This window comes from Leucobacter salsicius M1-8 (genome assembly GCF_000350525.1).
Classification (GTDB): Bacteria; Actinomycetota; Actinomycetes; order Actinomycetales; family Microbacteriaceae; genus Leucobacter; species Leucobacter salsicius.
The window spans coordinates 115,344-167,000 of record NZ_AOCN01000010.1; the positions used below are offsets into that span (position 1 = coordinate 115,344).

51 protein-coding genes (1 of these 51 cut by a window edge) are annotated in these 51,657 nt (G+C 66.5%); 23 read left to right on the top strand and 28 right to left on the bottom strand.

The genetic code is table 11. The features are described from left to right. Positions 1–150: the 3' portion of a helix-turn-helix domain-containing protein gene (locus C795_RS0103520; protein ID WP_017792377.1), read on the top strand. It extends 402 nt beyond the left edge of the window; the window shows 150 of its 552 coding nt (coding positions 403–552); its start codon lies off the left edge, out of view; its stop codon occupies positions 148–150. 14 nt (positions 151–164) lie between these two features. Here the strand turns inward: C795_RS0103520 and C795_RS0103525 are convergent, their stop codons facing one another. The 5 genes from C795_RS0103525 to C795_RS0103545 all read right to left on the bottom strand — a co-directional run bounded on the left by C795_RS0103525 (position 165) and on the right by C795_RS0103545 (position 7,123). Then, complete coding sequence (locus C795_RS0103525; protein ID WP_017792378.1) at positions 165–1,532, bottom strand: alkylhydroperoxidase domain protein; 1,368 nt, start codon at positions 1,530–1,532, stop codon at positions 165–167. A gap of 173 nt (positions 1,533–1,705) precedes the next feature. Continuing rightward, on the bottom strand, positions 1,706–3,556 hold the full coding sequence (locus tag C795_RS0103530) for a dipeptide ABC transporter ATP-binding protein (protein WP_017792379.1): 1,851 nt from the start codon (positions 3,554–3,556) through the stop codon (positions 1,706–1,708). Continuing rightward, complete coding sequence (locus C795_RS0103535; RefSeq protein ID WP_017792380.1) at positions 3,553–4,488, bottom strand: ABC transporter permease; 936 nt, start codon at positions 4,486–4,488, stop codon at positions 3,553–3,555. Before C795_RS0103535 ends, C795_RS0103530 begins: the two co-directional genes overlap by 4 nt. Beyond that, on the bottom strand, positions 4,485–5,483 hold the full coding sequence (locus C795_RS0103540) for an ABC transporter permease (RefSeq protein WP_017792381.1): 999 nt from the start codon (positions 5,481–5,483) through the stop codon (positions 4,485–4,487). Before C795_RS0103540 ends, C795_RS0103535 begins: the two co-directional genes overlap by 4 nt. Continuing rightward, entirely contained in the window at positions 5,480–7,123 is a 1,644-nt protein-coding gene (locus C795_RS0103545) for a TIGR04028 family ABC transporter substrate-binding protein (protein ID WP_017792382.1), read from the bottom strand. Before C795_RS0103545 ends, C795_RS0103540 begins: the two co-directional genes overlap by 4 nt. Positions 7,124–7,226: 103 nt before the next feature. On the opposite strand from C795_RS0103545, the gene C795_RS0103550 reads away from it, so the two are divergent. Both C795_RS0103550 and C795_RS0103555 read left to right on the top strand, forming a co-directional pair. Next, a complete protein-coding gene (locus tag C795_RS0103550) occupies positions 7,227–9,608 on the top strand; it encodes an FAD/NAD(P)-binding protein (RefSeq protein ID WP_017792383.1) in 2,382 nt (793 codons plus the stop codon). Continuing rightward, positions 9,601–10,308: an SDR family oxidoreductase gene (locus C795_RS0103555; RefSeq protein ID WP_026139422.1), complete on the top strand. Its 708-nt coding sequence runs from the start codon at positions 9,601–9,603 to the stop codon at positions 10,306–10,308. Before C795_RS0103550 ends, C795_RS0103555 begins: the two co-directional genes overlap by 8 nt. Before the next feature lie 109 nt (positions 10,309–10,417). Here the strand turns inward: C795_RS0103555 and C795_RS0103560 are convergent, their stop codons facing one another. The 6 genes from C795_RS0103560 to C795_RS0103585 form a co-directional block, all read right to left on the bottom strand. After that, on the bottom strand, positions 10,418–11,818 hold the full coding sequence (locus C795_RS0103560) for a purine-cytosine permease family protein (RefSeq protein WP_017792385.1): 1,401 nt from the start codon (positions 11,816–11,818) through the stop codon (positions 10,418–10,420). A 271-nt stretch (positions 11,819–12,089) separates the two neighbouring features. Then, positions 12,090–13,526 (bottom strand): aspartate aminotransferase family protein, encoded by a 1,437-nt coding sequence (locus tag C795_RS0103565; protein WP_017792386.1) that lies wholly within the window; start codon positions 13,524–13,526, stop codon positions 12,090–12,092. A gap of 152 nt (positions 13,527–13,678) precedes the next feature. Next, positions 13,679–15,169 (bottom strand): aldehyde dehydrogenase family protein, encoded by a 1,491-nt coding sequence (locus C795_RS0103570; RefSeq protein WP_017792387.1) that lies wholly within the window; start codon positions 15,167–15,169, stop codon positions 13,679–13,681. 49 nt (positions 15,170–15,218) lie between these two features. Then, a complete protein-coding gene (locus C795_RS0103575) occupies positions 15,219–16,355 on the bottom strand; it encodes a M20 family metallopeptidase (RefSeq protein ID WP_033348987.1) in 1,137 nt (378 codons plus the stop codon). After that, positions 16,348–17,025 (bottom strand): DUF1028 domain-containing protein, encoded by a 678-nt coding sequence (locus C795_RS0103580; protein WP_017792389.1) that lies wholly within the window; start codon positions 17,023–17,025, stop codon positions 16,348–16,350. Before C795_RS0103580 ends, C795_RS0103575 begins: the two co-directional genes overlap by 8 nt. Continuing rightward, positions 17,022–17,450: a RidA family protein gene (locus C795_RS0103585; protein WP_017792390.1), complete on the bottom strand. Its 429-nt coding sequence runs from the start codon at positions 17,448–17,450 to the stop codon at positions 17,022–17,024. The genes C795_RS0103580 and C795_RS0103585 overlap by 4 nt, the downstream gene beginning before the upstream one ends. A gap of 135 nt (positions 17,451–17,585) precedes the next feature. Here C795_RS0103585 and C795_RS0103590 point away from each other — a divergent pair, with 135 nt between their 5' ends. Then, positions 17,586–18,497: a LysR family transcriptional regulator gene (locus C795_RS0103590; protein ID WP_017792391.1), complete on the top strand. Its 912-nt coding sequence runs from the start codon at positions 17,586–17,588 to the stop codon at positions 18,495–18,497. A gap of 250 nt (positions 18,498–18,747) precedes the next feature. After that, a complete protein-coding gene (locus C795_RS15080; RefSeq protein WP_017792392.1) occupies positions 18,748–20,088 on the top strand; it encodes a flavin-containing monooxygenase in 1,341 nt (446 codons plus the stop codon). Positions 20,089–20,160: 72 nt separating this feature from the next. Here C795_RS15080 and C795_RS0103600 read toward each other — a convergent pair whose 3' ends face one another. From C795_RS0103600 to C795_RS0103615, 5 genes are all read right to left on the bottom strand, one after another. Then, positions 20,161–20,463 (bottom strand): Dabb family protein, encoded by a 303-nt coding sequence (locus C795_RS0103600; RefSeq protein WP_017792393.1) that lies wholly within the window; start codon positions 20,461–20,463, stop codon positions 20,161–20,163. Positions 20,464–20,501: 38 nt separating this feature from the next. Next, entirely contained in the window at positions 20,502–21,176 is a 675-nt protein-coding gene (locus tag C795_RS0103605; RefSeq protein WP_026139424.1) for a DUF998 domain-containing protein, read from the bottom strand. A 75-nt stretch (positions 21,177–21,251) separates the two neighbouring features. Beyond that, a complete protein-coding gene (locus C795_RS0103610; RefSeq protein ID WP_017792395.1) occupies positions 21,252–21,545 on the bottom strand; it encodes a glutaredoxin family protein in 294 nt (97 codons plus the stop codon). 118 nt (positions 21,546–21,663) lie between these two features. Next, positions 21,664–21,762, bottom strand: coding sequence for a 30S ribosomal protein bS22 (locus tag C795_RS16815; protein WP_005504750.1), 99 nt, complete (start codon positions 21,760–21,762; stop codon positions 21,664–21,666). Between the two features lie 156 nt (positions 21,763–21,918). Continuing rightward, positions 21,919–22,398: an ArsR/SmtB family transcription factor gene (locus tag C795_RS0103615; RefSeq protein WP_017792396.1), complete on the bottom strand. Its 480-nt coding sequence runs from the start codon at positions 22,396–22,398 to the stop codon at positions 21,919–21,921. Between the two features lie 215 nt (positions 22,399–22,613). Here C795_RS0103615 and C795_RS0103620 point away from each other — a divergent pair, with 215 nt between their 5' ends. From C795_RS0103620 to solA, 5 genes are all read left to right on the top strand, one after another. Continuing rightward, positions 22,614–23,987, top strand: a complete 1,374-nt coding sequence (locus C795_RS0103620) for a TrkH family potassium uptake protein (protein ID WP_017792397.1) — start codon at positions 22,614–22,616, stop codon at positions 23,985–23,987. Next, positions 23,980–24,645 (top strand): potassium channel family protein, encoded by a 666-nt coding sequence (locus C795_RS0103625; RefSeq protein ID WP_017792398.1) that lies wholly within the window; start codon positions 23,980–23,982, stop codon positions 24,643–24,645. Before C795_RS0103620 ends, C795_RS0103625 begins: the two co-directional genes overlap by 8 nt. Positions 24,646–24,711: 66 nt before the next feature. After that, positions 24,712–25,248, top strand: coding sequence for a TetR/AcrR family transcriptional regulator (locus C795_RS0103630; protein ID WP_017792399.1), 537 nt, complete (start codon positions 24,712–24,714; stop codon positions 25,246–25,248). 157 nt (positions 25,249–25,405) lie between these two features. Further along, on the top strand, positions 25,406–26,539 hold the full coding sequence (locus C795_RS0103635) for a tyramine oxidase subunit B (RefSeq protein WP_017792400.1): 1,134 nt from the start codon (positions 25,406–25,408) through the stop codon (positions 26,537–26,539). Positions 26,540–26,586: 47 nt separating this feature from the next. Then, positions 26,587–27,759 carry an N-methyl-L-tryptophan oxidase gene (gene solA, locus C795_RS0103640; RefSeq protein ID WP_017792401.1) on the top strand — a complete coding sequence of 391 codons (1,173 nt, stop codon included), beginning with the start codon at positions 26,587–26,589 and terminating at the stop codon, positions 27,757–27,759. Between the two features lie 126 nt (positions 27,760–27,885). On the opposite strand, the gene C795_RS0103645 is transcribed toward solA, so the two are convergent. Next, on the bottom strand, positions 27,886–28,296 hold the full coding sequence (locus tag C795_RS0103645) for a hypothetical protein (RefSeq protein ID WP_017792402.1): 411 nt from the start codon (positions 28,294–28,296) through the stop codon (positions 27,886–27,888). A 274-nt stretch (positions 28,297–28,570) separates the two neighbouring features. On the opposite strand from C795_RS0103645, the gene C795_RS0103650 reads away from it, so the two are divergent. Continuing rightward, on the top strand, positions 28,571–29,575 hold the full coding sequence (locus tag C795_RS0103650) for an ABC transporter ATP-binding protein (protein WP_017792403.1): 1,005 nt from the start codon (positions 28,571–28,573) through the stop codon (positions 29,573–29,575). Further along, on the top strand, positions 29,572–30,435 hold the full coding sequence (locus C795_RS0103655; RefSeq protein WP_017792404.1) for an ABC transporter permease: 864 nt from the start codon (positions 29,572–29,574) through the stop codon (positions 30,433–30,435). The genes C795_RS0103650 and C795_RS0103655 overlap by 4 nt, the downstream gene beginning before the upstream one ends. 72 nt (positions 30,436–30,507) lie before the next feature. Here the strand turns inward: C795_RS0103655 and C795_RS0103660 are convergent, their stop codons facing one another. Beyond that, entirely contained in the window at positions 30,508–31,230 is a 723-nt protein-coding gene (locus C795_RS0103660; protein WP_017792405.1) for a TrmH family RNA methyltransferase, read from the bottom strand. Between the two features lie 32 nt (positions 31,231–31,262). Then, positions 31,263–32,159 carry a glycerophosphodiester phosphodiesterase gene (locus C795_RS0103665; protein WP_017792406.1) on the bottom strand — a complete coding sequence of 299 codons (897 nt, stop codon included), beginning with the start codon at positions 32,157–32,159 and terminating at the stop codon, positions 31,263–31,265. Positions 32,160–32,387: 228 nt separating this feature from the next. Between C795_RS0103665 and C795_RS0103670 the strand changes: the two genes are divergently transcribed. Further along, positions 32,388–33,311 (top strand): aldose epimerase family protein, encoded by a 924-nt coding sequence (locus C795_RS0103670; RefSeq protein WP_017792407.1) that lies wholly within the window; start codon positions 32,388–32,390, stop codon positions 33,309–33,311. Positions 33,312–33,359: 48 nt separating this feature from the next. Beyond that, positions 33,360–33,659: a substrate-binding domain-containing protein gene (locus C795_RS0103675; RefSeq protein ID WP_269569944.1), complete on the top strand. Its 300-nt coding sequence runs from the start codon at positions 33,360–33,362 to the stop codon at positions 33,657–33,659. Between the two features lie 64 nt (positions 33,660–33,723). Here the strand turns inward: C795_RS0103675 and C795_RS0103680 are convergent, their stop codons facing one another. From C795_RS0103680 to C795_RS0103690, 3 genes are read right to left on the bottom strand one after another with little or no spacing between them, the layout of a single operon-like run. After that, a complete protein-coding gene (locus tag C795_RS0103680; protein ID WP_017792409.1) occupies positions 33,724–34,431 on the bottom strand; it encodes a substrate-binding domain-containing protein in 708 nt (235 codons plus the stop codon). Between the two features lie 25 nt (positions 34,432–34,456). Beyond that, positions 34,457–35,422 (bottom strand): Gfo/Idh/MocA family oxidoreductase, encoded by a 966-nt coding sequence (locus C795_RS0103685; protein WP_017792410.1) that lies wholly within the window; start codon positions 35,420–35,422, stop codon positions 34,457–34,459. Between the two features lie 15 nt (positions 35,423–35,437). Further along, positions 35,438–36,406, bottom strand: a complete 969-nt coding sequence (locus C795_RS0103690; RefSeq protein ID WP_017792411.1) for a class III extradiol dioxygenase subunit beta — start codon at positions 36,404–36,406, stop codon at positions 35,438–35,440. A 23-nt stretch (positions 36,407–36,429) separates the two neighbouring features. Here C795_RS0103690 and C795_RS15085 point away from each other — a divergent pair, with 23 nt between their 5' ends. Continuing rightward, entirely contained in the window at positions 36,430–36,990 is a 561-nt protein-coding gene (locus tag C795_RS15085) for an NAD(P)-dependent oxidoreductase (RefSeq protein ID WP_017792412.1), read from the top strand. Between the two features lie 93 nt (positions 36,991–37,083). Here C795_RS15085 and C795_RS15090 read toward each other — a convergent pair whose 3' ends face one another. Continuing rightward, positions 37,084–39,252 (bottom strand): ATP-dependent Clp protease ATP-binding subunit, encoded by a 2,169-nt coding sequence (locus C795_RS15090; protein ID WP_017792413.1) that lies wholly within the window; start codon positions 39,250–39,252, stop codon positions 37,084–37,086. Positions 39,253–39,457: 205 nt separating this feature from the next. Between C795_RS15090 and C795_RS0103705 the strand changes: the two genes are divergently transcribed. From C795_RS0103705 to C795_RS0103730, 6 genes are all read left to right on the top strand, one after another. Then, positions 39,458–40,825, top strand: coding sequence for a GH1 family beta-glucosidase (locus tag C795_RS0103705; protein ID WP_232225422.1), 1,368 nt, complete (start codon positions 39,458–39,460; stop codon positions 40,823–40,825). Beyond that, positions 40,822–42,165: an MFS transporter gene (locus C795_RS0103710; protein WP_017792415.1), complete on the top strand. Its 1,344-nt coding sequence runs from the start codon at positions 40,822–40,824 to the stop codon at positions 42,163–42,165. Before C795_RS0103705 ends, C795_RS0103710 begins: the two co-directional genes overlap by 4 nt. A 134-nt stretch (positions 42,166–42,299) precedes the next feature. Further along, the gene (ddaH, locus tag C795_RS0103715) at positions 42,300–43,070 is read left to right on the top strand and encodes a dimethylargininase (RefSeq protein WP_017792416.1); all 771 of its coding nucleotides are present in this window, start codon (positions 42,300–42,302) and stop codon (positions 43,068–43,070) included. Positions 43,071–43,202: 132 nt separating this feature from the next. Next, positions 43,203–44,216: an aldo/keto reductase family protein gene (locus C795_RS0103720; protein WP_017792417.1), complete on the top strand. Its 1,014-nt coding sequence runs from the start codon at positions 43,203–43,205 to the stop codon at positions 44,214–44,216. A gap of 30 nt (positions 44,217–44,246) precedes the next feature. Continuing rightward, on the top strand, positions 44,247–44,888 hold the full coding sequence (locus tag C795_RS15095; RefSeq protein WP_017792418.1) for an MBL fold metallo-hydrolase: 642 nt from the start codon (positions 44,247–44,249) through the stop codon (positions 44,886–44,888). A 20-nt stretch (positions 44,889–44,908) separates the two neighbouring features. Beyond that, positions 44,909–45,409 carry a glutathione peroxidase gene (locus C795_RS0103730; protein WP_017792419.1) on the top strand — a complete coding sequence of 167 codons (501 nt, stop codon included), beginning with the start codon at positions 44,909–44,911 and terminating at the stop codon, positions 45,407–45,409. Between the two features lie 3 nt (positions 45,410–45,412). Here the strand turns inward: C795_RS0103730 and C795_RS0103735 are convergent, their stop codons facing one another. The 4 genes from C795_RS0103735 to arsB form a co-directional block, all read right to left on the bottom strand. Continuing rightward, entirely contained in the window at positions 45,413–46,567 is a 1,155-nt protein-coding gene (locus C795_RS0103735) for an FUSC family protein (RefSeq protein WP_017792420.1), read from the bottom strand. Positions 46,568–46,667: 100 nt separating this feature from the next. Beyond that, positions 46,668–47,075 carry an arsenate reductase ArsC gene (locus C795_RS0103740; protein WP_017792421.1) on the bottom strand — a complete coding sequence of 136 codons (408 nt, stop codon included), beginning with the start codon at positions 47,073–47,075 and terminating at the stop codon, positions 46,668–46,670. Continuing rightward, on the bottom strand, positions 47,072–47,470 hold the full coding sequence (locus C795_RS17660; RefSeq protein WP_017792422.1) for an ArsR/SmtB family transcription factor: 399 nt from the start codon (positions 47,468–47,470) through the stop codon (positions 47,072–47,074). The genes C795_RS0103740 and C795_RS17660 overlap by 4 nt, the downstream gene beginning before the upstream one ends. Next, entirely contained in the window at positions 47,467–48,561 is a 1,095-nt protein-coding gene (gene arsB / locus C795_RS0103750; RefSeq protein ID WP_017792423.1) for an ACR3 family arsenite efflux transporter, read from the bottom strand. The genes C795_RS17660 and arsB overlap by 4 nt, the downstream gene beginning before the upstream one ends. A 125-nt stretch (positions 48,562–48,686) precedes the next feature. Between arsB and C795_RS0103755 the strand changes: the two genes are divergently transcribed. Both C795_RS0103755 and C795_RS0103760 read left to right on the top strand, forming a co-directional pair. Continuing rightward, on the top strand, positions 48,687–49,439 hold the full coding sequence (locus C795_RS0103755) for an IclR family transcriptional regulator (RefSeq protein WP_033349040.1): 753 nt from the start codon (positions 48,687–48,689) through the stop codon (positions 49,437–49,439). Between the two features lie 111 nt (positions 49,440–49,550). Further along, positions 49,551–50,732 (top strand): 4-hydroxybenzoate 3-monooxygenase, encoded by a 1,182-nt coding sequence (locus C795_RS0103760; protein WP_017792425.1) that lies wholly within the window; start codon positions 49,551–49,553, stop codon positions 50,730–50,732. A 9-nt stretch (positions 50,733–50,741) separates the two neighbouring features. On the opposite strand, the gene C795_RS0103765 is transcribed toward C795_RS0103760, so the two are convergent. After that, a complete protein-coding gene (locus C795_RS0103765; protein WP_017792426.1) occupies positions 50,742–51,581 on the bottom strand; it encodes an SDR family NAD(P)-dependent oxidoreductase in 840 nt (279 codons plus the stop codon). Between the last annotated feature and the right edge of the window lie 76 nt (positions 51,582–51,657).

The following is a 51,657-nucleotide window of genomic DNA, read 5'->3' on the forward strand; positions in this document are numbered from 1 at the left end:
GACCGCGAACACGTGCTCGAGCGAGGCGAGGCCGCTGAGTTCGACACCACGACGCCGCATTCGATGCGCGCTGAGGGCACGAAGCCCGCCGAGGTCATCAGCCTCTTCAACACCGCAGGCGAGCGGCTGCACCTGCACGCACCGGAGTGAGCTGGCAGCACCCGCTACGCGCTCGGCTCCCCCAGCGATAGCATCAGCCGGTTCGCCCAGTTAAAGAAGGCACCCGCCTGCACCACGTCGAGCAGCTCGAGCGCACCGAGCCCCGCCTCCTCAAGCGCGGCAACCTCGGCATCGCTGAACCGGGGTGGGGTCGAAGTCAGCGCGACCGTCGCTCCGATGATGGCGTCCCATCGTTCGCCGAAACTTGCGCGAACACCCTCGTCGAGCAGCCGCTGCACGTCATCGGCTGCGGCCCCCTGCTCGACCGCGAAGCGTGCGTGAACCGACGCGCAGAACACGCAGCCCGTAAACCGCGACGAGGCCGCCGCCGCAACCTCGCGCTCGGCCCGAGGCAGGCCCGCATCGGTGTTGAAGAAGATGTCGAGGTCGGTCAGCGTGCGCTCGCGCAGTGCTTCGGGGTCGCGCGCCAACAGCCGAAAATAGGGCATGTGAATGCGATCCGGCTCGATGAGCGCGTCCCGGTGCTGCTGCGTGAATTCAGTGGCCGGCAGCGGCTCGAGCCACGGCTTCCAGCCCAGCGGCTCACGCGTGAAGCGCGCGGGCTGCGTCACCCGCGGCGCCTCGGGCAGCCGCTCGACGGTGCTCGCGCCGACGGCGGTGCTGGGAGTATCTGCGTGCGATCCGGATCGGTGCCGCGCCGCCGCCGCAGCCTGGCGCGCGAGCTGGTCGAGGTCGTGGGCCGCCGCGCGCGCGCCCGCCCCGGTGTCCGCGTGAACGCCGATCACGCGGAGCCCCTCGGCCACCCGCAGTTGGAAAGTCAAGAACGAGATTAGTTGTGACAGGGTCACGATGCCGGTAGTGCTCCATCCGACTTCGAGGAGCTTTCCGAGGTGCTCGCGGCTCGCGTCGCGCGGGTGCAGGACGAGCAGGTGGGCGTGCTCGAGCGCGGCGGCGAGCCGGTCACCGAGCGCGTAAGCGGCCTCGACCGAGTCGACGGAGTACACGGGCCCGTCGACGCTTTCTGCTTTGTTATCGGCGTGGAATGTCCCGTAGGGCCCTGCACCCGCAGCGCTCGTTGCCTCGGCCACAATGAGCGGCTCGAGGCCCGGGCCGCCACCGGTTTCTCGCAGCAGTGCGCCGTAGAACGCCGCCGCCTCGGGCTGGTCGTGCAGCCGGGCGACGAAGAGGGCGACGGCGGCACGCTCGGCGAGCGACACATCGGCGGTGTTGGCCGGAACGAAGAGTGCCTGGAAGCTGCCTTGTGCGTGGGTGCGCGCCTCGGGGCGGCGATCGCGGGCGAGGGCTTGCGGGCTGCCCGGTTGGATCGCGGCGAGCGCGTCGATGATGTCGGGGAGCTCGGTGGTTGTCGTTGTTGCTGTTGCGGCTGCAGTCAGGGTCAGTGCGTCAGTCATGTCATGCTCCTGGGAGGTGGTTGGGTGGTCGAAGATGGGGGTGCTGCTGCTGGGGTCTCGCCAGAAGCATCAATCTCTCGTTAACCATCACAAACTCGGAATTATTGATGCTTGGAGCGAGATTGATGCTTGAAGCTACGCCGGGTGCGACGCCGGCACGGCGCGGGCGTGAGCTACCGGATGGTGCGTTGGCCGGGGATCGCGTCGAGCAGCTGCCGCGTGTACGGATGCTGCGGATTTGAGAACACCTGCTCGGCGTCGCCGTGCTCGACCTGCTGGCCGCGCTGTAGCACCGACACCGTGTCAGAGATCTGCCTGACGACGGCGAGGTCGTGCGAGATGAACACGTAGGTGAGCCCGAGCTCGCGCTGCAGCTCGGCGAGTAGCCGCAGGATCTGGGCTTGCACGGTCACGTCGAGCGCCGACACCGCCTCGTCGAGCACGACGAGTTCGGGCTCTACGATGAGGGCTCGGGCAATCGCGACGCGTTGGCGTTGCCCGCCCGACAGCTCGTGTGGCTTGCGCTTCGCGAACGCGGCGGGCAGCGCCACCAGCTCGAGCGCGCTGGCGACTCGGGCTCCCGCGTCGCGGCGAGTGCCGATACCGAAGTTGCGCAACGGCTCAGTGAGCGTCTGCCCAATCGTGCGGCGCGGATCGAGCGAACCGTACGGGTTTTGGTACACGAGCTGTGTGGTGCGGCGAAACTCGCGCAATGCCGCGCCCGCGAGCCCGGTCACCTCGATTCCAGCTGGCACAGCTCTTGCTGGCGCTGCACCGGCGGCAAAGACCCGAATGCTTCCCGCGGTCGGCCGGGTGAGCCCCGCGATCGCACGGCCCGTGGTCGTCTTACCCGATCCCGACTCCCCGACGATCGCGTGAGTCGTCCCGCGCGGCACCGTGAAGCTGACATTGTCGACCGCCACGAAGGGCTCGGCCCCACGGGCCCCGCGAAACTCCTGCCGCAGGTTGCTCACGGTGAGCAAGCTCGGCACCGCGAGCGGCCCGACCGTGCGAGCCTCGGCGGCCGTGCCCGTTTCGGCGGCTGCGAGATCCGGATCAATGCTTGCCACCTCGGTCACCTGCACCGCAGCCCACTCGGCGTCGGCCCCCGTCACGACCGCACCTGGGCGCACTGCCACGCGATCCCGCTCGACCACGCGCCCAAACGCGGGCGCATCGGCGATCAGCTGCCGCGTGTAGGCAGAGGCCGGCGATGACAGCACCTGCGCGGCGGGCCCCGTCTCCTGCACCTCGCCACCCCGCATCACCACGACGGAGTCGGCGCGATCCGCCGCCACCGCGAGGTCGTGCGTGATGAACAGCACGCCCGTGCCCTGCTCCTTGCGCAGGGTGTCGAGCAGATCGAGCACCGTGCGCTGCACGGTGACGTCGAGCGCGCTCGTGGGTTCGTCGGCAATGATCAGCTCGGGCGTGGACGCGATCGCGGCCGCGATCAGCACGCGCTGCCGCATGCCGCCCGACAGCTCGTGCGGATGCTGTTTGGCCCGGCGCGGGGAATCGTCGATGCCCACCTGGTCGAGCAGCTCGATCACGCGGGCCCGGATCTTGGCGCGGTCCCGCCAGCCGTGAATACGCAGCGACTCGGCGACGCTCGCGCCGATCGTCGCGATCGGGTTGAGCGAGTTACCCGGATCCTGCGGAATCAGCGCGATGCACCGCCCGCGCAGGTCGTGCCAGTGCCGCTCGGCAAGCCCGGTCAACTCTGTATGGCCCGAGCGGCGCTCGTTGAACACGATGCTGCCGCGCACGACGTGGCCGTTCGCGGGCAGCAGGCCGATGACGGCCTGCGCGACGCTCGTCTTGCCCGAGCCCGACTCCCCCACGACTGCCGTGACCTCGCCCGCGGCGACGTCGAAGCTCACGCCGCGCACAGCGTCGACGAGCCCGGCGCGCGTACGGTACTGGACGGCGAGGTCGCGCACGCTGAGCAGTGGAGCCGGATCGGTGCGCGCGGCCGCTTGTGCGGCCGCGAGGTCCTGGGTGGGTGAGCTGGTGACGTTCATGACTGCTTTCCTTGTTCGATCGCTCTGCTGAGCCGGTTGCTCGCGACGACGACGAGCACCACGACGAGGCCCGGCAAAACGGTGAGCCACCAGGCGGTGGCGACATAGTTGCGTCCCTCGGCGATGAGCAGCCCCCACTCGGGGGTGGGCGGCGGGGCGCCGTAGCCGAGAAACCCGAGGGTCGAGATCTGCAGAATGGCCGAGCCGAGCTGTAGCGCTGCGAGCGCGATCACGGCGGTGACCGAGTTCGGCAGCACGTGCCGCCACAGCACGCCCCAGAAGGTTCCGCCGGAGCCGTATGCCGCCTCGACGAACTCGCTGGCGCGTACGCTCACCACTTGGGCCCGTGCGAGCCTCGCGAACACCGCGACCGACGTGATGCCGACCGCAATCGCCGCGTTCGTGGTGCCGAAGCCCAGCAGAATCACGACACTCAGAGACAACAGCAGCGTCGGGATCGCGAGCAGCACGTCGACGACGCGCATCAGCGCCTCGTCGACGAGGCCACCCGTGGCGCCGGCGGTGACGCCGATGAGCGAACCAAACACGAGGCCTACAAGCACCGCGATGAGCGCCGCCGAGATCGACTGCGAGGCGCCGTAGACCACCCGCGCATACACGTCGCGGCCGGTCGCGTCGGTGCCGAACCAGTGACCGGGCCCGGGGGCCTGCAGCGCCGCCCCCACCTGTTCGGTGGGGCTCACCGAGGTGAACAGGCCGGGCGCGAGCGCCCAGGCGAGGGCGACGAGCAGGATCACGGCGGGGGGGGGGGGGCCCGCCGTGGTGCGAAGCCTCCGGGCGGCCGGGCTGAGGGTGCGCACGGGGCGTCGGGAGCCGGGGGTGGGCGATCCGGAGCCCGCGTGCGCGGCGCCAGTTTCGGCGTGCGCGGGAGTTTCCCGCGCAGGAGTTTCGGCCGGTGCTGTGGCGGTCATGACTGCACTCCTTCGGAAATCGGTTGCGGCTGGGCTGCCTGTTGGGTTGTCGACTTGGCCGGCGCCCGCTGCCGCAGCCGCGCGTCGAGCACGGGGTAGAGCAGGTCAACGATCAGGTTGATGGTCACGAACACGGCGGCCGCGATCACGACGACGGCGAGCAGCACGGGGGTGTCGCGCTGGGCGACGGCCTGGGCGGTGAGGCTGCCGATACCGACACGGCCGAAGACGGCCTCGGTGACGATCGCGCCGCCCACCAGTTCACCGAAGAGCAGGCCCGCCATGGTGAGCGCGGGCAGCAGCGCGTTGGGGGCGACGTTGCGCCACAGCAGCCACGAGGTGCTCGCCCCGCGTGCCCGCACGACGTTCACGAAGGGTTGCTCGCGCACCTCGTCGATGCTGCGCAGGAATACCTGCGCGAGCGGGGCCGCAATGGGAATCATGAGCGTAATCGCGGGCAACACGAGGGCCTGAGCGGGGCTCGCCCCAATCACCGGAATCAGGCCGAGTTTGAACGAGAACACCTGGATCAAGACGATGCCGATCCAGAACACGGGCAGCGAAACGAACAGGGGCGGCAGATTGCGCATTGCGCGCCGCAGCCAATGGAAGCGGCCAAAGCTTGCGGTGAACGCGATCGTGACCGCGAGAAACACGGCACCGACCAGGGCGATCGTCGCGAGGGTGAGCGTCGACGGCAGTGCCTCGGCCAGTAGGTCAGACACCTTGGCCCCGCTGTACACCGAGTACCCAAGGTCGCCGCGCAGAAACGCACCGATCGAGTCAAAGTAGCGCACGATCAGAGGCTGGTCTGCACCGTACGAGGCTCGAATTTCTGCGAGCTGATCGGGCGTGAGTCCCAGGTCGGGGCTGCCGTAGCGCGCCAGCACGGCGTCACCGGGCAGCGCCGAGAGCAGCACAAAGGCCGCCGTGTACGCGAGGGCGAGGACGAGCACCGCCTGTCCGATGCGCCGCGCGAGCGCGCCGCCGGTCACTTGCTGAGGCTCACGTTGTAGAAGGACGGGCGGCCGATCGACTCGGTTGCAAAGCCCTTGACACGGTCATTGAGCCCAAACACCTGCGGCTCCTCGAACAGCGGCAACACGTAGGCCTGTTCGGCGATGTGCTGCTGGGCGGCGGCCGAAGCCTGCTGACGCTCCTCCTTCGTGGGGACCGACGCGATTTCGGCGAGCAGCCCGTCGAGGGCTGCGTCCGCTACGGCGCCCGTCGTTGAGTCGACGTTTTGCAGCGCGTTTCGGTTCGCTGAGAAGTACTGCGACTTCAGCACGTCGAAGTCGGCACGGCCAACCATCGAGTGGTACACCTGGATCGTGCCGGCATCCTTTTGCGCCTGATCCTGCGCGGCCTGGTCGCCCGCGAACAGGTTGACCTCGATACCAATCGGGGCGAGCTGCTCCTGGATCAGGGTCACCACCTCACGCGATCGCGGCTGCGGCAGCGCCTCGTTGAACGTCAGCGAAAGCCGCTCGCCGTCCTTCGCACGCACGCCGTCAGACGCGGTCTTCCAGCCCGCCTCGTCGAGCAGCTTGGCCGCGAGCTTTGGGTCGTGCTCGTAGAACGACGAGGTATCGGTGTAGCCGAGCGCCCCCTTGGCGAGCACGCCGGTCGCGAGCGGGTAGCTCTCGCTGAACAGAGTATTGACGATGGCCTCGCGGTCGATGCCCGCAATAATCGCGCGGCGCACGTTGACGTCGGCGAGCAACGGGTTGGTGGGCCTAAAGTTGAGGCCGTTATTGACGCCGTTGGTGGGGGCCGCGACGATGCTGAGGCCGTCTGCCGCGAACTGCGGCTCGTCAGGTGCGGGGATGGTGCGTGCGATGTCTGCCTGGCCCGAGACGACGGTGCCCACGCGCACGCTGTCCTCGCCGGCAACGATCACGTTGATGCCGTCGATCTGCGCGGCGCCCTGGTGCTCGCTTGACGGCGGTGCCCAGTCGTAGTCCTCACGTGTCTCGAGCGTGAGCTCGCTGCCGAGCTTCTCGTCAGTGACCACAAACGGGCCGCTACCGATGATCTCGGCCGCGTTCCCCGGGCCGAACTCCTCGTTCGTGCGGTCAAGCGTGGCGTTCGCGAGCAGCCCCGAGTTGATCGTTGAAACGGCCTGCGCGAACCCCGGCGACGGTGCCGAGAAGACGAACTTCACGGTGTGTGCATCGACGACCTCGCCGTGGTCATAGTTGTTGATCGCCTCTGACACGGACAGCGCATCCGCCTCGTCGCCGAGCCCGTACAGGTCGAAGTTCTTGACGACGTTCTCGGCATCGAGCGGGGTGCCATCCGAATAGGTGACGCCCTCACGCAGCTTGAACGTGTACTCGGTGGCATCGGCGTTGACCTCGGGCAGCTCGGTTGCGATCCACGGCTCGAGCTCGAGCGTCTCGGGGTTCTGGTGCAGCAGCCGGTCAGTGATCTGGTTGATCACGCCGCCGTTGGGATAGAACCCGCCCGCCGGCGGATACAGCGTGTTCCAGGTCTGGGGCTCGAGGTAGGTGAGAGTGCCCCCGCCCGCGGCGTTGGCCGCGGCATCGCCACCACCAGCCCCCGACGAGCAGCCGGTGAGCGCAATCACGCTTACGGCAGCCGCCGCGATCCATGTGAGGTGACGCTTTTTCATGAGTGTTCCGTTCTGTGACGGCGGCGCTCGATTTGCGCCACGCATTGAAGCTATTGTTATGGCTGGCATAACAACAATGAAAGCGACGGTGTAACACAACGCCATGAACGAACAACATGTATCGCCCAGCCCGTCGATCGCCGTCGTCGGGGCGGGCCCCCGCGGCACCTCGCTGCTCGAGCGCCTCGGGGCGAACCTTTCCGCTGATCACGCGCCGGATCCGCACGCCACCGCAACCGTCACCCTCGACGTGCATGTCATTGATGACGCCCCCTCGGGGGCCGGCCGCATCTGGCGCACCGATCAACCCCGCGACCTCTGCATGAACACGCTCGCCCACGCCGTCACGCTGTTCACCGAGCCCGGCGCCTCGATCGCGGGCCCCGTGTGCGAGGGCCCCACACTGTACGAATGGGGCGTGCTGGTGCGCTCCGCCGCCGGATCTGCCGGAGCCGACAACCCGGCCCCCAAAATGTGCGGGGATGAATCCGCTTTAGACCGCCCCATAAGCGGAATCTTCCCCGCACATTCTGGGTCTGGCCGTGAACCGAGTGACATTCCCACGGCACACTCGGCCGCTTTCGCAGCGCATCCCGTGCGCGCGGGGCTCGCGGCCGACTACCGAGACGAGCTCGCGCAGCTGCGCCCCGAGTCTCACCCGAGCCGCGCGTTCTACGGCGAATACCTCGCCTGGTGCTTCGATCGGGCGGTGTCGCTGCTGCCCGACTGGGTGCGGGTGACCCGACACCGCGCGCGGGCCGTAGGCATTGAGCGGGTGACGCGCATCTCGGCTCGCTCCGCCGACACCGCCAACCCCGCCGGGGATGGGACGCCGCAGGCCGTCGAACGGGACCACATCACGCTCGACGATGGCTCGGCGGTCACAGCCGACGCGGTCGTACTGGCGACGGGATGGCTCCCGACCACCGATTCCGCCGCCGAGCGGGCACTCACCAGTCAGGTCGCTGCTACCCGTCGCCGACCGAGCGGCGCACCAGCCGCGACCTGGGTGCGGCCCGCGAGCCCCATCGAGCAGGATCTCTCGGAGATTGAGGCAGGCCAGGCCGTCGTCATGCGCGGCCTCGGCATGAGCTTCTTTGACACGCTGTCACTGCTCACGCTCGGCCGCGGCGGACGCTTCGAGACTGACGCGGAGGCCCCCGGCGGGCTGCGGTATGTGGCGACTGGCGCGGAGCCCGTCGTCTTCGCAACCTCTCGCCGAGGCGTGCCGTTTCGCTCGAAGTCGCTGTACGGCGGGCTGCCCCCGAGGCCCGCTCAGCGATTCCTGCGCGCGGTCGACTGGGCCCACGAACCCCGCCCCATCAACTTCGACCGCCGTCTATGGCCACGCATCGTTGGCGATGCGTTTCTCGATCACGCTCTCACGCTTGCGCGTGTGCGCCCGGGATCCGTCGTGGCGCAGCCCACAGCGCCGCAAGCATCGCAGGCGACGCACGAGGCTCCCGTGTTCGCCCAACTCGAAGCGGCACTTGCCCAGGCGATCGACGAACTGGAGCGCTCCGCTGGAGCGGACACCGCTCACGCGGATCTCCTCCACACCGTCGACCGCATTTCGACGACCGTCGCACCCTTCATCGCAGACCCCGCGGATCGCTTCGATCTGGCCGGCGAACTTGATCCGGCACAGGCACAATTTGCATCGCCAGCCGCGTTCGATGCGTGGGTGCGCGAGCGCGTCGCGGCCGACCTGCACGAGGCCGAGCGAGGCCTCGACAGCCCTGTGAAAGCGGGGCTGTGGTCGGTCAGCGCGGCGCGCGGGGTCGCGAGCCGCATCGGCACACTCGGCGGATTCGATGCCGAGTCGCGAGCTTCGGGTTTCGGGCTACTGTTCGACGTTGGCGGCATGGTGGGCTCGGGTCCGCCCGCATTTCGCAACCGCCAGCTGCTCGCGCTTGCCGAGGCGGGGCTCGTGCGGTTCGTGGGGCCCGCGGCACAGGTCAGCGTTGTGGCCGAGACTTATCTCGCGACAACCGCGAGCGCATCCCCACGCTTCGTCGCCGAGTCGCCGCGCGTCGCCGGATCCCGCGTCGAGGCCCCCGCACTCGTCGACGCCTGGATGCACTTTCACTCCCTCGATGCGACCGCAGATCCGCTTTCGTTGGCGCTGCTCGGCACCGGTCGCGCCCGTTCATTTCGCGTCGCCGCCCGCACTGTCCCAAGCTCGCCCGGCGAACCCGGCGCACACCGCCCGGGCACGGTCGCCACGGGCGGCTTCGACATCGACCCGGCCAGCGGTCGACTGGTGCGGGCCGACGGCACGCTCGACCCGGCCGTGCACGTCGCGGGAATCCCCGCAGACCAAACCCTGCACGACACCGTGATTAGCCCGATGCCAGGCACGGATCCCCCGATGCTGCGAGAGACTGATCGGGTGGCGCGAAGCGCGATCCGGATCGCCCTCACCTCACACCCCAACCCCGTTCTGCCCCTGGCAGCCGAGAAAGAAGGAGCCACCCGTGCCTAACAAGTCAGACCAACCGGTCGCTCTCGTAACTGGAGCGTCAAGCGGCATGGGCCGCGAGATTGCCCGCGACCTTGGCCGCACGCACCGTGTGATCTTGGTGGGGCGCGACGCCGAACGGCTCGCCGCAGCGGTGGTGGATGCGGGGTCGGGCGCCGAGGGGTGGCAACTTGAGCTCACCGATTATGAGGCCGTTGCGGCTCGCATAGCGGCGCTCGATCGCCTCGACGCAGTGGTACACGCGGCGGCGATTGGCGGCAACCGCTCCGTCCACGAGGCGATGGTGGGCGACTGGGAGCGGTCCTTTGCGGTCAATGTGACTGCTCCGGCGATGCTCACGAAGCAGGCCCTGCCGCTCGTGCGCGCTTCGCGTGGCACGATCGTGTTCATTGGATCCGGGGCGAGCACGCGTCCCGTGCCCGGCAGCGCGATCTACGCGGCGAGCAAGCACGCACTGCAGGCGGTCGCCGACGTGCTGCGCATCGACGAGGAGCCGCACTTCGTGCGCGTCGCGACGGTGGCTCCGGGCCAAACCGACACCGCAATGCTCCGAGGTATGGTGGGCGATTCGGGCTATCGTCCCGAGCTCTACATTCAGCCGTCGTCGGTCGCGCAGGCGGTGCGTTACGTGGTGGATGCCCCCGCCGACGTGCAGATCACCGACGTGGCGGTGCGCCCGCGGCGCGAGATTGCGCGGATATAGGGGTTGCAGTTGGCGTAAAAACAATTGTGCGAAATTGTGGTTCTCGGACAGAGAAACCACAATTTCGCACAACTAGATTGGGGCAGCAAGGCCGGCTGGCCTGCCCGGGCTAGACGATCGGCTCAAGCACCTTATTCTTCGCCATCGTGCGATGCAGGATGAGGAAGATGGCGCCGGTGGCGATGAAGCCCACCATCCAGGCGATGTCGATGCCCTGCAGTGGCCCGGCCATGGGGCCCGTGTAGAGCGGAGTGATCATGAAAGGCACCTGCGCCAGCAGGCCGAGACCGTAGCTCCAGAGGCCGACGGCGTTCCAACGGCCGTAGCTGCCACCCGTCTCGTCGAAGAGATCGCCGACCTTGTACTCACCCTTGCGAATGATGAAGTAGTCGACCAGGTTAATCGCCGACCAGGGAATGAGCACGTACAGCAGTAGCGTGAGGAACTGGTCAAACATCGCCATGAAGTCGCCCTGCCCCAGCAGCGCGATCAGAGTCGCGACTCCACCCGAGACGATTGTCGTGACGACCCGCACTCGCGAGCTGATGACGACCTTGAAGTTCGATTGCATCACGGTCAGTGCGTTCATCACGGCCGAGTACAGCTCAACACCGTTGATGAGCGCCGAGCTCACCGCGAAGATGATGAGCACAACGAGGCCGATCGGGCCGAGGAATTCACCCAGAGCCGCCAGCGGGTTGTCGGGATTGACCGCGCCCAGCAGCACGCCGAGGCTCATCACGAAGACCGAACTAATCACGAGGCCGAGGTAGGTGCTCCAGAACGCTGTCTTAGGGCCGGTCTTCTTCGGCAGGTAGCGCGTGTAGTCCGAAACGTAGGGTGCGTAGGCGAGCTGCCACACGACACCGATTGCCAGCATCGAGAAGAATCCCTCTGCGTTGAATGAAGCCTCGGCACTTGCCACCGCAACTTCAGGGACACCCGCGAAGAGGATCATCGAGAGCGCAACGGCAACACCGATAATGACCGACAGCCAGGCCATTGTCTTGCGCAGCAGATCGTAGCCAAAGACGCACAGCACGATTCCGATCGCGGCGAACACGAGGATGGCGACGGTGCCGTTGAACTCGGGGAAGACTGCGATGACCGCATCCTTCGCCACGATCAGGATTCCAGCAAAGAATCCCATGAACATGATGAACGCGATCAGTGCGAAGATGCTCGCACCGAGATAGCCAAACTGCGCCCGAGCCTGCAGCATTTGCGGAATGCCGAGGTGCGGCCCCTGCGAGGCATGCAGGGCGGCACCAAACGCACCGATCACGTTGCCCGTGACGATCGCGACGATGCTCCAGATCACCGGCAGCCCGTAAGCGCCGCTAGCGATAGCGCCGGTAACGACGGCCAAGGGCATCATATTGAGGCTCATCCAGATCGAGAACACCGACCGGCTCGTACCGGTCCGCTCGGACTCAGGAATGGGCAAGATGTGTTGCTGTTCGAAGCGCACGAATGACTTCGTGACCGTCGGTGGCTCGTGGTGTGTCATGGGTTTCTCCTTGTCGGCGTCATTGCCTGGGCTGCAGCACGGGAGCTGGCCCTCTTCAAGATCACTACTAGATAATGCGAATTTGGAGCCGAAAGCGAACAGTTGTTTCTGATGCCAGCCATCACCAAAAACGATGTAAACGCTTGCGTGCAACTCTTATGTTGATGCTTCGGCCTTGGCCGGCGAACTGTCCCCCCACATGCTGATGCGGGCAATACAAAGAGCGGCATCTTGACGGTGTCGCCAAGATGCCGCTCTTCGGTGAGCCGTGCTAGAGCCCAGAGCGCTCGGTCGCGAGGCCGAAGGCACTGTCGAGCAGGCCCGCCATCTCATCGATGTCGTCGCGCGTCATGACGAGCGGGGGCGAAACCTGCACGAGCGGGTTCCCCTCTGCATCGATGGCGACGCGGCAGAGAAGCCCCACCTCGGCGAGTGCCGGGTTGAGATACTTGCCCACAAAGTCGCCAGCGTTGAGTGGCTCTGCCTCCCAGCGCTTTGTGGTTTTGTCGGTCACGAGCTCGAAGGTGCGGTGGAAGCCATCACCGCGCATGTCTCCCACAATCTTGACGTGCTTTGTGGCAACCTCAGTGAGCTTCCTCTCGAGGTACGGGCTCAGAGCGGCAACGTTCTCGACGACGCCCTCTCGCTCCATGATCTCGAGGTTCTTGAGTGCTGCGGCACAGGCCACCGGGTGGCCACCGTAGGTGAGCGCGTGGTTGAACATGCCCACGGGGCCATCAAGCACGGTTTCGATGACCCGGTCGCTCGCGATGACGCCGCCGAGCGGCATGTAGGCCGATGCAACGCCCTTCGCGAAGGTGATCATGTCGGGTTGGAAACCGTAGTGCTTCGAGCCGAACCAGCTGCCGAGGCGGCCGAAGCCAGTGATGACTTCGTCGGCAATCAGCAGAATGCCGTACTTGTCACACAGCGCACGCACGCCCTGGAAGTATTCGGGTGTGGGTGGCTTCAGGCTGCCGCCGGCGTTCTGCAACGGCTCCATGATGAGGGCCGCGACCGTGTCTGCGCCCTCCTGCACGATGAGCGATTCAAGCTCCCCGAGCAGAAAATCGGTAAACTCCTGGGCCGTCTCGCCCTCGGGGCGACGGTAGCGCTTGGTGTTGTGGGTGTGGCGCACACCGTTCATGAGCGGTTCAAACATCTTGCGCACGTCAGTCATGCCGTTGAGTGACATCGCACCGAAGCTGGTGCCGTGGTACGCCACACGGCGACCAATGAACTTGTAGCGAGCGTGGTCACCGCGCGTGATGTGGTACTGACGGGCGAGCTTGATTGCGGACTCATTTGACTCACCACCGCCCGAGGCAAAAAAGACGCGGTTGAGGTCGCCGGGGGCGAGCTCAGCGAGCTTCTGCGCGAGCAGGGCTGCGGGCGGGTGCGTCACGCTCCAAGTCGTCTGGAAGGGCAGTGCCGCGAGTTGGTCACGCACTGCATCGCCAACCTCGGCACCGTGGGTGTAACCAAGCTGCACACAGAATAGACCTGCGAGCCCATCGAAGAAGCGACGGCCACTCTCGTCGAAGACCGAGCAGTGCTCGCCTCGCACGAATACGGGCAGATCGTCTTCGCGGTACTTGCTCGCGGGGGTGAAGTTCATCACCAGGTGGCGCTTGGCGATCTCGGAGAGCCCACTCGGGGCTTCCACTGCTGCCTCGTCGAGTTCGATTGATTCTTGCTGCAGAGTCATTTTTCTGGTTTCCTCTCAGTCGTCTCTGACTGAACGTGTGTCGTCACTACTCATCGTGACAGCAACCGTTTGATCGGTAAAATAGTTTTTATATTATTGCTGCATCTGTTTTACTGATGCACTTCCCACGACATACGCCGCGGGCGAAAGCGCTAGCCCCACTGCATCCACGTGGTCTTGTAATCCGTGTAGTTCTCGAGCGCGTGCACCGAGAGGTCACGCCCAAACCCCGACTGCTTGAAACCGCCAAACGGGGTCGTGAACCCGAGTGCGTCCACCGTGTTCACTGACACCGTGCCAGCGACGAGGCGCTGCGAGACCCGGTGTGCACGCGAAAGGCTTCCGGTCCACAGTGAGGCCGCAAGACCGAACGGCGTCTCGTTTGCCTTCGCAATCGCTTCTTCCTCAGTATCGAAGGGGGTAACGACTGCGACGGGGCCAAAAATTTCTCGGGTGTGCACCTCGTGATCCGCCGCGACGTCGGTCACGATCGTCGGTTCGATGAACGCGCGTGAGCCGTTGATCTCGGGCCGCGCGCCACCGGCCACGATCGTGCCATCGCGGCGCGCATTCTCAATCGTCGCCCACACCGTATCTGCGTGCGCTTCTGACACCAGCGATCCGATGCCCGATGCCGGATCGAGCGGGTCGCCGGGCGCGTATGCTTTGGCAGCCTCAACGTAGTGGGCCAAGAACTCCTCGTACACTGAGCGCTCGACGAAGATGCGTGAGTTGGCCGAACAGACCTCGCCCTGGTTGTAGAAACTACCAAACGCGGCCTTCGCTGCGGCGAGCTCCAGGTCGTCGCAGTCGGCAAAGACGAGATTGGAGCTCTTGCCACCGGCCTCGAGCGCGAGACGCTTCATGTTCGACTGGCCCGCATACTGCTGCAGCTGCTTCGCAACCTCGGTTGATCCAGTGAATGCGAGCATGTCGACGTCCTCGTGCAGGGCGAGTGCCTTGCCCACGACGGAGCCGCGCCCCGTCACGACGTTGACGATACCCGCGGGAATTCCCGCCTGCACCGCCAACTCCGCGAGCAGTAGCGTCGAGTGTGAGGCCTCGACGGGGGGCTTCACTACCACCGCGTTACCGGCAGCGAGCGCGGGGGCAAGCTTCCACGTCGCGATCTCGAGCGGGTAGTTCCAGGCGACGATGACGCCAATCACCCCCAGGGCCTCGCGCGTGACCAGAGCAGTCGATCCGGGAGGGGTCTGGGGAATCAGATCCTCCGTCTTCTCGATCGCCTCGCCGTAGAAACGGTACAGTGCGGCAGATCCGGGCGCATCAATTGTTGACGATTCGCGCACGGGCTTGCCCATGTCGATGGAGTCGTAGAGCGCGAACTCGTCAGCACGCTCCTCGATGAGGCGCGCCAGTTCGAGCAGTCGCTCGCGGCGGAACCCAGCGCCAGCGCGCGACCACTCCCCCGATTCGTAGGCGGCACGGGCCGCAGCGACCGCCGCGTCAACGTCCTCCTGCCCGCACTCGTGAATCTGTGAGATCTCGGTGCCCGTGGCCGGGTTCGTTTTGGCAATGGTCTTGCCCGTGCGAGCCTCAACGCGCACTCCGTTAATGACGGGGCGGCCGTCAAACTCGAGTGCTTCGGCGGCAGACTTCCACTGTGCAAAGCTGCGAGACATGGGGGTCCTCTTTCGTATTGAGAAAAGTAAAGTCGGGGAGATTGATGGACTACCGGGTGCGCGCAAGCGCGACGTCGAGGGCCGTCCAGGCAAGCGCGAGTGCCCCCTCGCGCAGCGTCTGCTCGGCGGTTTCGCCGACGCAGGCGGCCGCGAACTCCAGCTGGTGGTTGCTGGCGGTGCCACCCACCCCGATGTAGGGGTGGATCGCGTTGACGACCTGGGACACGTTGCCCATATCGGTCGAGGCGCGGTTCATGGTGGCGGCCTCGGGCGCGACGTCAAAGTCGCGCCCCAGGGACACCGCGTTGGCGCGGTAGAGATCAAGCGCCTCCTCGTCGGTGCGCATCTCCGAGTAGCGCGCGCTCTCGGGAGTTACCGTGAGCGTCGCGCCCGTCGCGAGCGCGCCGGCTTCGAAGCACTTCAGCACGCGCTCTTCGAGGTCGAGCAACTGTTCCGTCGAGTCGGCGCGCACGTACCAGCGCCCCTCGGTACGCTCGGGGATCGCGTTGGGTGCCTCTCCGCCTCGCGTCTGCACGCCGTGCACCCGCACGCCGTCGGGTAGTTGCTGCCGCAGCAGAGAAATGCTGAGTTGCGCGATCAAGAACGCATCGTTGGCGTTCACGCCGCGCTCGGGATAAGCCGCCGCGTGGGCCGCCTTTCCGTCGTACTGGACGTGCCAGTGCGCAACGGCGAACGGCCGCGCCTCGGCGACGTCGACCGGTGCGGGATGGGCCATGAGAGCGAAATCGAGGTTTCCGAATGCACCGCGCTCGAGCAGCTCAATCTTGCCGCCCCCGCCTTCTTCGGCCGGAGTACCGATGACCTCGATCGTCAGTCCAGCGACGCTCGCCACCTCTGAGAGAGCGATCGCGCCGCCCACCGACATCGCAGAAATCAGATTGTGGCCGCACGCGTGACCGAGTCCGGGCAGCGCGTCATACTCGGCCATAAATCCGACGGTGAAGGGGCCGGATCCGAGCATCGCCCGAAACGCCGTCTCGAGCCCAAGGTACGGCTGCTCGATCTCGAAGCCGTGGGCGGCGAGCACCGCCGCTACGGCTGCCGACGAGCGGTGCTCCTGCCAGCCCAGTTCGGGGTCGGCGTGCAAACGATTCGACAGCGAGACGAGCTCGGCGTCGACAGCGGCGCATCGCTCCCGCACCCGTTCCTTCAGATCGCTATTCATCGCCCGGTACTCCGTACGATGGCGCCGCGACGGGGTTCAGGCCACGGTTTGTGTAATCATCTCGCTGCGGCAGCCACTCAGCGAGCGTGCGACCCAGGTCTTCGATGGGTGTCTCCGACCAGTCGACGCGCAGGTCGGTGACCCGCCAGCCCGCATTGCTCACGACTGAGATTCCCGCGGAGTGCACGGGCCCCTCCTCTCCGCCAGCCGCGATGGCAGCCTGCAGCGCTGCGAAGAGGCGCTCTTCGATCCTGCCTGGAGCCGACAGCGCCGTGTCGACGAGCGCGTCGAGCACGTCGAGGCTCGCGAGCATGTTGCCAGCGGCGACAGCGTTCTCACGTTCGGCCGAGCCAAAGATGCCGAGCGCGCGACCACCGGAATGAACGGCGGTGCGTCCGTCGGCATCGAGCACGAGCAGCTGACGGTAGTCGATTGTCTCCGGATCGGCAGAGCTGACCACCGCCGTAACCGCCTCGGCGGCACTTGATCCGGATCGAAGCTGCTCGATCAGCGCCGGGCCAAGCCGCGGGTCTGTCACATTTTGCGAGTGGGCACCGCCGACGCCGTCGGCGAGGTTGACGCAGCGGGCAGCCACCGCGGGCGAGGAGGAAGAGATTGCCGATCCGAACTCGCCAGTCTCGGGATCGCGCAGGATCAGCGAGAAAGTCACGCCGACACCTCGCTGATCACGGCGGTCGCGTCGATTTCGACAAGCCACTCCGGGCGGGCGAGTGCCTGCACCACGATGCCGGTCGACACGGGGTAGACGCCCTTGAGCCACTTGCCAACGACCCGATAGACATCTTCGCGGTATCGCGGGTCGATGATGTAGATCGTGACCTTCACGATGTCTTCGAGGCGACTGCCTGCCTCGTCGAGCAGCAGCTTGATGTTGGCCATTGCCTTCTCGGTCTGTGCCGTGACATCCCCAATACCCACCGATTCGCGGGTGTCGAGATCCTGCCCGATCTGACCCCGCAGATACACGACGCCGTTCGCAACTACTGCCTGGCAGAGGTCGTTGTCGAGATTCTGCTCGGGGTACGTCACTTTGGTGTTGAACTTCCTCAACCGCAGATGCGTCGGCTCGGCCACGGGGTCCTCCTCATTGAGTGGGCGGTGCGCAAATTGCGCTTCAGGACTATTGTTCGGGGTAAAGATGTATCTGTAAAATAGTCAAAACCTAAACAGGCAATCAGCAAATCAGATTGACCGGAAGGACGCAACGCAATGGCGCAACGCTTCTCCATCACCCTCACGCAGCTGAACTACTTCGCCGAGTGCGCGAAAACGCTCAACATGACCGCGGCAAGCCAAGAACTGCACGTGGCCCAGTCCGCGATCTCAACCGCGATCTCTCATCTGGAGAAAGCGCTCGGTGCCGCACTATTCATCAGGCAACACTCAAAGGGCCTTATTTTGACCAAGGCGGGCGAGAGCCTGCTGCGCGATTCGCAGCGCATCTTTGGTCTACTCACCGACGCGATTGAAGACATTCGGGCTGATCAAGACCAGGTGCGCGGCACCATCACGATAGCGTGCTTCAACACTCTCGCCCCGTTCATGCAACCGCAACTGCTGGGTCTGCTGCAGCAGAAGCATCCCGACCTCACCGTCGACATTCTCGAGGGTGACTATGAGGAATGTATCGCCGCGCTGCGAGGCGGGCGTGCAGAAGTCGCACTGATGTACAACCTCACCAATGCAGAGGGCATCAACCACCAAGTTCTCGGCCATGTGCGCCCCCACGTCGTATTGCACGCCGAGCACGCGCTGGCCTCGCGCAAGGAAATCGCGCTCACCGAGCTCGCTGACGAGCCGTTCGTCCTGCTCGATCTCCCCGACAGCAACGACTACTTTCTGGGCATGCTGCGCCAGCAGGGACTCACGCCCAACATCAAATTCCGCACGTCGAGCTATGAGACCGTGCGATCCCTTGTCGCAACCGGACTTGGGTTCTCGATCCTGAATCAGCGGCCACTGATCAGTGAAACCTACTCGGGCAACCGCACTGTCGTAGTCGAGATCAGCGATCAAGTGCCCAGCCTCGGGGTATCAGTTTCGTCCCTTGCACAGATGGAGCGATCCGCGAGGGCCGCGGCCGTCGCAGAGGCTGTGCGCGAGATTATGGCAGGGAGATAGCACCGTCCAGTGCACCCAGATTCCCCTCGCCTGTTGTCATGTGAATTTTCGATTGCGGCAGGTCAAGGCATCTCTGAATTCGATTCAGTGGACCGCGAACGTGTATTGGCCAACCTGCCCCCCGCTCCTGTTTGCTTGTGAATACCCGGGGTGACCGCACCAGTCGCACCCAGAGCGGGTCGCACCAGCAAACGGCGAAGTTTGCGCGGCCCCACGGGCTGAACAAGCTATTTCGAGCGGAGTACGAAGCATGTCGACCCAAGAGATCGAGGTCACCGAAGTCCTCGTAGTGGGCGCTGGCCAGGCCGGCGTGGCCATGAGTGAGCACCTGACCACCCGCGGGATCCCCCACATCGTGCTCGAGCGCAGCCGCATCGCTGAGCGCTGGCGTACCGAGCGTTGGGACTCTCTTGTCGCCAATGGCCCCGCCTGGCATGACCGTTTTCCTGGTCTCGCCTTCGAGGGCGTCGACCCCGACGATTTTGCAACCAAGGACCAAGTCGCCGACTATTTTGAGGCCTACGCCGCCAAGATGAATGCTCCGATCCGGTGCGGCGTGGAAGTTACCACAGTGCGCAAGAACGAGGGCGGCCCTGGCTTCATTGCCGAAACCTCCGTAGGCAAGATTCAGGCGCGCTATGTCGTGGCGGCAACGGGTGCGTTTCAGAACCCCTCGATCCCCCCGATCGTGCCGGCAGAATCCGGCGTAGAGCAGATTCATTCGAGTCAGTACCGTAACCCCGGCCAGCTGCCCGAGGGTGGCGTGCTCGTGGTGGGCGCGGGCTCCTCGGGCGTGCAGATCGCGAATGAGCTGCGCAATTCGGGTCGCGCGGTGCATCTCGCGGTCGGCCCGCACGACCGCCCGCCGCAGCGCTACCGTGGCCGCGGCTTCGTCTGGTGGCTCGGGGTGCTCGGCAAGTGGGAGGCCGCGGCTCCCCCGCAGGGTGCCGAGCACGTCACCATCGCGGTGAGCGGTGCCGATGGCGGCCGCACCATCGACTTCCGCGACCTCGCGGCGAACGGCATCACGCTCGTGGGTCGCGCAAACGGGTTTGAGAACGGCTCCGTCAAATTCGGCACTGACCTCGCCGCCAATATCCATCGCGGCGACGAGAACTATCTGTCGACCCTGCGCGAGGCCGACGAGTTCATCGCACGCAACGGTCTCGATCTACCCGCCGAGCCCGAGGCACATGTGCTTGGACCGGATCCTGCCTGCGTCACTGACCCCGTACTCGAGGTCGACCTTGCCGAGGCGGGCATCACCTCGATCGTGTGGGCCACCGGGTTTAAGACCGATTACAGCTGGCTGCAGGTTGACGCGTTCGACGAGAATGGCCGCCCGCAGCAGCAGCGCGGTGTTTCCTCCGAGGCCGGCATCTACTTCCTCGGTCTGCCGTGGCAGTCGCGCCGCGGTTCGAGTTTCATCTGGGGCGTCTGGCATGATGCCAACTACCTCGCCGACCAGATCCAGATTCAGCGCGGATACCTCGAGTACGAGGGCGACGGGTTCCCGTCCGAGCGGCACGCGCTCGCGCAGCCGGCAGTCGCCCCCGCTGCCACCATCACGGAGCAGCTCGCGCACGTGTAGTGAGCGGCGCTGCGCAAGAGGCGGGGTCGCCTCTTGCGCAGCGCGATCCGGAACAAGCCCGGTATCAGAAAACTACAGTGTGAAGTCCGTTGCGACCCGACCCACCGCGTGGCGCTTCACGACGGCGCCCGCCGCGACGTGCTCGGGGTGCGGAGCGTACTCGGCAAGGCCGGCCGCGTCGTCGAAGTCAACGATCAGCGTGAGGTCCCAGTTGTCACCATCGAACAGCTCGTTGCGGTGCACCGACAGCGCGCGCACGCTCGGCACGAGCTCTGCCAGCGGCGTCAGAGCGGAGCCGATCTCGGCGGCCTGGGCATCGCGAGCCTCGCGGGTCTCGCCGCTCAGCTTCCAGCTCACAATATGGCGCAGGGTCATGGTGTTCCTCTCAGGTAAGTGGGTGGCGTGGCAGCGCGCTACCGGGCGGTCGGAACTGCGTCTCGACGATAGCTGGCGACAAGCAAGGACGCTCCCACAATGACACTCCAGATCGTAAGCGTATCGAAAGCGATGCGCTCAGACACACCGAGGCCAAGTCCGAGCGGCGCTTCCCCCGCCACCACCCCCAGAAAGAGCGCAAAGCCCACCACTGACACGATGCCTGCGGCAACGGTGACGCGCGGCACCAGTCTGGGCACGCTCGTATTCCAGGTCGCACATGCCAGAAAGGCCATGCCCACCCACTGCAGTGGCGCTTGAACAAGGGCCAAGAGATTGTGTAGCTCCGGGTCGGTGTCCCACGGGACCAGGCCGACGCCCACGACTCCGAGGCCACCAAGCATGAGGAACACCGAGGCCGCCCTGCCGCTTCGCCGCCGGGGCCAGAATGACCATAACAGCAACGCACCCAGCGCGAGCAGCAAGCCGCTCACAATGGTGGCGGCATTGGCCAGGACAAACCAAGGCGAGCATACGTAGCGCTCGACGCGGGCGCCCGCATCGGCGATCCCGCACATCGTGGACCCGAGGTCGCTGATGAGGTGCGATCCCCACCGATAGGGTCGCGGCCACTGTGCGGCCACCAGCAGTTGGGCGGGAAGCATCAAGGCGGCGAGCACCCAGCTCCATGCCGCGATCCGGAGTTTATTCACCCCCAGACCCTATTACACAGTCGTAGCCATTCTGGCATCGAACGAACCCACGTTAGGCCTTCTCGACCGGCGGGGCTAGCCGCGGCGAAAGATGCCGAGCGGACCAGCAGCTTGGCGCTCGATCGCGGCCGTCAGCTTCGCAGCGTCCACGCGCCAAATGGAGTGACGCTTGGTGCCGATCAGCACCACCGGGATGTTCTCCGAGTGCTTTCGCGCGAGCGCCGCATCCTCGAGAATATTGAGCTCAACGAGCGTCGTGTCGACACCGCGCGCAGCCAAATCGGCACGCACCGCCTCGACCACCGCGCGAGCGTCGTCGCACAGGTGGCAGCCGGGCTTGCCAATCAGGGTGATCTCTACTGTGCTCACAAGCTTCAATTCTACGGACCCGGAGTTCGTCACCAGAGCAGGGACGGTACGGGGAAAGCAAAAGGCGCCGAGTCCGAAGACCCGACGCCCACCGTCGATCGCGCGTTACGCGCCTCGACTACTTCTTGTTGCGACGCTGGTGACGCGTCTTACGAAGCAGTTTGCGGTGCTTCTTCTTGGACATACGCTTGCGGCGCTTCTTAATTACTGAACCCACGGTCACCTCACAACGTCTAAAGGGCCGTCGGATTCGGGGCCCACAAAACACTTATCCTACCCGACTGCCCCGGCCCAGCGCGAATTCACGGGCGAACTCGCCGCAAATTATTGAGAAAACGGGGCGATTGCGCGATCCGGATCACGCGGCGAGAGTTCAGGTACGCAGCTTGAAGCGTGCGACGAGTTCCTTCACGCGGGTCTCAGCACGAGCGGCTGCGCGTCCGATGCGCTCGGCTGCGGCGGCAGCCTCCTCGGGGAGCACCTCTTCGCCTTCAACATCGAGAAAGGAGTCGTCAGACCCGGGACCCTCGACGCGCTCGCCCGTCTCCGACAGATATTCGACCGTCACCTCGGTGTCGAACCCCGCGGTGAGGAAGGGAATCACAAAGTCCTCAACCATTTCGAGGGGCTCGGCATTCAGCGTGTAGAGGCGATGCTGGCCGTCTTCACGCACGGTGACGAGCTCTGCCTCGCGCAGCACCTTCAGGTGCTTGGAGACGGTGGGCTGACTGATCTCAAGTTGCGCAACGATTTCGGACACGCTCATTTCGGCGTCCGTGCGGTGCCGCTCGAGCAGCGCCTGCAGGATGTCGCGCCGCGTTTGATCGGCGATGACTCCGAAAATGTCTGGCATACCTTCAGCGTAGTCGACGCGCCCCGCCTTATCGCGTAGCGTGCCAGGCGACTTCCCACCCGCGCGTGCCCTGTGTAGCATGAAGCTTCTGGGTGCAAGCATGTTGAGCCCACGATGAGTCTCGCGCGAGTGCGCAGAAAGAAGTTGCTGTGAGGGCACGCCAACCGACCCATCGGGGTTCTGGCCAGCTCACCCTAACGTCGTGGGCCAGCGGCATGATTCATTCATCGCCCGCACGATTCGCGCTACTGGTGTTCACCGCGCTGATCCTGCTGTGGACGGCGCTTCTCTCGTTGCCGATCGCGAGCGCGTCGGGCAAGATGACGCACCTTGCCGACTCGCTGTTCACCGCCGTCTCTGCGATCTGCGTGACGGGACTGTCCACGATCGACATGGCCACGCACTGGTCACTGTTTGGCGAGATCGTGATCCTCGCGGGCCTGCAGATCGGCGGTATCGGCGTACTGACGCTCGCCAGCATTCTGGGACTTACCGTCACGAGACGCCTCGGACTGCGGCAGCGACTGCTCGCCGCGGGCGACACGAATCCCATGCGCATGGGACGTGGGGTGTCAGAAAGCCAGGCGGTCGGGCTCGGCGAGATCGGCGGACTGCTCGCGGCCGTCGCCACCAGCCTTGTGGTGATCGAGGTCGCCCTGACCGCGCTCATCACGCCCCGCCTCATGGCCGCCGGCTACGACTTCTGGCACGCCCTCTGGAACGGCTTCTATCTCGCAGCCTCCGCGTTCACCAACACCGGCTTCGTGCCCCTCAAAGGCGGGCTCGAGCCCTTCGTCGAGGATGTGTACATGCTCAGCGTGCTGGGCATCGGCGTGTTCTTGGGTGCGATCGGATTTCCCGTCATTTTCGCGCTGTATCGATACGTCACGGGGAGCGGGTGGCGGTCGCACAAGCGCCTGGGCCTGCACACCAAGCTCACCCTCTCCACGACGCTGATCTTTGTCATTTTTGGCTGGCTCGCGATCGCGGGGCTCGAATGGAACAACCCAGCCACCTTGGGCAGCGAGGGCCTTGGGCAAACTCTGTTCAGCTCGGCCTACATGTCGGTGATGACCCGGTCTGGCGGGCTCGGCATCATCGATCCGCTCGACATGAATGGCTCGACCATGCTCGTCATGGACATGCTCATGTTCGTGGGCGGCGGCTCGGCGTCAACCGCGGGCGGCATCAAGGTCACCACGATCGCGGTGCTGTTTCTTGCGGCGTACGCTGAGGCTCGCGGCTACAAGGACATTCAGGTCTTTGACCGCCGGATCCCCACCGAGGTGCTGCGCGTCTCGGTCTCGGTGCTCATTTGGGGAGCCACGATCGTGCTCGCCTCCACCGTCACGCTGCTGCATATGACGGGCAAACCGCTCGACATTGTACTGTTCGAAGTCATCTCGGCGTTTGGCACCTGTGGGCTGTCCACCGGGCTCTCTGGCGAGCTGCCGGACGCGGGCAAGTATGTGCTCGCCGCCACCATGTGGGCGGGCCGCGTCGGCACCGTCACTCTCGCCGCGGCCGTCGCCGCGACGAGCCGTTCTCGACTCTTCAGTCTCCCCGAAGAAAGGCCGATCGTTGGTTGATATTCGCAGTGATGCACCGGTACTCGTCATCGGCCTGGGGCGCTTCGGCGCCGCCACGGCAGGGCAGCTCGACCGCCAGGACCGCGAGGTCCTCGTCGTCGACACCGACCAAGGCCTCGTGCAGAAGTGGGCCGATCGCGTCACCCACGCGGTGCAGGCCGACGCCCGTTCGATGGACGCGCTGCGCCAGATCGGCGCCTCCGACTTTCAGATCGCGGTCGTCGCCACCGGCGCCTCGATCGAGGCGAGCGTGCTCATTGCCGCCAACCTCGTCGACCTCGGCATCCCCCAGATCTGGGCCAAGGCAATCTCTGCCTCGCACGGTAAGATCCTCGAGCGCATCGGCGTGAACCACGTCATCTACCCCGAGCGCGAGGCCGGCGAGCGCGTCGCCCACCTGCTCAGCGGCAGCATGCTCGACTTTATTCAGTTCGACGACAACTACGTGATCGCGAAGATGTACCCGCCGCGATCGATCCGGGGCCGCTCGCTCGCCGACAGCGGCGTGCGCACGCGGTACCGCGTCACCGTCGTCGGAGTGAAGACGCCGGGTCAGCCGTTTACGCACGCCACGCAGGAAACAGTGGTGTCGCCACACGACCTGATCATCGTAAGCGGCACGGCCGCCGATGTGGAGCGCTTCGCCACCATCGGGTAGTTGAGGCTGCGCGGGTGGCCCGGGCGGCGCGGGTCTCCCGAGCCGCCGCACGCTACGCTCGGGGGCATGAACGATGCTGCGGGGCGCCAGGCCCTTCTTCGCGCCACAATCGTCGTGGTGGCCGCCGGCGGACTGCGGGCACTCACGTATCGGGCGGTCGCGTCAGAAGCGGGTGTCTCGCACGGGCTCGTGCGCCACCACTTTGGTACCCGCGACCAGCTCATCGCTGAGGCCATGGAGTTTGCGATTGGCGAGAGCCTCGCGGGGTCGAACATGGTCGAGGCCGTCGCGAGCTTCGACGACTTCGCGGCGGGCATCGAGTCCCTCGCCGAGAGCGACGGCGAGATCCAGTCGTTTCAGTACGAGCTGCTGCTTGAGGCCCGCAGGCGCCCCGAACTGGGTGAGCTCGCGGCCCGGCACTACAACGCCTATCACGACGCCATCATTGCCCAGCTGGGCAGGCTCGGCGTCAATGACCCCGAGCTCGCGGACCTGATCTGGTTCGCGCTCGACGGCATCGTGTTCAAGCAGCTGGTGGCCCCGGGTGACGCCGCCCCGGCGCTGCGCCGCGTGCGCGCACTCGTGGCGCAGGCCGCCAACTAGGGCTGCGGCGGTGGCCGCGATCCGGCGCCATATTTTCGCACGCCAGCTTGACTATCCATTTGGATAGTTTTAGGCTGGCGCTACCTGCGGGGCGCTGTTGCCCCATCCCGGCGCAGTGGCCGGGCGGGCCACGAAGGGACACGCAGCCGTGCCAGATATGCAGCCAGACACGAAGATCGATTTCATCTATCTCAACGAGCCCGACATGATTCGTGCCGGCGTCACCGACATGCCCGCGTGCGTCGACGCCATGACCGACGTGCTCGACCTTTTCGCCCGCGGCGACTACCGCATGGCGGGCCCCGAGAACAATGCGCACGGCGCGCAGGTGTATTTTCCTGAGGCCGAAACGCACCCCGGCATGCCCGTCGATGGCCCGGATCGCCGCTTCATGGCGATGCCCGCGTATCTCGGCGGCGACTACCAGGTGACCGGCTGCAAATGGTACGGCTCGAACGTGGAGAACAAGCAGCTCGGCCTGCCCCGGTCGATCCTCATGTTCACGCTGAACGACAAGGACACGGGCGCCCCGCTCGCAATCATGTCGGCCAATCTGTTGAGCGCGTACCGCACCGGCGCAATCCCCGGCGTGGGCGCACGCTTCCTTGCACGCGAGGACGCCCAGGTCGTGGGCATCGTGGGCCCTGGCCCCATGAACCGCACCTCGCTCGAGGCGTTCATGGCGGTGCGCCCCCAGATCAACCACGTCAAGGTGGCGGGCCGCGGGCAAGCAGGGGTTGATGCGTTCATCACCTGGGCGCGCGAGAAGTTTCCGCAGATCACAATGATCGAGCAGGTCGCCGACATGGAGCAGGCGGTGCGCGACTCAGACATCGTAAGCATCGCGGTGCCGAGCAAGATGGGGTCAGAGAACTACCCCTACGTCGCCGACGAGTGGGTCAAGCCCGGCGCCTTCATCTGCTGCTCGGCGCACCTGGCGCTCGAGGAGTCGCTTGTGATGCGTGCCCGCCACGTCGCCGACGCCCGCAAGATTTACGAGGCCTGGGCCGAGGAGATCCCCGCCCCCGTGCACGAAACCGTGGGCATCTGGGGCATGCACCTTGTTGACCGAGTGAACGACGGCCGCATGACCCGGGCACAGTTCGAGGATCTCGGGGAGATCATCGGCGGCTCGAGCGTGGGCCGCACGAACGACGACGAGATCATCATCTTCTCGGTCGGCGGCATGCCCGTCGAGGACGTTGCATGGGCGACGCACGTCTATCGCAACGCCCTGGAGCGCGGCATTGGCACTTCACTCAATCTCTGGGACACCCCGGCGCTCGCCTAGCTCGCCCCCCTCCACGTCTCACTAACTCACTTTTGAAAGCGAACCCCATGGAACTTCAGAAAACCGACGTACTCGTCATCGGCGCGGGCAGCGTCGGCTCGATGGCACTGTGGCAGTTGAGCAACCGCGAAGGCCTCGATGTCGTCGGTATCGAGCAGTACGGCCGCGTGCACTCGCACGGCTCGTACGCCGGCGAATCGCGCGTATTTCGCACGGCCGTGCACGAGGGCGGCACCTACGTTCCCCTGATTCAGCGCTCTCGCTCACTGTGGCGCGAGCTCGAAGCCGACTCGGGCCGCGACATCTACAAGGAAGTCGGCTGCCTGTCGATCGCCCCCGAGGGGTTCCCCGATTTCGAGGGTGCGCTCAGCACCGTGCGCGAGTTTGACCTGCAGCACCGAATCCTCGACACCGCCGAGCTGCGCCGCGAGTACCCGCAGCACCGCATCAACGACGGCGAGGTGGGCCTCCTCGATGCGCACGGCGGCGGCCTGCGCCCCGAGGTCGCCATTATGAGCGCTCTGACGGTCGCCGAGGCGAACGGCGCGAAGCTGTTCTTCAACACCTCGGTCATTGATGTCGAGGAGCGCCCGAACGGTGTGGTCGTGCGCACGACGCAGGGTGCTTGGCTGGCCCAGCGGGTCGTCGTCGCGTCCGGATCCTGGTCGACCCGACTGTCGCCCGAGCTCAACGACCTGCTGCGCTTGCAGGTGCTCGGCCTCACCTGGTTCCTGCCCGAGCGCCCCGAGATGTTTGTTCCCGAGCGGTTCCCCGCGTTTCTGCGCGACGTCGGATCGGTGCACTTTTTCGGGGCCCCGAGCTTCGACGGCTACGCGTTCAAGGCCTGCACGAACCCCGACTGGCCCGTCTACCGCGATGTTTCTGAGGTGCCGAAGCATCACACGCGCGAGCAGCTGATCAGGATCGGGCAGCGCGCCGCCGAGCTTTTTGACGGCATCAACCCTGAGCCGGTGCGCGAGAGCGTGCACCACTGCGCGTACACCCCCGACCGCCTGCCGGTGGTCGACCGGGGTGATTCGGGCCGCATCGTGACGATTGCGGGGCTCTCGGGTCACGGCTTCAAGTTCGTGCCGCAGCTCGGCGAGTGGGCGGCACAGCTAGTCGCGGGCGAGGAGACGACGGTGGACCCGCGCTTCGCGCTGGCCTCACACATGGAGCGCCTCGCCGAGCTCGGCCCGTACACGGGCGGCGGCCACTAGGCGCTGGCACCCCAAACCTCAGGGCCGCTCCGGGCCTCCGGCCTCCGGCCTCCGTGTGCAAGGAAATGCGCGAGAAGTTCCGCTTTAGATCGATTCAGAAGCGGAACTTCTCGCGCATATTTTGTTTTAGCCCCGATCGACCGCTTCGAGGTGCCATGCCGAACCTCGTGGCGCTCCCGTGACCGTGAACTCGATGGTGTCCCGCTCGACCACCAGATCTTCGGCGATCAGCTGTAGTGATAGTCCTTCATCAGCTGGCGCGCAGTCGAGCTCGTACGCCCCGAAGTTCCCAATTTCTACCGGAAGGGTCCCCTCGACTCCGGTGCACATTCCCCAGGCGCTGAACTCCTGGCCCTGGTCGTACCCCGACAGAATCCCCACTGACGTGTCTTCCCCGCCAGGGGGTTGGTAAATGCTGGCCCAGCCGGCGATGCTGCCCAGCGACTCCTTGCCGAGCGTCTCGAGTTGCGCGGCTGCCACGGGCTGCAGCTCCTCCACGAGCGCGGCCACTTTCTGATCTTCGGCGTCGAGGTTCACGGGCGGTCCGACAGCGCAGCCCACGGTCCCTACAAGTAGACCACCTGCGACCAAGCCCGCACCTCCCACGCGAAGCGCCCGGGCCTTCAGTCCCTTGCGAGGGGTCGCAGCATCCGCGTGGGTTCTGGCGCACAACAGCCATGTCATAGCCAAGACCCTACTGCCTTTCTTGAGCGATCCTGCCCAAGCGTCACCGATGACGCGCGAGACTCTTGACTTCACCCCACACCTGTTTGTTATAGTTCTAATACAACTAATCAACCACGGAGACGCCATGCCCCACGCAATCGAGGTCACCGGCCTCAGCAAGACATTCGGCACCGTGCACGCGGTGCAAAACCTCAGCTTCACGGCCCAGCCCGGCCGGGTGACCGGGTTTCTCGGCCCCAACGGCTCAGGCAAGACCACTACGTTGAGCATGCTGCTCGGCCTCGCCCGCCCCGACGCCGGCACCGCCACAATCGGCGGCAAGCGCTACGACGAGCTCGAGCATCCCGCCCTTACAGTCGGCGCCTCACTGTCGGCCAACTTCCACGCCGCCCACACAGGCCGCGCGCACCTCGACATTGCACGCCGCGCGATCGGTGCCAGCCCGGCCCGCGTCGACGAGGTGCTGGGCCTCGTGGGACTCACCGACGCCGCCGACCGCAAGACCGGCGGCTACTCGCTCGGCATGCGCCAGCGCCTCGCCCTCGGCACCGCACTGCTGGGCGACCCGGACGTGCTCGTGCTCGACGAGCCCATCAACGGCCTCGACCCCGAGGGGATTCGCTGGATTCGTCTCTTCCTGCGCCACCTCGCCAGCGAGGGCAAGACCGTGCTCCTGTCGTCGCACCTCCTGAGCGAGGCACAGCACACGGTCGACGACCTCGTCGTGATCCGGCGCGGCGAGCTCGCATTTGCGGGCTCGCTCGCCGAGCTACAGCGCGGCACCCGCACCGTGCTCGCCGAGGCCACCACCCGGGCCGGCCACACGCGGCTCGCCGAAGCCCTCAGGCGGGCTGGCGGTGAGGTCATCGACACCGCTTCCCACGGCGCGCACGCCGCGGGGGCTGGGCAATCCGCGACCCAGGCCCCGCTCAGTGTCACCGGCCTCGAGCCGCAGCAGGTGGGCGAGATCGCCTTTGCCACGGGTGTGCCGCTCGCGCACCTCAGCGCCCCGGGCACCGAGCTCGAGCGCAGCTTCCTCGAACTCACGGGAGACGATCAACCCGCGCCAGCTGCCGCAACGTCGGTCGCACAGTCTGCACCCGCCACTTCCGAAGGAGCCTCCGCATGAGCCGCCTGACCCGCAGCCTGTCGGCTGAACTGCGCAAGGTGCGCGCCACGAAACTGTGGTGGATCCTCGCGCTCGTCATCGCCGCCTATTCAGCGATGATGGCGGCCGTGTTCGTGTTCATGTTCGGGGCGGTGCCCGACGCTGTAATGGGTGCGGGCACCGCTGGCGCGGCACCCCCCGCTGCCCCCACAATGCCGCCACAGACGATCGCGAACCTCGTGTACTCCTCGGTCTCGACCTTCGGCTACGTCGTGCCACTGCTGTTCGGCGCGCTCGCGGTCACGGGCGAGCTGCGCCACCGCACGCTCGGCCTCGCGTTCCTGTTCGAACCCAAGCGCGGCATCGTACTCACGAGCAAGACCATCACCGTGTTCGTGATCGGCCTCGGCCTCGGCGTTGCGGGCGTGATCGGCGCGATCGCGGCGGCGCTCCCCGTTTTCAACGCGACGGGCGGCGATCCGATGCTCGGCTCGGGTGAGACCTGGGCGCTCATCGCCCGCGTCGTCGTGGCAATCGGCCTGTGGGCGGTGCTCGGTTTCGGTGTCGGCGTGCTCGTCAAGAATCAGGCGTTCGCCATCGTGCTCGCCCTGGTGTTCACCCAGTTCATCGAGCCCGTCGCCCGCATGGGCGCGCAGTTCTGGGACTGGAGCGCGCAGGTCGCCAAGTTTCTCCCCGGAGCCGCGAGCGACTCCTTCGTGGGCGCGAGCGTCATGAACAGCCTGTCCTCGGTCGACCCCTCGGTCGCGGACGGCGACGCCGCCTCGCTCGGCATCTGGGCAGGCTTCGCGGTGCTCGCCGCGTACGCCCTCGTCGCGGTCGCGGCCGGCTGGGCACTGCGCTGGCGCGGCGACGTGGAGTAGCGAGCCGGGGCGCCGCGATCCGGATCAATGCCCTGCGGCGTGAGCAGGCTCGGGCGCGCGCGTCCCCGCGATTTAGCGGGGGCGCAGCGTCGAGTGCTGCTGCACCCAGCTGTACATCGTGACCGCAGCCGCGGCCGACGCGTTGAGTGAGCGCGTCGAGCCGTACTGCGTGATCTCGACGACGGCCTCGGCTGCGGCAATCGCCTCGTCGGTGAGGCCGGGGCCCTCCTGTCCGAAGAGCATGACACAGCGCTCGGGCCAGTCAAACGTCTCCATGGGCACGCAGCCGGGCACGTTGTCGATCGCGATGACCGGGATGCCCTCCTCGCGTGCCCATGCGGCGAGCGCCGCGATGTCCTCACGGTGCTCGACGTGCTGGTAGCGGTCGGTGACCATCGCGCCGCGTTTGTTCCAGCGGCGACGACCCACGATATGCACGGTGTCGGCGGCGAACGCGTTGGCGCTGCGCACGATCGAGCCGATGTTCATGTCGTGCTGCCAGTTCTCGATCGCGACGTGAAACGAGTGGCGCTGCTCGTCAAGGTCGGCGATGATCGCCTCCATCGTCCAGTAGCGGTAGCGGTCGATGACGTTGCGGGAGTCGCCGTGCTCGAGTAGCTCGCGGTCGTAGAACTCCTCGGTGGGCCACTCCGCTTCGCCGCCGGGCCACGGGCCGACACCCCAGGTGCTGCGCTCGGGGTGCGGGTTGTCCGCGAGCGAAGCTGCGGGGTTCGAGGCGGGCTGTTCTGAGGACTGTGCAGCAGGCTGCGCAGCGGGTTCTTCGGCGTGAGTCACCCGCCCATTCTCCCAGGCTTATCGCCCCCAACCTACGCGCCGGCTGCCGCCGCCTCGATCTCGCTCCGCCACACGCCCAGCTCGACCGGGTCGTCGGTCACGATGAGATCGATGCCGCGCTCGATCGCGCGATCCCACCGCTTCGTCTTGTTGAGGGTGTAGGTGAGCGAACCGATGCCGGTGGCGCGGAGTTCAGCGAGCAGGTCCAGATTGCGATCAATGAGCTTCGGGCGACCCCCGACGGCCGACACCTCGAGTTCCTGCGCGAGGGATACTGTGCGCGCATCCCACTCGCGCGTCAGCATGACCCGCGCAAACTGCGGCGCAACCTGTTGCAGCCCCCGCAGAGTCTCTTCGTCGAAGGACTGCAGCGCGACCCGGTTGACCATGTAGCGCGACTGCAACAGGTCAGCGACGTCCGAGAGCTGCTCGGTGGTCCAGTCCCCCTTCAGCTCCACGAGCGCGCGCACGTTTGCGGGTTCGAGTACATCGAGAAACTCCTCGAGCGTGGGCACCCTCTCCCCCGCGTTGGCCGGGTCGAACCAGCCGCCCGCATCGAGGGCCCGCACCTCGTCGAAGGTGTGCGTCGCGATCGGACCGCTGCCATTTGTGGTGCGGTCGAGCGTCGGGTCGTGCAGCAGCATGGGCACGCCGTCGCTCGTGAGTTGCAGGTCGGTCTCGACGAAGTCGACCCCCTGCTCGATGGCGATGCGCATGGCGGCAAGGGTGTTTTCTGGGGCGAGCGCCGCGGCCCCCCGGTGCGACACGATACTCACGGATCCTTCGCGATGCAGGGCACCGTGCAGTTGCATCGTGCTCGCGGCGGCCGCGTGCGGGGTCGCACCAAACAACACGACCAACAGCGTCACGAGTGCCCACGCCACACAAGCCGTGCGTAGCGTTACCCGCCGCAACGAATCGGTGTGCATGTGCGCCCCTCTCACCGCGCTCCATCACGCGATGCCAGAAAGCATAACTCAGTTCGTTACCGTTTTGTGATATTAATTTCGGGGCCGCTGCCTCCCATATTCGTGCGGCTCGTAGACGCCGCCCGACACCCCGCATAGAGTCGAGACGAGGAACGGGGTGCCGGGCAACCGGCTCACATACCCCACCCCGGGCTTCACACCACCCCGCAGCGACGCAAGGAGTCCCCCGTGATCCACGAGCAGCACAGCTTCCGCCTCACCCACGGCTCCTACGCGGCCGAGATCCTCCTCGCTGGGGCCACCCTTTCAAGACTCACCCACGCGGGCCGCGATCTCATTGCCCCGGCCGACTCTCCCCACGCCCCCGGATTCGCGGGGGCGCTGCTCGCCCCGTGGCCCAACCGGGTGGTCGACGGCCGCTACCTCTTCGCTGGCGAGGTGCGCGAGCTCCCCATCAACGAGCAGGGCCGCCATCACGCGATCCACGGGCTCGTCCACAATCTCACCTTCGCGCTCGCCGAACCGCACACCGCCGACGCGCTGAAGCTCACTGCCACGCTCGAGCCCACCGCGGGCTACCCGTGGCGGCTGCAGTTCACCGCACACTTCGCGCTCGTCGACACTGGCCTGGGCTACGGCCTCACGGCCGAGAATCTGTCGCCCGATCCGGCACCCTATGGCGCGGCCACCCACCCCTACCTCACCGCGGGGCCCGGGCCCGTCGACACGTGGCGCCTCGAACTCGCGGTGCGAGAGCGGCTCGAGGTCGTGCCGGACCGCCTGATCCCGCAGTGTCTCGCCCCGTGCGCGGTCTTCGACGGTCCCATCGGCGAAGCGCGCCACGACCACGCCTTTACCGGCATCGTGTGGGAGGGCGGTGACTCGACCGATCAGGGCTCCGCGCGGGCGCGCGTCTGGGCCCCCGAGGGCACCGGGGTCGAGATTGCATGGGATCGCGGCTGCCCCTGGGTGCAGGTGTACACCTGCGACCTGGGCGAGAACATCCCCAACGATCGCGCGGCGCTCGCTGTCGAGCCAATGACCTGCGCCCCCGATGCGTTTAATTCGGGCGTCTACCCGTTCAACACGGGCCTCGTAACCCTCGAGCCCGGGGCTAGTCACGATGTCGGCTGGCGCATTTCGGCGCTGTAGTTTTCGCAAGTTCGAGGCGACTGGGGGCGCGGATCCGGGCCGATCGTCATCCCCGGCGACCGGACCCCGGATTCGGGCTACCGCGCCAGCCGCACGATCGCGGCGATCCCCGACGCAACTGCGGTGTTCGCGTCGAGCGACGAGATGGCGTTTGGGGTGCTGCGCGCCCTGCACGAAGCGGGCAAGCGCGTGCCCGAGGACGTGTCGGTCGTGAGCGTCGACGGGATCCCGCTCTCGGCCTACGCCTCCCCCGCGCTCACCACGGTGAAGCAGCCGTTCGAGGAGCTGGGCCGCGCCGCGGGGCTAACGACTGGCACCCATTCCACTGTCAACACACAGATGCCCTAGGTTGGACGGTTTAGAGCGTTCTAAACCGTCCAACCTAGGGCATCTGAGCGAACGAATCGTGGGCCTAGGAGGCCCAGAGTGGCGTGAAGCTGTGCTGCTCGATCCGGCTCGTCGCAGCCTTAGACGCGTACAGCGAGAGCACCTCGCTGGCGCGGGACGGGTCGGTCGCGCACGCGGCAACAGCCCCCGCGAAGACGGTGTCAATCTCGCACCCCAACGGCATGACGCCGAGGATGCGGATGCCGGGCTGCCCCACGAGTTCACTGAGCTGTTGGAACCCGAGGCTCACCTCGCGCTCCGCGAGCAACCGCGCAACAGGAATGCCCGGCCGCGCTTGCACGAGTCGGCCTGCCAGGGCGGCGTCTAGCCCCCAACCGCTGATCTGACGAAGCAGGGCGGTGCCGCTCGGACCCGTGGAGTACCCGACATTGGCCGCGCTCAGCAGCGCAGCTTGCAGCTGATCCGGCCCCGCAAATGCGGCCCCGCCGTCCCATGCCGCGGCATCGACGCCGTCGGTCGGCACGGCCACGGCCACCTGCGACCCCAGCAGCGGCGTGACGGTCGCGGGGTCCACGTGACCGTCGGCCGCAAGCTTCTGCAGCGCGCCGAGCGCGAGGAACACGAGATCGACCCGCTCACCCGCAGCCACTCGCGTCGCCGCGTCGACTCCGCCGACCGATTCGATCTCGATCGGCGGGTGCCCCGCGGCGAGCGCCAACTCACCCAGGTCGGCGAGCACGTGGCGCGTCGCCATCGACGAGAGGGCTTTCACGCCCGCGCCGCCTGCTGCTGCAGGGTCACGCCAGCTGCTCCTGAAGTTCGCCCAGCACGCGGTAGCAATCCATCACCTGACAGAGCGACGAATTCGGCTCGCGCCCCTCGCGGATCGCGCTCACAAACTCGCGATCCTGCAGCTCGATGCCGTTCATACTGACCGCAACGTTCGATACATCGATGGGCTCATCGCGGCCATTGAAGAGGTCGTCGTAGCGCGCAATGTACGTCTCGGTGTCGCCGATGTAGCGGAAGAACGTGCCGAACGGCCCATTGTTATTGAACGACAGCGACAGGGTGCAGATGGCACCCGTCTCGCTCTTGAGCTGGATCGACATGTCCATCGCGATGCCGAGCTCGGGGTGAATGGGCCCCTGGATGGCGTTGGCCTGCACGATCTTGCCCGCCTGGTAGGCGAACAGGTCGACCGTGTGGGCTGCGTGGTGCCACAGCAGGTGGTCGGTCCAGGAGCGCGGCTCGCCCTTTGCGTTCGTGTTGCTGCGGCGGAAGAAGTACGTCTGCGCATCCATCTGCTGCACGTTGAGCTCGCCCGCGTCGATTTTGCTGCGCACAAGCTGGTGCGAGGGGTTGAAGCGGCGTGTGTGGCCGACCATCGAAACGAGTCCCTCGGCCTCAGCCGCCTCGGCTGCCGCGAGGGTTTCCTGCGCGTCGGCGAACGAATCAGCGAGCGGGATCTCCACCTGCACGTGCTTGCCCGCTGCGAGGACCGCCCGCGTCTGCGCGGCGTGCTGCTGCGTCGGTGTTGCGAGGATGACGGCGTCGACGTCGTCGCGCTCGAGCACTGCTTCGAGGCCGACCACGGCGTTGGGCACGCCGTGCTTGTCGGCAACCGCCTGCGTGGCTTCGGCGCGAGTGCCGGCCACGACCGTCACCTCGGCGTCGGGGATGTTCGCCAGACCATCGAGGTGCTTCATGCCGAACGCGCCGGTGGCGCCCACGACCGCGATGCGAACCTTGTTATTCACCATTCGTGTCTCCTCGTACTAGTTCTGGTCGGGGGTGTTCGCGGCAGTGTTCGCGGGCGCATTTTTCGGCGCACCGGGGTTCGACATCACCAGGTGGCCGACGGCGGTGTTCGAGGCGGGCACATGGTAGAACCGGTGGTCAACCGAGGGTGCGTCACCCTGGAACTGGTCGTCCATCGCCCCGCGGGCGATCAGCCAGTCCACGAGCTCGATGCCCTCGGAGCCCGCCTCATCGACGTACTCCATGTGATCCCAATCGGTGAGCCCCAGCGGATCAGCGATGAGGTGATCCAGGAACGCATTGTCCCACTCCTCGTTGATGAGGCCGGCGCGCGGGCCCTGCAGCTGGTGGCTCATGCCGCCCGTGCCCCAGATCTGCACGTTGAGCTCAGGGCCGTCCCACTTGTCGAGCGCGCGGCGCAGGGCCTTGCCCAACTCGTAGCAGCGGCGGCCCGAGGGCACCGGGTACTGCACGACGTTGACGGCGAGCGGAATAACCTTGACGGGCCACTCATCCTCAGGGTCGAGTTCACCGTAGACGAGTGAGAGCGGCACGGTGAGCCCGTGGTCCACGACCATCTCGTTGACGAGAGTGAGGTCGAAGTCGTCCTGGATCACCGACTGCGCGATGTGCGCGGCAAGCTCGGGGTAGCCCTTGACGTCGGGCACCGGGCGGGGGCCGTAGCCCTCGTCGGCGACGGGGTACTCCGCCCCCGTGCCGAGGACGAAGGTCGGAATGATGGAGGAGTCAAACGCCGTAGCGTGATCGTTGTACACGAGGATGACGACGTCGGGCTTGTTTTCCTTCGCCCACTGGCGGGTCCACTCGTAGCCCGAGAACACCTTCTTCCAGTAGGGCTCTTCGGTCTTGCCGAGATCCATGGCTGCGCCGATGGCGGGGACGTGCGACGTAAACAGCGCCGAGGTGTACTGGGCGGGCGCATTCTTGCGAAACACCTCGGCCTTCTCACCCTTGGCGGGGGGCATCCAGCCGTCGAGGCGCGGGCGCGGTGTTTGCCGACCTCAATACGGCTTCCCCTACCCTCAAGGCCGAGCTCGCCTCCGACGGCGAGGCGCACGGCGTGCGCTTTGCCGACGTCGCGGTGCTTGCCCCCGTTCCCCGTTCGGGCGTGCGCACCCCGCTTATGACGAGCGGCCCCGGCGCCGAGCAAGCACGGGATCTGCTCGCCGCGTCCGGGGCCGTGGTTGAGGCGATCCCGGGTGACGCGGGCGACGCCGCGGCCCGCAAGCTGCTGCGCAGCGTGTTCATGAAGGGCCTCGCCACGACCGTGATCGAGAGCCTCGAGGGTGCACGGGCCGCGGGCTGCGAAGACTGGCTGCGCGGCCAGATCATCGCAGAGCTCTCTGGCGACGCTGGCGCGCTCATCGATCGCCTCGAGTCCGGATCACGGCAGCACGCGGGTCGCCGCGCCCACGAGGTCGCCGACGCGGGCGACTACCTCGCCGCACTCGGCAAGCCCCACTGGGTCGCCGACGCGGCAGGTCAATGGTTTGCTGAGCTTCTCAGTGCCAAAGAGGCCGAGAGTCCCGAAAGCAGACCGACTCCGTAACATGTCGTTCCCCTGCTGCACAGGGCCAGGCAGGCCAAGGAGCCCGGGCCACAGTGTGGCCCAGGCCCCTTGATCCGGAACGTCAGCCGTCGACTACTCGACCACGAGCCCCTCACCATCGGGGGCAACGTCGACCCGCACCGTCGATCCGTCGCGCACAGTGCCCGAGAGGATCGCCCTCGCGAGCTGGTCGTCGATCTGCTTCTGCATGAGTCGACGCAGCGGCCGTGCACCGTAGACCGGGTCGTAGCCGGCCGTCGCGAGCCAGGCCCGCGCGGCCGGAGTGACTTCGATCGTGAGGCGCCGGTCTGCAAGACGGGTCTGCATGCGGTCGATCGAGAGCTCGACGATCTGCGCGAGGTTTTCGATCGACAGCGGGTGGAAGATCACCATCTCGTCGAGCCGGTTGATGAACTCGGGCTTGAACGCGCGACGCACGGTCTCGCGCACCGCGCCCTCCTTCTCGCCCCACGTCAGGTCGGGGTCGATCAGGTATTGCGAGCCTAGATTCGAGGTCAGAATCAGAATCACGTTTCTGAAGTCGACCGTGCGACCCTGGCCGTCGGTGAGCCGGCCGTCGTCGAGCACCTGCAGCAGCACGTCGAACACCTCGGGGTGCGCCTTCTCGACCTCGTCGAGCAGCACGACCGAGTACGGCCGACGCCGCACAGCCTCGGTGAGCTGGCCGCCCTGCTCGTAGCCGACGTACCCGGGAGGCGCGCCGACAAGCCGAGACACCGAGTGCTTCTCGCCGTACTCCGACATGTCGATACGCACCATGGCGTGCTCATCATCGAAGAGAAACTCGGCGAGCGCCTTCGCGAGCTCGGTCTTACCGACGCCGGTGGGCCCGAGGAACAGGAACGATCCGGTGGGCCGGTTGGGGTCGGCAATGCCGGCGCGCGTGCGACGCACCGCGTCAGACACAGCCTCGACCGCGTCAGCCTGACCGATCAGCCGCTTGCCCAGCTCACGCTCGAGCGACAGCAGCTTCTCGGTCTCGCCCTGCATCAGACGCCCGACGGGAATGCCCGTCCAAGCCGCCACGACGCCCGCGATCTCCTCGTCGGTCACCTGATCACTGACCATGCGCGGCTCGTCGCCGCTCGACCCATCGGATCCGGATCCGGCCGCCTCGGCACTTTCGGCCTCGGCGAGCTGCTTCTGAATGACTGGAATCTCGCCGTAGAGCAGCTTCGAGGCTTTCTCGAGCTGGCCGTCGCGCTGGGCGAGGTCGGCCTCCATACGCAGCTGGTCGAGCTTCTCGCGCAGCGCACCCACCCGATTCAGGGAAGCGCGCTCGCGCTCCCATCGCGCCTCGAGCCCGCTCAGCACCTCGTTCTTTTCAGCCAGGTCCTCGCGCAGCTTCGCGAGACGCTCCTTCGAGGCCTCGTCCTTCTCCTTCTTCAGCGCGAGCTCTTCGAGCTTCAACCGGTCGACGGCGCGACGCAGCTCGTCGATCTCGACGGGGGCCGAGTCGATTTCCATGCGCAGCCGACTCGCGGCCTCGTCGATCAGGTCGATGGCCTTGTCAGGCAGCTGGCGAGACTGAATGTACCGGTCAGACAGCGCAGCGGCCGCGACGAGCGCGGAGTCAGCGATCGTCACTTTGTGGTGCGCCTCGTACCGCTCCTTGAGCCCGCGCAGAATCGCGATCGTGTCCTCGACTGAGGGCTCGCCGACGTACACCTGCTGGAAACGCCGCTCGAGCGCCGCATCCTTCTCGATGTACTCGCGGTACTCGTCGAGCGTGGTGGCCCCGATGAGTCGCAGCTCGCCACGTGCAAGCATCGGCTTGAGCATCTGCGATGCGGCCACCGAACTTTCGCCGCCGCCCGCGCCCATGAGCGTGTGCAGCTCGTCGATGAAGGTGATGTATTTGCCGTCGGATTCCTTAATCTCGGCGAGCACCGCCTTCATGCGCTCTTCGAACTCGCCGCGGTACTTTGCGCCCGCGATGAGTGCCGAAATGTCGAGGGAGATCAGTTCCTTGTCGCGCAGCGACTCGGCGACGTCGCCCGCAACGATGCGCTGGGCGAGGCCTTCTACGACGGCCGTCTTGCCGACACCGGGCTCGCCAATCAGCACCGGGTTGTTCTTAGTGCGGCGGGTGAGCACCTGGCTCACGCGTCGAATCTCTGCGTCGCGGCCGATCACGGGGTCGAGTTTGCCCGAGCGGGCCACCTCGGTGAGGTTGATGCCGAACTGCTCGAGTGCGCTCTCGCCACCCTCGCCCTCGGCTGGCTGCCAGTTTGCTTGCATGTGGGAGTCCCTTCTCGTCCATCAGACGCTGGGCGACGCATTGCGACCCCGAATACTCGGTGAGTCACTTTGTCGTCCAGCAAACTTGAGTGTTCTTGACTCAAGTTTACATCCTCTTACCGATTTACACCAGTAGGGATACACTCAATTCACGCCTCGCGCGGAGGTGCTCAACGACGAGCACCGGCATCTCGGAGGGACACTCGTGACCGACCACTCGACCGACATTTCGCCCGGCACACAGCCCCGCATTCCGCACGGAATCCGCTGGTCAGCGGCCACCGCCGCCTTTCAGATCGAAGGGGCCCGCGACCAGGGCGGCCGCGGACGCACCATCTGGGACGACTTCGTGGACACACCGGGCGCCGTCATTGACGGCGCGACCGCCGACCCGGGCCCGGGCAGCTACCACCGCTTTCACGAGGACGTTGACCTGGCCAAGCGGCTCGGCCTGGACCGTTACCGCTTTGGCATCTCGTGGGCACGCATCGTTCCCGACGGTTCGGGTACCGTCAACCGGCAGGGACTCGACTATTACTCCCGGCTCGTCGACGCGCTCATTGAAGCCGGCGTCACCCCGTTTCCCACCCTCTACCACTGGGACCTACCGAGCCCACTCGAGGCTGCGGGCGGCTGGTTGAACCGCGACACCGCTTACCGACTGGAGGAATACGCGGCCGCCATCTCGGGCCACCTGGGTGACCGGGTCAAGCACTGGTACACGATCAACGAGCCAGCCATGACCGCGCTCGAGGGCTACGCGATCGGCACCCTCGCCCCGGCAAGGCAGGAGCTGTTCGGGGCGCTCCCCGCCGCCCACCACCAGCTACTCGCCCATGGGCTCGCGATGCGGGTGCTGCGCGAGGCGGGCGCAGAGCAGGTGGGCCTCACCAACAATCACACGCTCGTGCGCCCCCAGTCAGACTCCCCCGAAGACATGATGGCCGCGGGTGCCTACAACATGATCCACAACCGGGTGTTTGCCGATCCGGTACTGACCGGGCAGTACCCCGAGCTCGCGGCCCTCGGGCTACCGGAGATGCCCACGCAGCCCGGCGATATGGAGCTCATCAGCGCTGGCCCCGACTTCTACGGCGTGAACTATTACAACCCCACGACCGTGGCCGCGGCCCCTGAAGGCAGCCCGCTGCCCTTCGACCTCGTGCCCACTCCGGGCGCCGAGACGACCGGCTTCGGGGAGATGTGGCCCATCGTGCCCGAAGCGCTCACGGCCATGCTCACTGGCCTGCGTGACGACTACGGCGATGCCCTGCCGCCCATCATCATCGCCGAGAACGGGGCCTCATTCCCCGAACCGGATCGCGCCGCAAAGATCGACGATACGAACCGCATCAGCTACCTCGCGGGCCACATTCAGGCCGTCGCCAATGCGATCGCGGCCGGGGTCAACGTCGAGGAATACACCGTGTGGTCACTCATCGACAACTTCGAATGGGCTGCGGGATACACGCAACGCTTCGGCCTCACGCACGTCGACTACGAGACCGGCGAACGCACGCCCAAGGTATCGTTCGACTGGCTGTGCGGGGTCATCGAGCGGTCACGCACATGACCGGCGGGGCCACTCGCAGCACGCGGAACCGAGTAGGAGGTTGGTGGTTCACGCTCTTCACGCTCGCCTGGCTCGTGATTTGGACGGCGCAGCTTACCCCGCTGCAGCTCCTGTTGCCGCTCCAGCTCGACACCCCCGATAGCGCGGCGGGCTGGGTCTCGGGCGTCGTGTCCTCGGGCATCGTGCTGGGCGTGGGCGGGCTCGCCGGAGTGATCGCGGGCCCGGTGGCGGGAGCGCTGTCCGACCGCGGCATGTCGACACGACCCGGCACTCGACGTCGCCCCTGGGCGCTCGGCGGAATCTGGCTCGCCGCCGCTTGCCTGGTGCTGACTGGCATGAGCCAGGGCCCCTGGCTCGTGGGCGCTTCCTGGGTAGGAGTCTCGATCGGCCTCGCGACGGCATCGGCCGCATTCACCGCAATGATCGCCGACCAGCTGCCCGCCGCGCAGCGTGGAGCTGCGTCCTCGGCCGTTGGCTCCTCGCAGGCGGTCGGTATCGTGCTCGGCGTGGGCGCCATCGTGCTCCTCGGGCTCGGCGTAGTCTCCGGCTATCTCGTACTCGCCGTCGCGATCGCGGTCGTGGGTACGGCGACGGCGCTGCTCTTGCCGGATCCGGCCCCCCTGGCCCTTCCGGGCACCTCGGCCACCGGCACTTCTGCCCCTAGGCACGCGCTCGATCCCCTGGATCCGGATCCAGTTGCCCCAATCGCCACCAACCGCAGCCTGCTTGATTCGCTCGCCGATCGCGACTTTCGCTGGATGCTGATCGGCCGGCTCATCGTCAACATCGGAAACGCCCTCGGTACCGCGCTGCTGCTGTTCTTTCTGCTCTACGGCATCGGGCAACCACACGCGACGGCTGAGGGAAACCTGCTGCTCCTCATCGTCGTCTACACCGTGTTCGTGGTGCTCGCATCGATCGGCGTGGGCGTCGTCTCAGACCGGATCGGCCGCCGCCGCCGCCTCACCGTTGCGTGCGCCGTTATCCAGGCGACCGCGGGCATTGTAATTCTCGTCTCACCGACGTTCGAGGTGACGATGATCGCGGCGGCCTTCATGGGTGTCGGCTACGGCGGGTTCTCGACCGTGGGCCTCGCGTTCGCAACCGACCTACTGCCGAGCTCGCGCGACAACGCCCGCGATCTGAGCGTTGTCAACGTCACCGCGGCACTCGGCCAGCTCCTCGGCCCCGTGATCGGCGCGGGCCTCGTCGCGCTCGTGGGCGGCTTCTGGCTGCTGTTTCTCGGTGCAACGCTGCTGTCCCTCGTGGGTGCAGGCCTCACGGCGCTCGCACGGGAGACGCGGGCGGGGGCCGCGGTTCCGGATCCGGCTACGCGCTAGTTCGCCAGCGCCGTTCGCCGGTCTCTAGTCGGATGATGCGCGAGCATCGTTGCGCTCCCTCCGTCTGCCGGGTTCACGGCCCAGCGGGTACGCTTACTACGTTAGATCAGCAGTCCTACCGAAAGCACGGAACTATGTCGAAGATCGCCCTCGTACGCCAGCCCAGCTCGAAGCTCGACGATGGAATCGTCGACCACATTGAGAAGGTCACGGTCGACATCGACCGTGCACGCGAGGAGTGGCGCGGCTACGTCTCGGCACTGCAGGCACACGGTTGGCAGACCATCGAGGTCGAGCAGGCCGACGACTGCCCCGACTCGGTGTTCATCGAAGACACCGTCGTGATGTACAAGAACGTTGCCGTCATCAGCCGCCCCGGTGCCGACAGTCGCAAGCCCGAGACCGACGGCACCCGCAAGGCGCTTGAGGAGCTCGGCTGCGCGATCGCCGAGATTCGCGAGCCCGGCACCCTTGACGGTGGCGACGTGCTCAAGGTCGGCGACACGGTCTACGTCGGCCGCGGCGGCCGTACGAACGGTGAGGGCATCGCGCAGCTGCGCCGCCACCTCACCCCGCTCGGCGCAACGGTTGTCGCCGTGCCCGTCACGAAGGTGCTGCACCTGAAGACCGCGGTAACGGCGCTGCCCGACGGCACCGTCATCGGCTACCCCGAGTTCGTCGACAACCCGGCGATCTTCGACCGGTTCCTGCCAGTGCCCGAGCCCCACGGCACCGCCGTCGTGATCCTCGGCGACAACGAGCTCATCATTTCGGCGTCGGCCCCCAAGACCGCCGAGATGCTGCGCGAGCTCGGATACACGGTCTCGACCGTGGAAATCGGCGAGTACGAGAAGCTCGAGGGCTGCCCCACCTGCCTGTCGGTGCGGGTGCGCGACCTGATGTAATCCCTGCGGGCCATGCGCCCGCGATCGACTTTGGCCTTGTGGCGGTTTCTCACCTGAGAACCTGCCACAAGGCCAAAGTCGTTTGTGGGCAGCCCCTATCCAAGGCGCCCGCACGCCCCTACAGTGGGGCACATGGTGAACTATCGCTTTCTCGGCAACAGCGGTTTCAAGGTCTCAGAGATCACGTACGGTAACTGGATCACTCATGCCTCTCAGGTCGCAGACGACGCGGCGCTGAAGACGGTGCACGCCGCGCTCGATGTTGGGATCACGTCGTTCGACACCGCCGACGTGTACGCGAACACGGCAGCTGAGGCGGTGCTCGGCCGAGCCCTCAAGGGGCAGCGTCGCGCGGGCCTCGAGATCTTCACCAAGGTCTTCTGGCCGACCGGCCCGAAGGGCCCCAACGACATGGGGCTCAGCCGCAAGCATATTTTCGAAGCCATCAATGGCTCGCTCGAGCGCCTGGGCACCGACTATGTCGATCTCTATCAGGCGCACCGCTACGACCACGAGACGCCGCTCGAGGAGACGATGCAGGCGTTCGCCGACGTCGTGCGTCAGGGCAAGGCGCTCTACATTGGCGTTTCGGAGTGGACGGCCGAACAGTTGCGTGAAGGCCACGCCCTCGCCCAACAGCTCGGCATTCAACTCGTGTCGAATCAGCCGCAGTACTCCATGCTGTATCGCGTCATCGAGGGCAAGGTCGTGCCGGCTTCAGAGGAGCTCGGCGTCTCGCAGATCGTGTGGTCGCCCATGGCGCAGGGCGTGCTCTCGGGCAAATATCTGCCCGGTCAGCCGCTGCCTCCGGGCTCACGGGCCACGGACGACAAGAGCGGCGCCCAAAACATCAAACGGCTGATGAGCGACGACATCCTCGAGGCTGTGCAACGGCTCGTGCCCATCGCGGCAGAGGCCGGGCTCACGATGCCGCAGCTCGCGATCGCGTGGGTCTTGCAGCACCCCAACATCGCCGCCGCGCTGGTGGGTGCCTCTCGCCCTGAACAGCTCGCCGACACCGTCAAGGCCTCCGGAGTGAGGCTCGATGCCGACACGATGCAGGCGATCGATGCAGCGCTCGGCGGTGCCGTGTACCGCGATCCCGAGGCAACATACTCGTCCTCGCCGCCGCGTCGGCCCGTGTAACTTCGACCCACTGCAAAGGAGCGACCAACAATGCGCATCACTCGGTACGGCCAGTCGGCGCTACTGCTCGAGACAGGCAGCACACGGCTGCTCATCGACCCTGGATCATTCTGCGAAGATCACGTCTTTGGGATCACCGAACTCGATGCCATCCTGATCACCCACGAGCACCCCGATCACTGTGATGCGGCCCGGATCGGTGCCCTGCTCGAGGCGAATCCGACGGCGCCCGTGTTCGCCCCTGCCGCCGTAATCGAATTGCTCGGCCTCAGTGGTGACCGCGTCCGCCCGGTCTCCCCGGGCGCATCCACCCAGCTCGGCGACCTGCACATCGAATCGGTCGGCACCACCCATCAGGAGATCCTGCCTTCAATCCCCCGCTGCGCCAACTCGGGCTTCGTCGTCACAGACACAGACGGGAAGCGACTGTTCCACCCGGGCGACAGCTACGAGACGATTCCGCCGGGCATCGACGTGCTCGCGGTGCCGCTCCAAGCGCCCTGGAGCAGCCTACGCAAGACCGTCGATTTTGTGCAGGCCGTCGCCCCGGCACGCATATTCCCCATTCACGATGGGTTCCTCAATGAAAGCGGCCGGGCACTCAGCTGGAATCTGCTGACCAGCGCGGTCGGCCCGGGCATCGGGATGTACGCCACTGCCGAAGGCGAGTAGCGTAGCCCTAGGAGGTCAGCATGCTGCGTGACATAGAGGTTCAATTGCCCGACGACGGCACCACACGATTTGGGGAGCTCGCTCCCGGGGCCGCGCTCGTCGTCAACGTCGCCTCGAAGTGCGGGTTCACCCCGCAGTACGCGGGCCTCGAGGAATTACACCGGGAATTCGCACCGCTGGGACTCGCGGTCATCGGGATGCCCTGCAACCAGTTCCTCTTCCAGGAGCCGGGCACCAACGAGGAGATCGCCGAATTCTGCTCGCTCACCTACGGCGTCGATTTCCCACTGCTCGCCAAGGGCAAGGTGAACGGCCCGGGCTCAGCACCGCTGTTCAAGGAGCTGCGGCGCGCCAAAGATCCATCGGGCAGGGCCGGATCAGTGCGTTGGAACTTCGAAAAGTTCATCGTCAGCCGTGACCCCGCCACTGGCGGCGCACCCCAGATCGTGCGGTTCCGGTCAAGCACTGAGCCCGACGATCCGGCACTGCGCGCCGCGATCGAGGCAGCGCTCGCGGCGTAGCCGCTAGCGCCGGCGGTGCCCGTGCAGCGCCGCGGTCAAGATGGCGATCGCCGAGCCGATCACGGTATCGACGACCCGTTCGCCCGCGGTCGTCACGTGGTCACCGCCAGCCACTGCCGCTCCCGTGAGCAGCAGCACGAGCGGGGTAATGAACATGAGCGCGAGTGCATAGTTGCGCACGACCACGAACTCAATCGCGAACTGCAACACTGCGAGCATCAGCACGAGTACCAGCGGGTTCGTCGCGAACGGCGCAATGGCGAGGTAGAGCCCCGCCCCGAGCAGCGTGCCCACCGTGCGGTGCAACCCGCGCCCAATCGAATAGCTGCGCACGGCGCTGAGACCCACCACTGCGATCGACGCGCAGACCGTCCAGTACGCGCGATGCGGGTCAAGAAAAGCCGCGGTAATCACGGTGCCGAGGATGGCGGCAATGATGATCCGGATCGTGAGGAGCCGCTCCCCCGGGCCCAGCCACGGGCCCGGCAGGACCTCGCGCAGGGGCCGTGTGGGGCGCGCTCGCTCGCTGCGGCGCAGCAGCGGCATGCAGGCCACGAGGCACGAGAACGCGACTCCGCACGTGAGGGCCAGCAGGAAGAGGCCCGGATCGTTGTGCCGTGCGCCTGTCGCCGCCCCGCCCGCTGAGTGGTCGACGCCCGTGATGCTGCCCGCGAGGCCGTACATCAGCACGAGGAACACGGGGCCGGGGGCGCCGAGGCGGAATGCGAACGCGAGCGCGCTCGAGACCGTCGCGACGACCACGAGCCCCACGAGGAGCCACACGGTCGAAGGTGCGAGTAGTGTGCCGAGCGCCGCGCACACGATGAGGTACAGACCGACGAACGGCAGCACCCGGGCGCGCTCGCCGGCACGGAGGTGGGTGGAGTAGAGCGAGGTGAACGCGCCCGTGGCCATCTGCAGGCCGAGCATCTCGTGGCCCGCAATCGTGAGCGCTGCGAACGGCACCCCGATCGAGATGGCGGCGCGAAAGGCGATCCAGCCGCGGGGCCCGGGGCCGGGCGGCAGCGCGAAGAGGCTCTTGGCCGCGCGTCGCGAGGCGGTGATTAGGCCGGTGGGCGGGTTCGATTCGTGCCCGCCGGGTTCGTGTGCGCCTGCTCCAGATGGCCCGTCCGGCCGATCGTTCTCCCCGTGGCGCACTGCGTCATCCCTCGTCGTAGTAGGTCGCGGGATCCCGCGCATCAACGGTATCAATTCGTGCGGCCGACGACGTCCCCGTGTCGCGCCGAAGCGCAGGCGGTTAGGGCGAGAGCAGATCGGCGATGAGCAATTCGATGCGGCGCCGAATGTCGTCGCGGATCGGCCGCACCGCCTCGATGCCCTGCCCGGCGGGGTCTTCGAGCACCCAGTCCTCGTAGCGCTTGCCCGGATAGAACGGGCAGGTATCGCCGCAGCCCATTGTGATGACCACGTCAGATGCCTGCACCGCCTCGGTCGTGAGCACCTTCGGCTGCTCCGCAGCGATGTCGATGCCCTCTTCACGCATGGCCGCGACGGCGGCGGGGTTGATCTGGTCAGCTGGCATCGAACCGGCTGACCGCACCTCGATCCGACCCCCTGCCAGATGCCGCAGGTACCCCGCGGCCATCTGGGAGCGGCCCGCGTTGTGCACGCAGACGAACAGTACGGATGGTGTGATGTCGGTCATGTTCCAGAGCTTTCGTGAGGGTCAAAGATACTTTCGAGCGTCCCCAGAAGCGTCGTGACGGCGCTTCTGCGGGCGGGGATGATGCGGTACCACACCCACGTGCCGCGACGTTCCGACGCGAGGATGCCGGCGTCCTTCAGCACCTTGAGATGGTGCGACACCGTCGGCTGCGACACGTCGGCGAGTGCCGCGAGATCGCAGACACAGGACTCCCCGCGTGGGTCAGCCGCGAGCGCCGAGAGCATGCGCAGCCGAAGCGGCTCAGCCAGGGCCTTCAGCGCGGCCGCCCAGGCAGTCGCCGCCTCGGTACTGAGCGTGTGGTCCGTGCTGGGCACGCAAGCCACCGGATCCGGCCCCGGATCCCCGTCGAGACGCGCCGGGGGCACCGCGGTCACGCCACGCTCATTTCGCGCGCGTAAGGATCGGTCTTGAACCAGGATCGCGCCATCCACAACGAGACGTAGACGAGGCCGACCAGCACGGGCACCTCGATCAGCGGGCCGACGACGCCCGCAAGCGCCTGGCCCGAGGTCGCCCCGAAAGTGCCGATGGTGACCGCGATCGCAAGCTCGAAGTTATTGCCCGCCGCGGTGAATGCGAGCGACGTGGTGCGGGCGTACCCGAGCCCAATCGATTTGCCGACGAGCATGCCCACGAGCCACATGATGGTGAAGTAGGCGAGCAGCGGTACCGCGATGCGCGCGACATCGAGCGGGTTCGAGGTGATGGCGTCACCCTGGAACGCGAAGAGCAGCACGATCGTAAACAGCAGGCCATAGAGGGCCCAGGGCCCGATCGTAGGGAGGAACTTCGCTTCGTACCATTCGCGGCCGCGGCGCCTCTCACCGATCCAGCGCGAGGCGAACCCCGCCGCCAGCGGCACCCCGAGGAACACGATGACGTTGAGCGCAATCTGCCAGACGGAAACATCAAGGCCCTGCGAGTCAAGGCCAAGCCAGCCGGGCAGCACCGTGAGGTAGAACCAGCCCAGCACGGAAAACATGACCACTTGAAACACTGAGTTCACGGCGATGAGCACGGCGGTGGCCTCGCCGTCGCCGCACGCGAGGTCGTTCCAGATCACGATCATCGCGATGCAGCGGGCGAGGCCCACGATGATGACGCCGGTGCGATACTCGGGTAGGTCGGCGAGGAAGATCCAGGCAAGCGTGAACATGAGCGCCGGGCCGACGAGCCAGTTCAGCACGAGCGACGAGACGAGCAGCTTCTTGTCCCCGGTTACGGTAGCGACCTTGTCGTAGCGCACCTTCGCGAGCACGGGGTACATCATCACGAGGAGCCCCAGCGCGATCGGCACCGAGATGCCGCCGATCTCGAGTCGGGTGAGGAGCTCCGAGAGCCCCGGGATGAACCGGCCGAGCAGCAGCCCGGCGACCATCGCGAGGCCGATCCACACCGCCAGCCACTTGTCGAGCGTGGACATGCGCTTGGGCGCTACGCGTGAAATGACGGCGCTGGTGTTCATTCGACGCCGCCCTCTTGAATCGACATGTATCTATATTGATCAAGTTCGATTCAAGTTGCAAACTGGTGCGAATGCTCGCGAAGCGGCGTTCTCGCACGACATCGATCTGCTGGCATGCTGTTTACATGGCAAATTCGCGCAGTGGCGACTCAATGATCGCGCGCGTGGTGCGCGTGCTCGAGACCTTCGAGGCCGATCGCACCGTGCAGTCGACGAGTGAGATCGGGCGCCGGGCCGGCCTCCCCTCATCCACCGTGCACCGCATCGTCGACCAGCTCGCCGACGAGGGGCTGCTCGAATTCGATGAGGATCACAACGCGCGCCTCGGCATGCGACTCTGGGAACTCGCACTGCGAGGGTCCACCGCGCTCAGGCTGCGGCAGGCCGCGCTGCCACACATGGAGCGGGCTCAGGCCGTGCTGCGGCAGCACACCCAGCTCGCGGTGCTCGAGCGGGGCGAGGCGCTGTTTCTTGAGCGGCTCTCCCACCCCGACGCCGGCGCCAACATCGCACGCGTCGCGGGCAGGCTCCCGCTGCACGCCTCCTCCGCCGGGCTGGTGCTCCTCGCGTACGCGGAGGCAGATATCCGCAATCCGGTGCTCGCTGGCCCGCTGACCGCGGTGGGCCCGGCCACCATCACCGACCCCGCCCGGCTCCGGATCGAGCTCGCCCGCATCAAGCGCACGGGCTTCGCCGCCGCACCCGCCTCGATCGAGGCGGTATCGACGGGCGTCGCGGTGCCCATTCGCGAGGCCGGCCGCGTGATTGCGGCGCTTTCTGCGGTGCTGCCGCGTGAGAGCTATCCGGATCGCGCGATCCCCGTGCTGCGTGAGGCATCGCAGCGGATCGAGGCCGATCTGCGGGCCGCTCGCTCCTAGTTTCCCGCAGCCTCTTCTTGCACCAGTTCCCATTCAATGGGAATTCCTCACACGCGGCGGCTCTTTCCTCGACACTTACTGAAGTAGATTCCAGAGGTCGAAGGAGACACCGTGACTGTTGTACGCACCCGAGTTGCCATCGTAGGCGCCGGCCCCGCAGGCCTAGCCCTATCCCACCTGCTCGCCGAGGCCGGCATCGAGTCGATCGTGCTCGACCGCCGTAGCCGCGAGGAGATCGAGGCGACCATTCGCGCGGGCATCCTCGAGCAGGGCACCGTCGAGCTCCTCGACCGGATTCCCGGCAGCCGCGCACGTAGTCTCGGCCACCGCCACGACGGCATCGAGCTGAAGTTCGGCGGCGAATCTCACCGCATCGACTTTCAGAAGCTCGCGGGCCGCAGCGTCTGGCTGTACCCCCAGCACGAGGCACTGAAGGATCTCATTGCCGCCCGCCTCGCGGGCGGGCAGGACCTGCGCTTCGGCGTCACGGTCGACGGCGTATTTGGTGAAGACACCGCCACCCCCGGCGTGCGCGGCACGAACGCCGACGGCAGCCCCATCGAAATCATCGCCGACTTTGTCGTGGGTGCCGACGGGTCCCACAGCGCGGTGCGCAAGGCCATCAAGACCGACAACACCCAGGGCTACTTCCGCGAGTACCCCTTTGCCTGGTACGGCATCCTGACTGAGGCCGCCCCGAGCGCGCCGGAGTTAATCTACTCGAACTCCGAGAACGGCTTCGCGCTCATCAGTCAGCGTTCGGAGACCGTACAGCGCATGTACTTCCAGTGCGATCCCAACACCGACGTGAACGCCCAGAGTGAGGCCGAGTTGTGGGACACACTGCAGGCGCGAGTCCCCGGCACGGAGCTCATCGAGGGGCCCATCTTCCAGCGCGATGTGCTGCGCTTCCGCAGCTACGTGGCCGCTGAGCTGCGCCACGGCAGCGTCGTGCTCGTCGGTGATGCCGCACACACCGTTCCCCCCACCGGCGCGAAGGGCATGAACCTCGCGATCGCCGACGTCCTGCTGCTGAATGAGGCGCTACAGGACCTGCTGCTGCGCGGCAGCTCGGCAGGCATTGACGCGTACGCTGAGGCCGCGCTGCGACGCATCTGGAAGGCGCAGCACTTCTCGTGGTGGATGACGAGCATGCTGCATCTCTCCCCCGAGGCCGGCGAGTTCGATCGCCTGCGACAGCTGGGTGAGCTGCGCTCGGTAGTCGATTCCGAGGCGGGGCAGCGCTACCTCGCCGAGGCCTACACGGGATGGCCGATGCAGACCTCGCTGTAGGCAGCGCGGCTACCGCGGCCCCATGCGCAGCGCACCGTCCATGCGAATGGTCTCGCCGTTGAGATAGTCGTGGTCGACGATCATGGTGACGAGCCGGGCGAACTCGGTGGGGCGCGCGAGCCGCGGGGGAAATGGCACCTCTGCGGCGAGCGCCTCACCCACTTCCTCGCCCAGGCTCGCGAGCATTGGGGTCTTGACGACGCCCGGCGCGATCGTGTTCACTCGGATCCCGTGGCGTGCAAGGTCTCGCGCCGCGGTCAGCGTGAGGGACACGATCGCGCCCTTCGATGCGGCATAGGCGGCCTGGCCGATCTGCCCCTCGTAGGCCGCGATCGATGCGGTGTTGATGATCACGCCGCGCTGCTCGTCGCGGTTCCCCTCGGAGTCCAGCTCCGCCCCGTTCGCGGGCGCTTGCTGCGCCATCACCTCGGATGCGAGCCGCAGTACATTGAACGTACCCACGAGGTTTACGTCAACGATGCGCCGAAACAGGTCGAGGTCGTGGGGGCCGTCGCGCCCCAGAATGCGGTTCGCCGGCGCGATCCCGGCGCAGTTCACCGCGACCCGCAGGGGCTGCTCGGGGTCGAGGGTGGCGAGCGCGGCGGCCACTTCTTCGGCCGAAGTGACGTCGGCCGCGACCAGGCCTACGCTCCCCGCTGGCGCGCCTCCCGGGCGGGCAACTTCGACCCGGGATCCGGAGCTCGCGCCCTGCCCGCGGGCGCGCTCGATGCTCACCTCAAGATCAATGCCGAGCACGTGTACGCCGCGGGCAGCGAGTGCGGAGCTCACTGCCGCGCCGAGTCCTGATGCGGCCCCCGTGACGACTGCGCTGGTACCTGCTAGCTTCATTGCTGCTCCGTTCGCCGGATACTGACCGTGTCACGCCGAACATAACACCGTCGCCGCCATCTCGGGGTGAACACGG

Bases quoted from the DNA above. Each gene is read 5' to 3' on its own strand.
- C795_RS0103590 (WP_017792391.1), top strand. From the start codon at position 17,586: ATGGCGCAACGCTTCTCCATCACCCTCACGCAGCTGAACTACTTCGCC.
- C795_RS0103690 (WP_017792411.1), bottom strand. From the start codon at position 36,406: ATGCCCCCCGCCAAGGGTGAGAAGGCCGAGGTGTTTCGCAAGAATGCG.
- C795_RS0103575 (WP_033348987.1), bottom strand. From the start codon at position 16,355: ATGAATAGCGATCTGAAGGAACGGGTGCGGGAGCGATGCGCCGCTGTC.
- ddaH (WP_017792416.1), top strand. From the start codon at position 42,300: ATGTCGAAGATCGCCCTCGTACGCCAGCCCAGCTCGAAGCTCGACGAT.
- C795_RS0103535 (WP_017792380.1), bottom strand. From the start codon at position 4,488: ATGACCGCCACAGCACCGGCCGAAACTCCTGCGCGGGAAACTCCCGCG.
- C795_RS0103570 (WP_017792387.1), bottom strand. From the start codon at position 15,169: ATGTCTCGCAGCTTTGCACAGTGGAAGTCTGCCGCCGAAGCACTCGAG.
- C795_RS15080 (WP_017792392.1), top strand. From the start codon at position 18,748: ATGTCGACCCAAGAGATCGAGGTCACCGAAGTCCTCGTAGTGGGCGCT.
- C795_RS0103710 (WP_017792415.1), top strand. From the start codon at position 40,822: ATGACCGGCGGGGCCACTCGCAGCACGCGGAACCGAGTAGGAGGTTGG.
- C795_RS0103655 (WP_017792404.1), top strand. From the start codon at position 29,572: ATGAGCCGCCTGACCCGCAGCCTGTCGGCTGAACTGCGCAAGGTGCGC.
- C795_RS0103565 (WP_017792386.1), bottom strand. From the start codon at position 13,526: ATGACTCTGCAGCAAGAATCAATCGAACTCGACGAGGCAGCAGTGGAA.
- C795_RS0103525 (WP_017792378.1), bottom strand. From the start codon at position 1,532: ATGACTGACGCACTGACCCTGACTGCAGCCGCAACAGCAACAACGACA.
- arsB (WP_017792423.1), bottom strand. From the start codon at position 48,561: ATGAACACCAGCGCCGTCATTTCACGCGTAGCGCCCAAGCGCATGTCC.
- C795_RS0103630 (WP_017792399.1), top strand. From the start codon at position 24,712: ATGAACGATGCTGCGGGGCGCCAGGCCCTTCTTCGCGCCACAATCGTC.
- C795_RS0103635 (WP_017792400.1), top strand. From the start codon at position 25,406: ATGCAGCCAGACACGAAGATCGATTTCATCTATCTCAACGAGCCCGAC.
- C795_RS0103685 (WP_017792410.1), bottom strand. From the start codon at position 35,422: ATGGTGAATAACAAGGTTCGCATCGCGGTCGTGGGCGCCACCGGCGCG.
- C795_RS0103665 (WP_017792406.1), bottom strand. From the start codon at position 32,159: ATGCACACCGATTCGTTGCGGCGGGTAACGCTACGCACGGCTTGTGTG.
- C795_RS0103530 (WP_017792379.1), bottom strand. From the start codon at position 3,556: ATGAACGTCACCAGCTCACCCACCCAGGACCTCGCGGCCGCACAAGCG.
- C795_RS0103765 (WP_017792426.1), bottom strand. From the start codon at position 51,581: ATGAAGCTAGCAGGTACCAGCGCAGTCGTCACGGGGGCCGCATCAGGA.
- C795_RS0103740 (WP_017792421.1), bottom strand. From the start codon at position 47,075: ATGACCGACATCACACCATCCGTACTGTTCGTCTGCGTGCACAACGCG.
- C795_RS0103650 (WP_017792403.1), top strand. From the start codon at position 28,571: ATGCCCCACGCAATCGAGGTCACCGGCCTCAGCAAGACATTCGGCACC.
- C795_RS0103560 (WP_017792385.1), bottom strand. From the start codon at position 11,818: ATGACACACCACGAGCCACCGACGGTCACGAAGTCATTCGTGCGCTTC.
- C795_RS0103720 (WP_017792417.1), top strand. From the start codon at position 43,203: ATGGTGAACTATCGCTTTCTCGGCAACAGCGGTTTCAAGGTCTCAGAG.
- C795_RS0103730 (WP_017792419.1), top strand. From the start codon at position 44,909: ATGCTGCGTGACATAGAGGTTCAATTGCCCGACGACGGCACCACACGA.
- C795_RS15095 (WP_017792418.1), top strand. From the start codon at position 44,247: ATGCGCATCACTCGGTACGGCCAGTCGGCGCTACTGCTCGAGACAGGC.
- C795_RS0103615 (WP_017792396.1), bottom strand. From the start codon at position 22,398: ATGCCAGACATTTTCGGAGTCATCGCCGATCAAACGCGGCGCGACATC.
- C795_RS0103545 (WP_017792382.1), bottom strand. From the start codon at position 7,123: ATGAAAAAGCGTCACCTCACATGGATCGCGGCGGCTGCCGTAAGCGTG.
- solA (WP_017792401.1), top strand. From the start codon at position 26,587: ATGGAACTTCAGAAAACCGACGTACTCGTCATCGGCGCGGGCAGCGTC.
- C795_RS15090 (WP_017792413.1), bottom strand. From the start codon at position 39,252: ATGCAAGCAAACTGGCAGCCAGCCGAGGGCGAGGGTGGCGAGAGCGCA.
- C795_RS0103755 (WP_033349040.1), top strand. From the start codon at position 48,687: ATGGCAAATTCGCGCAGTGGCGACTCAATGATCGCGCGCGTGGTGCGC.
- C795_RS0103600 (WP_017792393.1), bottom strand. From the start codon at position 20,463: ATGACCCTGCGCCATATTGTGAGCTGGAAGCTGAGCGGCGAGACCCGC.
- C795_RS0103620 (WP_017792397.1), top strand. From the start codon at position 22,614: ATGATTCATTCATCGCCCGCACGATTCGCGCTACTGGTGTTCACCGCG.
- C795_RS0103550 (WP_017792383.1), top strand. From the start codon at position 7,227: ATGAACGAACAACATGTATCGCCCAGCCCGTCGATCGCCGTCGTCGGG.